Annotated in this window: 58 protein-coding genes (2 of these 58 only partly in view); 32 read left to right on the top strand and 26 right to left on the bottom strand. The window is 69.3% G+C overall.

Annotated features, from left to right (window positions below; translation table 11 throughout):
• The 6 genes from ACWCOV_RS01400 to ACWCOV_RS01375 all read left to right on the top strand — a co-directional run.
• Window positions 1–175, top strand: partial view of an ABC transporter substrate-binding protein gene (locus ACWCOV_RS01400; protein WP_449827229.1) — the end only. The gene continues 1619 nt to the left of window position 1, outside the view; only the last 175 of its 1794 coding nucleotides appear in the window; its start codon lies beyond the left edge, outside the window; it ends in the stop codon at window positions 173–175.
• Window positions 176–194: 19 nt separating this feature from the next.
• Window positions 195–1160 carry an ABC transporter ATP-binding protein gene (locus ACWCOV_RS01395; RefSeq protein WP_449827228.1) on the top strand — a complete coding sequence of 322 codons (966 nt, stop codon included), beginning with the start codon at window positions 195–197 and terminating at the stop codon, window positions 1158–1160.
• Window positions 1157–2173 (top strand): ABC transporter ATP-binding protein, encoded by a 1017-nt coding sequence (locus ACWCOV_RS01390; RefSeq protein WP_449827227.1) that lies wholly within the window; start codon window positions 1157–1159, stop codon window positions 2171–2173. The genes ACWCOV_RS01395 and ACWCOV_RS01390 overlap by 4 nt, the downstream gene beginning before the upstream one ends.
• Window positions 2170–3096, top strand: a complete 927-nt coding sequence (locus ACWCOV_RS01385; protein WP_449827226.1) for an ABC transporter permease — start codon at window positions 2170–2172, stop codon at window positions 3094–3096. The genes ACWCOV_RS01390 and ACWCOV_RS01385 overlap by 4 nt, the downstream gene beginning before the upstream one ends.
• Window positions 3097–3099: 3 nt before the next feature.
• Complete coding sequence (locus tag ACWCOV_RS01380) at window positions 3100–4059, top strand: ABC transporter permease (protein ID WP_449827225.1); 960 nt, start codon at window positions 3100–3102, stop codon at window positions 4057–4059.
• Window positions 4060–4179: 120 nt separating this feature from the next.
• The gene (locus ACWCOV_RS01375; RefSeq protein WP_449827224.1) at window positions 4180–5778 is read left to right on the top strand and encodes an ABC-F family ATP-binding cassette domain-containing protein; all 1599 of its coding nucleotides are present in this window, start codon (window positions 4180–4182) and stop codon (window positions 5776–5778) included.
• A gap of 63 nt (window positions 5779–5841) precedes the next feature.
• Here the strand turns inward: ACWCOV_RS01375 and ACWCOV_RS01370 are convergent, their stop codons facing one another.
• Window positions 5842–6129, bottom strand: coding sequence for a DUF1905 domain-containing protein (locus tag ACWCOV_RS01370; RefSeq protein WP_449827223.1), 288 nt, complete (start codon window positions 6127–6129; stop codon window positions 5842–5844).
• A 77-nt stretch (window positions 6130–6206) separates the two neighbouring features.
• Here ACWCOV_RS01370 and ACWCOV_RS01365 point away from each other — a divergent pair, with 77 nt between their 5' ends.
• Entirely contained in the window at window positions 6207–6719 is a 513-nt protein-coding gene (locus ACWCOV_RS01365) for an N-acetyltransferase family protein (protein ID WP_449827222.1), read from the top strand.
• On the opposite strand, the gene ACWCOV_RS01360 is transcribed toward ACWCOV_RS01365, so the two are convergent.
• Together ACWCOV_RS01360 and ACWCOV_RS01355 are read right to left on the bottom strand one after the other, a co-directional pair.
• A complete protein-coding gene (locus ACWCOV_RS01360; protein ID WP_449827221.1) occupies window positions 6673–7671 on the bottom strand; it encodes a cation diffusion facilitator family transporter in 999 nt (332 codons plus the stop codon). The two genes, ACWCOV_RS01365 and ACWCOV_RS01360, sit on opposite strands and share 47 nt — an antisense overlap.
• Window positions 7668–8072, bottom strand: coding sequence for an ArsR/SmtB family transcription factor (locus ACWCOV_RS01355; RefSeq protein WP_449827220.1), 405 nt, complete (start codon window positions 8070–8072; stop codon window positions 7668–7670). The genes ACWCOV_RS01360 and ACWCOV_RS01355 overlap by 4 nt, the downstream gene beginning before the upstream one ends.
• A 57-nt stretch (window positions 8073–8129) precedes the next feature.
• On the opposite strand from ACWCOV_RS01355, the gene ACWCOV_RS01350 reads away from it, so the two are divergent.
• Entirely contained in the window at window positions 8130–8630 is a 501-nt protein-coding gene (locus ACWCOV_RS01350; protein WP_449827219.1) for a DinB family protein, read from the top strand.
• Here ACWCOV_RS01350 and ACWCOV_RS01345 read toward each other — a convergent pair.
• Genes ACWCOV_RS01345 through ACWCOV_RS01320 form a run of 6 tightly spaced genes read right to left on the bottom strand, consistent with a single transcriptional unit; the run spans window position 8621 to window position 16073 of the window.
• Complete coding sequence (locus tag ACWCOV_RS01345; RefSeq protein ID WP_449827218.1) at window positions 8621–10768, bottom strand: glycoside hydrolase family 31 protein; 2148 nt, start codon at window positions 10766–10768, stop codon at window positions 8621–8623. The two genes, ACWCOV_RS01350 and ACWCOV_RS01345, sit on opposite strands and share 10 nt — an antisense overlap.
• Window positions 10769–11854, bottom strand: a complete 1086-nt coding sequence (locus tag ACWCOV_RS01340; RefSeq protein WP_449827217.1) for a glycoside hydrolase family 15 protein — start codon at window positions 11852–11854, stop codon at window positions 10769–10771.
• An 11-nt stretch (window positions 11855–11865) separates the two neighbouring features.
• Window positions 11866–13116: an ABC transporter substrate-binding protein gene (locus tag ACWCOV_RS01335; protein WP_449827216.1), complete on the bottom strand. Its 1251-nt coding sequence runs from the start codon at window positions 13114–13116 to the stop codon at window positions 11866–11868.
• Between the two features lie 14 nt (window positions 13117–13130).
• Window positions 13131–13955, bottom strand: coding sequence for a carbohydrate ABC transporter permease (locus ACWCOV_RS01330; protein WP_449827215.1), 825 nt, complete (start codon window positions 13953–13955; stop codon window positions 13131–13133).
• Window positions 13948–14886, bottom strand: coding sequence for a carbohydrate ABC transporter permease (locus ACWCOV_RS01325; RefSeq protein WP_449827214.1), 939 nt, complete (start codon window positions 14884–14886; stop codon window positions 13948–13950). The genes ACWCOV_RS01330 and ACWCOV_RS01325 overlap by 8 nt, the downstream gene beginning before the upstream one ends.
• On the bottom strand, window positions 14883–16073 hold the full coding sequence (locus tag ACWCOV_RS01320; RefSeq protein WP_449827213.1) for an ROK family protein: 1191 nt from the start codon (window positions 16071–16073) through the stop codon (window positions 14883–14885). The genes ACWCOV_RS01325 and ACWCOV_RS01320 overlap by 4 nt, the downstream gene beginning before the upstream one ends.
• Before the next feature lie 292 nt (window positions 16074–16365).
• On the opposite strand from ACWCOV_RS01320, the gene ACWCOV_RS01315 reads away from it, so the two are divergent.
• The 3 genes from ACWCOV_RS01315 to ACWCOV_RS01305 all read left to right on the top strand — a co-directional run bounded on the left by ACWCOV_RS01315 (window position 16366) and on the right by ACWCOV_RS01305 (window position 18547).
• Window positions 16366–16656: a hypothetical protein gene (locus ACWCOV_RS01315; protein ID WP_449827212.1), complete on the top strand. Its 291-nt coding sequence runs from the start codon at window positions 16366–16368 to the stop codon at window positions 16654–16656.
• On the top strand, window positions 16602–17810 hold the full coding sequence (locus tag ACWCOV_RS01310) for an epoxide hydrolase family protein (RefSeq protein WP_449827293.1): 1209 nt from the start codon (window positions 16602–16604) through the stop codon (window positions 17808–17810). The genes ACWCOV_RS01315 and ACWCOV_RS01310 overlap by 55 nt, the downstream gene beginning before the upstream one ends.
• A 110-nt stretch (window positions 17811–17920) precedes the next feature.
• Complete coding sequence (locus ACWCOV_RS01305; protein WP_449827211.1) at window positions 17921–18547, top strand: DUF2461 domain-containing protein; 627 nt, start codon at window positions 17921–17923, stop codon at window positions 18545–18547.
• Between the two features lie 3 nt (window positions 18548–18550).
• Here ACWCOV_RS01305 and ACWCOV_RS01300 read toward each other — a convergent pair whose 3' ends face one another.
• Window positions 18551–19423 (bottom strand): helix-turn-helix domain-containing protein, encoded by an 873-nt coding sequence (locus ACWCOV_RS01300; protein ID WP_449827210.1) that lies wholly within the window; start codon window positions 19421–19423, stop codon window positions 18551–18553.
• 450 nt (window positions 19424–19873) lie between these two features.
• Here ACWCOV_RS01300 and ACWCOV_RS01295 point away from each other — a divergent pair, with 450 nt between their 5' ends.
• Both ACWCOV_RS01295 and ACWCOV_RS01290 read left to right on the top strand, forming a co-directional pair.
• Window positions 19874–20065: a hypothetical protein gene (locus ACWCOV_RS01295; RefSeq protein WP_449827209.1), complete on the top strand. Its 192-nt coding sequence runs from the start codon at window positions 19874–19876 to the stop codon at window positions 20063–20065.
• Window positions 20066–20094: 29 nt separating this feature from the next.
• Window positions 20095–20280 carry a hypothetical protein gene (locus ACWCOV_RS01290; RefSeq protein WP_449827208.1) on the top strand — a complete coding sequence of 62 codons (186 nt, stop codon included), beginning with the start codon at window positions 20095–20097 and terminating at the stop codon, window positions 20278–20280.
• A 204-nt stretch (window positions 20281–20484) separates the two neighbouring features.
• Here ACWCOV_RS01290 and ACWCOV_RS01285 read toward each other — a convergent pair whose 3' ends face one another.
• Window positions 20485–20718, bottom strand: a complete 234-nt coding sequence (locus ACWCOV_RS01285; RefSeq protein WP_360524982.1) for a DUF397 domain-containing protein — start codon at window positions 20716–20718, stop codon at window positions 20485–20487.
• 518 nt (window positions 20719–21236) lie between these two features.
• Between ACWCOV_RS01285 and ACWCOV_RS01280 the strand changes: the two genes are divergently transcribed.
• A complete protein-coding gene (locus ACWCOV_RS01280) occupies window positions 21237–22067 on the top strand; it encodes an SAM-dependent methyltransferase (RefSeq protein ID WP_449827207.1) in 831 nt (276 codons plus the stop codon).
• 169 nt (window positions 22068–22236) lie between these two features.
• On the opposite strand, the gene ACWCOV_RS01275 is transcribed toward ACWCOV_RS01280, so the two are convergent.
• Both ACWCOV_RS01275 and ACWCOV_RS01270 read right to left on the bottom strand, forming a co-directional pair.
• Entirely contained in the window at window positions 22237–23748 is a 1512-nt protein-coding gene (locus ACWCOV_RS01275) for an FAD-dependent oxidoreductase (RefSeq protein ID WP_449827206.1), read from the bottom strand.
• Window positions 23749–23776: 28 nt separating this feature from the next.
• On the bottom strand, window positions 23777–24211 hold the full coding sequence (locus ACWCOV_RS01270; protein ID WP_449827205.1) for an SRPBCC family protein: 435 nt from the start codon (window positions 24209–24211) through the stop codon (window positions 23777–23779).
• Between the two features lie 205 nt (window positions 24212–24416).
• On the opposite strand from ACWCOV_RS01270, the gene ACWCOV_RS01265 reads away from it, so the two are divergent.
• Together ACWCOV_RS01265 and ACWCOV_RS01260 are read left to right on the top strand one after the other, a co-directional pair.
• A complete protein-coding gene (locus ACWCOV_RS01265; RefSeq protein ID WP_449827204.1) occupies window positions 24417–25151 on the top strand; it encodes a SigB/SigF/SigG family RNA polymerase sigma factor in 735 nt (244 codons plus the stop codon).
• A gap of 162 nt (window positions 25152–25313) precedes the next feature.
• Window positions 25314–26090, top strand: a complete 777-nt coding sequence (locus ACWCOV_RS01260) for a hypothetical protein (RefSeq protein WP_449827203.1) — start codon at window positions 25314–25316, stop codon at window positions 26088–26090.
• Here ACWCOV_RS01260 and ACWCOV_RS01255 read toward each other — a convergent pair whose 3' ends face one another.
• A complete protein-coding gene (locus tag ACWCOV_RS01255; protein ID WP_449827202.1) occupies window positions 26091–27548 on the bottom strand; it encodes an alpha/beta hydrolase in 1458 nt (485 codons plus the stop codon). It abuts the gene before it with no gap.
• A 112-nt stretch (window positions 27549–27660) separates the two neighbouring features.
• Here ACWCOV_RS01255 and ACWCOV_RS01250 point away from each other — a divergent pair, with 112 nt between their 5' ends.
• Complete coding sequence (locus ACWCOV_RS01250; protein WP_449827201.1) at window positions 27661–28773, top strand: NAD(P)/FAD-dependent oxidoreductase; 1113 nt, start codon at window positions 27661–27663, stop codon at window positions 28771–28773.
• Between the two features lie 12 nt (window positions 28774–28785).
• Window positions 28786–29847: a hypothetical protein gene (locus tag ACWCOV_RS01245; protein WP_449827200.1), complete on the top strand. Its 1062-nt coding sequence runs from the start codon at window positions 28786–28788 to the stop codon at window positions 29845–29847.
• Here ACWCOV_RS01245 and ACWCOV_RS01240 read toward each other — a convergent pair.
• Entirely contained in the window at window positions 29840–30754 is a 915-nt protein-coding gene (locus ACWCOV_RS01240; RefSeq protein ID WP_449827199.1) for a MarR family transcriptional regulator, read from the bottom strand. The two genes, ACWCOV_RS01245 and ACWCOV_RS01240, sit on opposite strands and share 8 nt — an antisense overlap.
• Before the next feature lie 182 nt (window positions 30755–30936).
• Here ACWCOV_RS01240 and ACWCOV_RS01235 point away from each other — a divergent pair, with 182 nt between their 5' ends.
• The 5 genes from ACWCOV_RS01235 (at window position 30937) to ACWCOV_RS01215 (ending at window position 35122) form a co-directional block, all read left to right on the top strand.
• A complete protein-coding gene (locus ACWCOV_RS01235) occupies window positions 30937–31809 on the top strand; it encodes an ABC transporter ATP-binding protein (protein WP_449827198.1) in 873 nt (290 codons plus the stop codon).
• Window positions 31806–32648, top strand: a complete 843-nt coding sequence (locus ACWCOV_RS01230) for an ABC transporter permease (RefSeq protein ID WP_449827197.1) — start codon at window positions 31806–31808, stop codon at window positions 32646–32648. The genes ACWCOV_RS01235 and ACWCOV_RS01230 overlap by 4 nt, the downstream gene beginning before the upstream one ends.
• 103 nt (window positions 32649–32751) lie before the next feature.
• Window positions 32752–33768: a zinc-dependent alcohol dehydrogenase family protein gene (locus ACWCOV_RS01225; RefSeq protein ID WP_449827196.1), complete on the top strand. Its 1017-nt coding sequence runs from the start codon at window positions 32752–32754 to the stop codon at window positions 33766–33768.
• A gap of 210 nt (window positions 33769–33978) precedes the next feature.
• On the top strand, window positions 33979–34242 hold the full coding sequence (locus ACWCOV_RS01220) for a hypothetical protein (RefSeq protein ID WP_449827195.1): 264 nt from the start codon (window positions 33979–33981) through the stop codon (window positions 34240–34242).
• A gap of 61 nt (window positions 34243–34303) precedes the next feature.
• The gene (locus ACWCOV_RS01215; RefSeq protein ID WP_449827194.1) at window positions 34304–35122 is read left to right on the top strand and encodes a MerR family transcriptional regulator; all 819 of its coding nucleotides are present in this window, start codon (window positions 34304–34306) and stop codon (window positions 35120–35122) included.
• On the opposite strand, the gene ACWCOV_RS01210 is transcribed toward ACWCOV_RS01215, so the two are convergent.
• A complete protein-coding gene (locus tag ACWCOV_RS01210; RefSeq protein WP_449827193.1) occupies window positions 35106–36632 on the bottom strand; it encodes an alpha-N-arabinofuranosidase in 1527 nt (508 codons plus the stop codon). The two genes, ACWCOV_RS01215 and ACWCOV_RS01210, sit on opposite strands and share 17 nt — an antisense overlap.
• Window positions 36633–36658: 26 nt before the next feature.
• The gene (locus ACWCOV_RS01205; RefSeq protein WP_449827192.1) at window positions 36659–36841 is read right to left on the bottom strand and encodes a hypothetical protein; all 183 of its coding nucleotides are present in this window, start codon (window positions 36839–36841) and stop codon (window positions 36659–36661) included.
• Between the two features lie 334 nt (window positions 36842–37175).
• On the opposite strand from ACWCOV_RS01205, the gene ACWCOV_RS01200 reads away from it, so the two are divergent.
• Window positions 37176–38201: a LacI family DNA-binding transcriptional regulator gene (locus ACWCOV_RS01200; RefSeq protein ID WP_449827191.1), complete on the top strand. Its 1026-nt coding sequence runs from the start codon at window positions 37176–37178 to the stop codon at window positions 38199–38201.
• A 173-nt stretch (window positions 38202–38374) separates the two neighbouring features.
• On the opposite strand, the gene ACWCOV_RS01195 is transcribed toward ACWCOV_RS01200, so the two are convergent.
• The 3 genes from ACWCOV_RS01195 to ACWCOV_RS01185 all read right to left on the bottom strand — a co-directional run bounded on the left by ACWCOV_RS01195 (window position 38375) and on the right by ACWCOV_RS01185 (window position 40439).
• Window positions 38375–38935 (bottom strand): BON domain-containing protein, encoded by a 561-nt coding sequence (locus ACWCOV_RS01195; RefSeq protein WP_449827190.1) that lies wholly within the window; start codon window positions 38933–38935, stop codon window positions 38375–38377.
• A gap of 62 nt (window positions 38936–38997) precedes the next feature.
• Complete coding sequence (locus tag ACWCOV_RS01190) at window positions 38998–39975, bottom strand: aldo/keto reductase (RefSeq protein WP_449827189.1); 978 nt, start codon at window positions 39973–39975, stop codon at window positions 38998–39000.
• 71 nt (window positions 39976–40046) lie between these two features.
• Window positions 40047–40439 carry a VOC family protein gene (locus ACWCOV_RS01185; protein WP_449827188.1) on the bottom strand — a complete coding sequence of 131 codons (393 nt, stop codon included), beginning with the start codon at window positions 40437–40439 and terminating at the stop codon, window positions 40047–40049.
• Between the two features lie 85 nt (window positions 40440–40524).
• On the opposite strand from ACWCOV_RS01185, the gene ACWCOV_RS01180 reads away from it, so the two are divergent.
• The 3 genes from ACWCOV_RS01180 to ACWCOV_RS01170 all read left to right on the top strand — a co-directional run bounded on the left by ACWCOV_RS01180 (window position 40525) and on the right by ACWCOV_RS01170 (window position 44326).
• On the top strand, window positions 40525–42111 hold the full coding sequence (locus ACWCOV_RS01180; protein ID WP_449827187.1) for a discoidin domain-containing protein: 1587 nt from the start codon (window positions 40525–40527) through the stop codon (window positions 42109–42111).
• An 89-nt stretch (window positions 42112–42200) separates the two neighbouring features.
• A complete protein-coding gene (locus ACWCOV_RS01175; protein WP_449827186.1) occupies window positions 42201–43352 on the top strand; it encodes an MFS transporter in 1152 nt (383 codons plus the stop codon).
• Window positions 43349–44326: a TolB family protein gene (locus ACWCOV_RS01170; RefSeq protein WP_449827185.1), complete on the top strand. Its 978-nt coding sequence runs from the start codon at window positions 43349–43351 to the stop codon at window positions 44324–44326. The genes ACWCOV_RS01175 and ACWCOV_RS01170 overlap by 4 nt, the downstream gene beginning before the upstream one ends.
• Window positions 44327–44328: 2 nt before the next feature.
• Here ACWCOV_RS01170 and ACWCOV_RS01165 read toward each other — a convergent pair whose 3' ends face one another.
• Both ACWCOV_RS01165 and ACWCOV_RS01160 read right to left on the bottom strand, forming a co-directional pair.
• Complete coding sequence (locus ACWCOV_RS01165) at window positions 44329–44829, bottom strand: SRPBCC family protein (RefSeq protein WP_449827184.1); 501 nt, start codon at window positions 44827–44829, stop codon at window positions 44329–44331.
• Window positions 44826–45398 (bottom strand): TetR/AcrR family transcriptional regulator, encoded by a 573-nt coding sequence (locus tag ACWCOV_RS01160; protein WP_449827183.1) that lies wholly within the window; start codon window positions 45396–45398, stop codon window positions 44826–44828. Before ACWCOV_RS01160 ends, ACWCOV_RS01165 begins: the two co-directional genes overlap by 4 nt.
• Before the next feature lie 125 nt (window positions 45399–45523).
• Between ACWCOV_RS01160 and ACWCOV_RS01155 the strand changes: the two genes are divergently transcribed.
• Genes ACWCOV_RS01155 through ACWCOV_RS01145 form a run of 3 tightly spaced genes read left to right on the top strand, consistent with a single transcriptional unit; the run spans window position 45524 to window position 48422 of the window.
• Window positions 45524–46840 carry an MFS transporter gene (locus ACWCOV_RS01155; protein WP_449827182.1) on the top strand — a complete coding sequence of 439 codons (1317 nt, stop codon included), beginning with the start codon at window positions 45524–45526 and terminating at the stop codon, window positions 46838–46840.
• Window positions 46774–47187 (top strand): MarR family winged helix-turn-helix transcriptional regulator, encoded by a 414-nt coding sequence (locus ACWCOV_RS01150; protein ID WP_449827181.1) that lies wholly within the window; start codon window positions 46774–46776, stop codon window positions 47185–47187. The genes ACWCOV_RS01155 and ACWCOV_RS01150 overlap by 67 nt, the downstream gene beginning before the upstream one ends.
• Window positions 47184–48422, top strand: coding sequence for an MFS transporter (locus tag ACWCOV_RS01145; protein WP_449827180.1), 1239 nt, complete (start codon window positions 47184–47186; stop codon window positions 48420–48422). Before ACWCOV_RS01150 ends, ACWCOV_RS01145 begins: the two co-directional genes overlap by 4 nt.
• On the opposite strand, the gene ACWCOV_RS01140 is transcribed toward ACWCOV_RS01145, so the two are convergent.
• The 3 genes from ACWCOV_RS01140 to ACWCOV_RS01130 form a co-directional block, all read right to left on the bottom strand.
• Entirely contained in the window at window positions 48409–49365 is a 957-nt protein-coding gene (locus ACWCOV_RS01140; RefSeq protein ID WP_449827179.1) for a formylglycine-generating enzyme family protein, read from the bottom strand. The genes ACWCOV_RS01145 and ACWCOV_RS01140 overlap by 14 nt on opposite strands.
• Before the next feature lie 25 nt (window positions 49366–49390).
• Window positions 49391–50251, bottom strand: a complete 861-nt coding sequence (locus ACWCOV_RS01135; RefSeq protein WP_449827178.1) for an LLM class flavin-dependent oxidoreductase — start codon at window positions 50249–50251, stop codon at window positions 49391–49393.
• 69 nt (window positions 50252–50320) lie between these two features.
• Complete coding sequence (locus ACWCOV_RS01130; RefSeq protein ID WP_449827177.1) at window positions 50321–50761, bottom strand: N-acetyltransferase family protein; 441 nt, start codon at window positions 50759–50761, stop codon at window positions 50321–50323.
• A 17-nt stretch (window positions 50762–50778) separates the two neighbouring features.
• Between ACWCOV_RS01130 and ACWCOV_RS01125 the strand changes: the two genes are divergently transcribed.
• Both ACWCOV_RS01125 and ACWCOV_RS01120 read left to right on the top strand, forming a co-directional pair.
• Window positions 50779–51411: a hypothetical protein gene (locus tag ACWCOV_RS01125; RefSeq protein WP_449827176.1), complete on the top strand. Its 633-nt coding sequence runs from the start codon at window positions 50779–50781 to the stop codon at window positions 51409–51411.
• A gap of 932 nt (window positions 51412–52343) precedes the next feature.
• A complete protein-coding gene (locus ACWCOV_RS01120) occupies window positions 52344–54215 on the top strand; it encodes a glycoside hydrolase family 127 protein (protein ID WP_449827175.1) in 1872 nt (623 codons plus the stop codon).
• Between the two features lie 20 nt (window positions 54216–54235).
• On the opposite strand, the gene ACWCOV_RS01115 is transcribed toward ACWCOV_RS01120, so the two are convergent.
• A protein-coding gene (locus tag ACWCOV_RS01115; protein WP_449827174.1) for a LacI family DNA-binding transcriptional regulator crosses the window boundary here: on the bottom strand, window positions 54236–55026 show its 3' portion. The gene runs 223 nt beyond the window's last position; the window shows 791 of its 1014 coding nt (coding positions 224–1014); its start codon lies off the right edge, out of view; the stop codon is at window positions 54236–54238.

The raw sequence follows: 55026 nt of genomic DNA, 5'->3' as shown, positions 1-55026 counted from the left end.
CCTGTGGGCCAAGGCCGACGCACGGGTGATGGACCAGGCCGCGTTCTACCCGCTGACCAACAACAAGCAGGCGAACTACCACGCCGAGCAGGTGAACAACGCCGTCTACGTCCCCTCGATGCAGAACTACGACCCGACCAACGTGTGGCTCTCCAAGGACAAGCAGGGCGGCTAGCCTCATGGCCCTACTTGAAGTGAGGGACCTGAGGGTCTCCTTCGACACCCCGGACGGCGCCGTCCGTGCCGTCCGGGGGCTGTCGTTCGACGTCGAGGCCGGGCAGACGCTGGCGGTCGTCGGCGAGTCCGGCTCCGGCAAGAGCGTCGCGACCCAGACCATCACCGGCCTGACCAGGGGCGCTCAGGTCTCCGGTACGGCGTACTTCGACGGCACCGACCTGATCACCGCCGACCCGGCCACCCTGCGGCGGTTGCGCGGCGACCGGATCGGGATGATCTTCCAGGACCCGTTGTCCAGCCTGCACCCGCAGTACCGGATCGGCTGGCAGATCGTGGAGATGATCCGGGCGCACGACCGGGCGATCAGCAAGGCGGCGGCCCGGCGACGCGCCGCCGACCTGCTCACGCTGGTCGGCATCCCGCGGGCCGCGGAGCGGATCGACGACTACCCGCACCAGTTCTCCGGCGGGATGCGGCAACGGGTGATGATCGCGATGGCGATGGCGCTCGACCCGGCGCTGCTGATCGCCGACGAGCCGACCACCGCCCTCGACGTGACCGTGCAGGCCCAGGTGCTGAACGTGATGCGCCGGCTCCAGGACCGGTTCGGTACGGCGATCATCCTGATCACCCACGACCTCGGAGTGGTCGCGGAGCTGGCCGACGACGTGGTCGTGATGTACGCCGGCTCGGTGATGGAACGGGCGCCGCGCCGCGACATCTTCTACCGCAACCACCACCCGTACACCCAAGGGCTGCTGGCCTCCCTGCCGGCCCGCTCCGGCGAGCGCCTGACGCCGATCCCGGGCAGCCCGCCGAGCCTGATCAGCCTGCCCGCCGGGTGCCCGTTCGCATCCCGCTGCCCGCACGTGTTCGACAAGTGCCGCGCGGAGACGCCGCCGCTGGCCGACGTCGGCGGCGACCCCCGGCACCAGTCGGCCTGCTGGCTACCCCACGACGTAAGCGAGGCGATCGCGTCATGAACGACGACGTACTGCTGAAAGTGGAGAACGTCCGCAAGGAGTTCCCCACGCACGCGCGGGAGGTGGTCCGGGCGGTCGACGGGGTCTCCCTCGAGGTCCACAAGGGCGAGACGCTCGGCCTGGTCGGCGAGACCGGCTGCGGCAAGTCGACGCTGGCCCGCTGCATGGCGCACCTGTACGACGTGACGTCCGGCTCGGTCTGGTTCGACGGAACCGAGATCAGCACGCTGTCCCGCAAGGCGATGCGGCCGGTCCGGCGCGAGATCCAGGTCATCTTCCAGGACCCGTACGGCTCGCTCAACCCGCGCCGCCGGGTCGGCTCGATCATCGGCGACCCGTTCAGCATCCACGGCATCGCGGCGGGCGCGGACCGGAAGAAGAAGGTCCAGGAGCTGATGGAGCTGGTCGGGCTGAACCCCGAGCACTACAACCGGTTCCCGGCCGAGTTCTCCGGCGGGCAGCGGCAGCGGATCGGGGTCGCCCGGGCGCTCGCGCTGCGGCCGAAACTGGTGATCTGCGACGAGCCGGTCTCGGCCCTCGACGTCTCGATCCAGGCCCAGATCATCAACCTGCTGGCCGATCTGCAGCGCGAGTTCGACCTCACCTACGTGTTCATCTCGCACGACCTGTCCGTGGTCCGGCACGTCAGCGACCGGATCGCGGTGATGTACCTGGGCCAGATCGCGGAGATCGCGCCGACCGCCGACCTGTTCGCGCAGACCCGGCACCCGTACACCCGGGCGTTGCTGTCCGCGCTGCCGGTGGCCGATCCGGACACCGCCGACAGCCGCGAGCAGATCATCCTCGGCGGGGACATCCCGGCCGCGACGAACCCACCGGCCGGCTGCCGGTTCCACACCCGCTGCCCGAAGGCGCGGGCCGACTGCGCCGCGGGCGAGCCGGCGCTGGTCGCCGTACTCGACGATCCGGATGACCACCGGACGGCGTGCATCCATCCACTGGAACTGGGTGAGGACCTGTCGACCGCCGTACCCGACTTGAAGGCGTCATGACCACGGCTCTGGAGTTGGTCGACACGTCGGTCGAGGCGCCGGCGATCGAGGGGCGCAGCCCGTTCGCGCTGGCGTTGCGGCGGTTGGGCCGGGACAAGGTCGCGATGGTCTCGCTCGGGGTGATCGTGCTGATCGTGCTGATGGCGGTCTTCGCGCCGCTGTTCGCGCACCTCACCGGACACCCGCCGAACGAGCAGTACCGCGACATCGGACTCACTCCGGACGGGCTGCCGCGCGGGCCGAACGGGACGTTCTGGCTCGGCACCGACGACCTCGGCCGCGACATCCTGGTCCGGATCGCGTACGGCGCCCGCGCGTCACTGCTCGTCGGTGTCATCGCGACCGCGATCACCGTCGTGATCGGCGTCGTCCTCGGGCTGGCCGCGGGATTCCTCGGCGGGATCGTCGACACCGTGCTGGCCCGGCTGATCGACGTCGTGCTGTCGGTGCCGTTCCTGCTGGTCGCGATCGCGCTGGTGTCGGTCACCGGTCCCAGCCTGACCGTGACCGTGCTGGTGATCGGGTTCTTCAGCTGGGCGTCGGTGGCCCGGATCGTGCGCGGTCAGGTGCTGTCGCTGCGGGAACGGGAGTTCGTCGAGGCGGCCCGGTCCCTGGGTGCGGGCGACGTCCGGATCATGTTCGTCGACGTGCTGCCGAACGTGCTGGCGCCCGTCATCGTCTACACCACGCTGCTGATCCCGGTGGTGATCGTGACGCAGGCGACGCTGTCGTTCCTCGGGCTCGGGCTGCCGCCGCCGACCGCGGACTGGGGCGGGATGATCAGCGCGTCGCAGAACTACTACACGACCGCCTGGTGGTTCATCCTCTTCCCCGGTCTGGCGCTGCTGATCACCACGCTGGCGTTCAACCTGTTCGGTGACGGGGTCCGGGACGCCTTCGACCCCCGAGCGGATCGGACCTAGGACATGGCACTCTTCCTGATTCGCCGGGCCGGCCACGGGATCCTCGTCCTCTGGCTGATCACGGTGGCGGTGTTCGCGCTGTTCTTCGTTGCCCCGAGCAACGTTGCGCAGACGCTCGCGGGCCGGCAGGCGACGCCGGAGACGATCGCGCTGATCAAGCACCGGCTCGGGCTGGACCTGCCGGTGTGGAAGCAGTACCTGCACTTCGTCGAGAACGCGGCGCAGGGCAACCTCGGGTACGACTACTACCACCAGGTGCCGGTGACCACGATCATCGGGCAGGCGCTGCCGATCACGGTCTCGCTCGCGCTCGGAGCCGCCGTACTGTGGTTGCTGCTCGGGGTGTTCAACGGGGTGATCTCGGCGGTGCACCCGCGGTCGCTGGCCGATCGTGGGCTGACCCTGTTCTCGCTGTTCTTCTACTCGTTTCCGTCGTTCCTGCTCGGGCTGCTGCTGCTGTACTTCCTGTACTTCCGGCTCACGCTGGCCGGGTTCAACTGGTTCCCGGCCGGCGGCTACTCGGCGCTGAGCGCGGGGATCGGGCCGTGGTTCCAGCACCTGTTCCTGCCCTGGATCGCGCTGGCCTTGTTGCTGGCGGCCACCTACACCCGGCTGACCCGGGGCTCGATGCTCGACGTCCTGGGCGAGGACTACATCCGGACGGCGCGATCGAAGGGCCTGCGGGAGAGTCGCGTCATCGTCCGCCACGGCCTCCGCAGCGCGATGACGCCGGTGGTGACCCAGTTCGGCATCGACCTGGGCCAACTGGTCGGCGGGGTGGTCGTCATCGAGACCGTCTTCAGCCTGCCCGGACTCGGGAAGACCGCGGTCACCGCGATCAACCAGCAGGACCTCCCGGTCATCATCGGCATCGTTCTCTTCGCGTCGGCCGCGGTCGTGGTGGCCAATCTCCTGGTGGACATCGCGTACGCCGTCCTGGACCCGAGGGTGCGGCTGCACTAAATCAGTTGGTGGCTCTCCGGGATCGACCTACTCTGGGCACATGGCTACTTGCCTCTGTGTCTAGCTGCGGACCCGCTTCCACGCCAGAAGTGTGTCCACTAGCTTTCACGGAGAGTAACCATGATCACCGTCCGCGGTGTAGATATTCGCGTCGGCGCCCACCTGCTGCTGTCCGGCCTTTCCTTCCACGTCAGCCCCGGCGACCGCGTCGGGCTGGTCGGCCGTAACGGCGCCGGCAAGACCACCCTGATGAAGACCCTGGCCGGCGAGGACCGCCCGGCCGCGGGTTCCGTCAGTGTGACCGGCTCCGTCGGGTACCTGCCGCAGGACCCGCGGGCCGCCGACCCGGCCATCACGGTCACCGACCGGATCCTGTCCGCCCGCGGGCTGGACCTCGCCGTCCGCGACCTGCGCAAGGCCGAGGCCGCGATGAGCACCGCCACCGGCGAGGCGCAGGAGCGGGCGATGGCGGCGTACGCGCGGGCCGAGACGCGGTTCCAGGCAGGTGGCGGCTACGCGGCCGAGGCGGAGGCGGCCCGGCTGGCGGCCGGTGTCGGTCTGCCGAACCGGGCGCTCGAGCAGCCGGTCGGCGAGCTGTCCGGCGGTCAGCGGCGCCGGGTCGAGCTGGCCCGGATCCTGTTCGCGCAGCACGACACGTTGCTGCTGGACGAGCCGACCAACCACCTGGACGCGGACTCGGTGCTGTGGCTGCGTCAGTTCCTGCTCGGCTACCCGGGCGGCCTGATGGTGATCAGCCACGACCGTGAGTTGCTGGCGGCAACGGTCAACCGGGTGTTCCACCTGGATCCGCAGCGGACCACGATCGACCTGCACAACACCGGCTGGGCGAAGTACCTCGACCAGCTCGAGCTCGACGAGCGTCGCCGTACCCGGGAACGGGCCACGGCGGAGCGGAAGGCGGCGGTCCTGCACGCCCAGGCGGCGAAGATGCAGGCCGGCGCCAACACGGCCGTCGCCGCGCGCAACATGGCGCGGCGGGCGGACAAGCTGCTCTCCGACCTCGAGCCGGTACGGCGGGCCGCCCGGGTGGCCCGGATCCGCCTGCCGGAGCCGGCGCCGTCCGGCAAGACTCCGCTCCGCGCCACCGGCCTCCGGAAGGCGTACGGCGGCCTGCAGGTGCTGGACGGCGTCGACCTGGCCGTGGACCGGGGGAGTCGCGTGGTCGTGCTCGGGCTGAACGGCGCGGGCAAGACCACCCTGCTCCGGCTGCTCGGCGGTCGCGAGGAGCCGGACGCCGGCCAGGTCGAGCCCGGACACGGGCTGCGGCTCGGGTACTTCGCCCAGGAGCACGACACCCTGGACCTGGCCGGCACGGTCCGGCAGAACCTGGCATCGGTCGCGCCCGGTCTGACCGACGGCGAGGTCCGGAACGTGCTCGGCTCGTTCCTGTTCAGCGGCGACGACGCGGAGAAGCCGGCGCACGTGCTGTCCGGCGGCGAGAAGACCCGCCTGGCGCTCGCCGGGCTGGTCCACTCCGGCGCCAACGTGCTGCTGCTGGACGAGCCGACCAACAACCTGGACCCTGCGTCCCGCGACGAGGTCCTGGGCGCGGTCGGCAGTTACCCGGGCGCGATCGTCATGGTCACCCACGACGAGGGCGCGATCGAGGCCCTGCGCCCCGACCGGGTGCTGATCCTCCCGGACGCCACCGAGGACCTCTGGACCGACGACTACCTGGAGCTGGTCTCACTCGCGTGACTCGATCCAGAGGCCGACGTGCCCAGGCGGTCGCCTACGCGTACCGCCTGGGCCTGGCCTGAGTCAGCCGAGTCGTTCGTCCAGGTGGACGGTGATCTCGTCGCCGGGCTGCTTGCCGATCAGGTCGCGCAGCGTGCCCTTCACGGGGAGTTTGTGGGTGCCGTCGCCGAGCGCCATGAACGAGCTCTCGAACGGGTGGCCGTCCATCGTGCCGCGGACCTTGACCAGGCCGCGGGTGCCGAAGTACTCCGCCGAGCCCGGCATCTGCACGAAGGTCCAGCCGCCCTTCGCGTCGCTCTTCTGCAGCGGCGCGGTGAACGTCTTGTCCAGTTTTCCGGTCTTCTTGGCCACGGTGAGTTCCTCTCTCGGGGTGCCTTCACCCACTAGGTAGAGACCGGCCACCGGTTTTCGACATCTATTGTGGATCGGTGATCACGATCCGCCCGGCCGGGCACTCCGCCGTACCCGAGGTGCTGGCTTTGCTGGACGGCGCGACCGAGTGGCTGGTGGCCCGGGGACGGACCGACCAGTGGGGCACCGAGCCGCACTCGACGAACCCGCGGCGGATCGCGCAGATCACCGGGTTCGCCGACGACGGCGGGCTGTGGGTGGCCGAGGACGACGGGCGGGTCGTCGGGGCGCTGGCCGTGGGCGATGCGATGCCGTACGTGCCGCCCGCCGAGGAGCCGGAGCTGTACGTGCGCCTGCTCGTGACGGACCGGGCGTCCGCCGGCCTGGGCATCGGCACGGCGTTGCTCGACCACGCCCGCAAGCTGGCGCGGGACGCCGGCGTCGGGCTGCTGCGGGTGGACTGCTTCGCCGGTGGCGACGGGGCGCTGGTCCGGTACTACGAGAAGCAGGGGTTCACCCGGATGGTCGAGTTCGCCGTACCGGTCAGGGACTCGGAATGGCCGGGTCAGGTCCTCTTCCAGCGGCTGTGATGGAGCGGTGCACGGTGCCGTGCGCGTCACTGCAGTGCGCGTCCACCTCGTCGCCGGAGGCGTGATCGACCTGGAGGGTCGAGTGCGTCAGGTGGTGGCGCTCGGCCAGTAGGGCCTCGATCCGGACGCGGATCTGGTGGCAGTCGAGGCCTTCCGCGACCAGGACGTGGGCGGACGCGGCCGGTTCGCCGGAGGTGATCTCCCAGACGTGCAGGTCGTGCACCTCGACGACCCCGTCGACGGCGCACAGCTCGGCGCCCAGGGCCTGCGGGTCGAGTCCGGCGGGCGCGGCCTCGAGGAAGATCCGGCCGGAGTCGCGGACCAGCGAAATGCCGGCCTTCAGCATCAGCCCGGCGACGACCAGCGCGGCGATCGCGTCGGCGCGGGCGAACCCGGTGACCAGCACGACGAGACCGGCGATCGCGGTCGCGATGAACGCGAACAGGTCGTTCAGGATGTGCTGATAGGCGCCCTCGACGTTCAGGCTGCCGCGGTTCGCCTTGCTGATCATCCAGGTGGCGAGCAGGTTCACCACGATGCCGACCACACCGGTGATCAGCACCAGCGCGCCCTTCACCTCCGGCGGGTCGATCATCCGGTGGATCGCCTCGTAGACGAAGTACGCCGCGAGCAGCAGCAGCGTGATGCCGTTCGCCTGCGCGGACAGGATCTCGACCCGCTTGAGGCCGAAGGTGAACCCGCCCGCCGGCGGCCGGGCGGCCAGCCGGATCGCGATCAGGGCCAGCACGATCGCGATCGCGTCGGTCAGCATGTGCGCCGCGTCGGTGATCAGCGCCAGCGAGCCGGCCGCGACACCGACGACCACCTCGGCGGCCATGAAGCCGACGATCAGCGCGAGCGCACCGCTCAGCAGCTTCCGGTCGGCGTCGGCGCTGACCCCGTGACCGTGGCCGTGACCATTGCCGTGACCGTGGCCGTGTTCCTCGCTCATGCGTCGGACCTCTCGGGGTGGATGGCGTCGGTGTGCTCGGTGTGCGCGACGGCGAGGTCGACGAGCATCCGGACGTGGGCGTCGTCCAGGCGGTAGTACGCCATCCGGCCGTCCCGCCGTACGGCGACCACCCGGTGCGCGCGCAGCAGCCGCAGGGCATGGGAGGTCGCGGACTCGCTCATCCCGGTGACGGCAGCGAGATCGCAGACGCACAGCTCGCCGTCGAGCAGCGCGACCAGCAGCTTCAGCCGGCGTGGATCGCCGAGCAGGCTGAACACGTCAGCCGTGTCGACCACGTCCGCCTCGGCAGGCATCCTGGCGTTGACGCTCGCCACCCGCTCCGGATCCACGAGCCGGACGTTGCACGCATCGACACTCTGCACATCTGCAGAACTCTTCATACGTCGAGGCTATGCCATGATCCCGCGACACGCCAAGCCACCCGCCACAATCAGCTGATGACCGACTACCCACAGGTGACCGCCTCCGAGCGCCCGATGCTCGAACAGTTCCTGGACTTCCACCGCGCGGGCGTGCTCCGGGCGCTGGACGGCTTGACCGACACGCAGGCCGCTCAGCAGGTGCTACCGGCGACCAAGCTGACCGTCGGCGGCACCGTGAAACACCTCGCCGCGATGGAAGACCTCTGGTTCAGCCACAAACTGCTCAACGCCCCGAGCGCCGAACCGTGGCGATCGGCGCCGTTCGAGGGCCCGGACTGGGAGTTCCACTCGGCGGCGGCTGACTCGGTCGCCGTACTGCGAGAGCTGTACGTCGAGGCGTGCGCGGCCAGCCGGCAGATCACCGCGCGGATCGACTCACTGGATGCGCTCGCGGCTCGGGCGTCGTTCGGGGAGCAGCTGGTCAGTCTGCGGTGGATCTACCTGCACATGATCGAGGAGACCGCGCAGCATCGCGGTCACCTCGATCTGTTGCTGGATGCATTGCGTCAGAAGTAGCGCTGGAGGTCTGGCCAGGCTGCGGTGCGGCAGTAGACCGGGACGATGTCGAGTGGAGTCTCGCGGGTGGTCAGCCCGGGGGAGACCTCCTCGCCGGTCCACACGTCGGTCCAGGAGCCTTCGGGCAGGTACGTCGTCCAGCTCGTGGCACCCGGTTCGAGAATCGGGTTGACCAGCAGGTGGTCGCCGAGGAGGTACTGGTGTGGGTGGTTCCAGATCTCCGGGTCGTCGGTGTAGTCGAAGAACAGCGGACGCATCAGCGGCCGGTCCGTCGCGACGGACCGCGCGGCCTGCTCCTTGAGGTAAGGCACCAGCTGCTCGCGGAGTACGGCGTACTTGCGGAAGATCGGGATCACCCGCTCGTCACCGGTGGTCTCGGCGACGTGCCACGGCGTGCGGTCGCGGAGCGGAAGCTGGTGGTGGTTGAACTCCGAGTGGTACTGCATGATCGGCATGAACGCCGACGCGGCGGTCGCGCGCAGGTACAGCTCCGCGTCGGGCACCGGTCCGGAGAACCCGGCCAGATCCCAACCCCAGTAGACGATTCCGCACGACGCCGCGGTCAGGCCCGCGGTGACGGACGAGCGGAACGCCTCCCAGGTGGAGTCCTCGTCGCCGGCCCAGAAGATCCCGTGCGCCTGGGAGCCGGTGAAGCCCGCGCGGGAGAACGTGACCGGCGCCTTCCCGGCCGAGCGCAGCAGATCGCCGAACGCCCGCGCGTAGTGGACCGGGAAGAGATTGTTACCTTCGTCGCCGCGTCGCCCGTCGGCGTACTGCAGGTCGTGACCCCAGGCGTGCTCACCGCCGTCGGTCTTGAACCCGTCGACGTCGAAGTCCTCGACCAGGTACCGGCGCTTCTCGGTCCACCAGTCCCGGGTCCGCTGCACGGACAGGTCCGGCATCAGCGCCTGCGGGAACCACCAGCCGCGGTTGTGGTACGCCGTACCGTCGGCTTCGAGTACTGCGTGCCCGTCGCGGACCATCGCCTCGGCGTCGGCCGCGACCTGGCCGGTGCTGAACTCCGACTTCTGCAACGGGATCTGCCACAGGATCACCTTGATCCCGCGGCGGTGCAGCTCGTCGATCATCGCCTTCGGCGCCGGCCAGGCGCCGTCCGCTGGGTAGGTGAAGTCGCTCGCCTTGTGCGCGCTGCCGTCGGCGGTGACGTCGTACTGCGCGTCCCGCCAGATAGTGATGCCTTCCTCGTCACTCCAGGCCTCGATCACCACCGTGCCGACCGGAATGCCCAGGTCGCGGTGCGCGTCCATCCGCGCCATCACCAGCTCCTGCGTGTTCCACTCGTTGCCGGAGGCCCACAACCGGAACACCCACTCCGGCAACTCCTCGGCCCGCCCCACCTCATCCAGGAACGCGCGCAGCACCTCGGTAGGCGAGCCCTCGTAAATGCCCAGGTCCACCACCGCCTCGTCCCCGAGCGCAACCTCAACAGTCAGCTCGTTCTCATCCGACGAGAACCACGTCCGGCGAGCCGTCCGCACATGGAACCCCCAACCCCCGTTCACTACATGCGCAAACGGCATCGGCAGGTACGTCCGCCCATGCACCCCCTGCGACTTGTACTGCTCGAACACCACAGCATCAAGCTCGCGCCCGCGCTGATCCAGGGCGTCGTACCGCTCCCCAAACCCCACCACCCGATCCCCAGCCCTCAACGCAAGCCTGAACCGTCCCCGATGCACCCCCTCAGCCGACACCAACCACTCAACCCCCGACACCCGCCCGGCACCCCCGCGCACCTCCCCACCCTCAGCAACCCACACCGCAGGCGAGACCTCAAACCATTGAGTGGTTTCCAGGTCGGTCCTGAAGCGGTACTTCACCGGTTCCGTCACCGGTGGGGTAACGACCGACCAGCCGCCTTCGGCCCCGAGGGATTTCGCCTGGGCCTCGCTCAGGTGGCCTTCGCCGCCGGCGAGGGCTGCTGCGTCGGCGGACCAGTCTGCGGCGGGCGACAGCTCGAGGGTTGTCGTGCCCCAGTCGCACACGACTCGGGTCACGTCGGGGGAGGCTACGACGCCCAGGCGGACCGGTTGGCCGGTGAGGGGGAGGACGGGGACGCGTTGGTCGGGGGAGGAGGCGTAGGGGTGCTCGATGCCGTACGGGCGATGGGTGATCATTCAGGCCGCCTTGCGGGTGATGCCGAGCTCGTCGGCGAGGATCAGGTACATACCGTGCGACCAGAGCAGCGGACTGGCCACGGTCCCCCAGCGCGCGATCCACTCGTCACGCGAACCGGGGTGCAGGAGGTGATGCGGCACCTGCTCCGGCAGATCGCCGGCGGCGTCCGCCTGGGCCGCGATCCACCGCAGATGCCGCCAAGCGCCCTCGGTGTCACCGGCGACGGCGAGGTTCCACCCCAGCAACGCGGACAGCAGGATCCACTGCCCACCGCCGTAGAACACATCCGCCGTGAACCGATGCACCCCACCGTCGACATCCAGGTCCCGGGCAACGGCTTTGAGCGTCGCCGCAGCCACCTCCCCCGACACCAGACCAAACGGTACGACGCAAGCCGGCAACGACCCGTCGACCGCCGACGAGCCCAGCCATTTCGTCAGGTGACCGTCACGGACACCTTCCGCCTCAACCAGCGCCCGGATCCGCTCGGCAACCACCGACACCGGCTTGGACGTATACGGGCTGACGGCAACCAACCCGCCGTAGATCGCGCCGAGTGTGGACACGTGCCGGTGCTCGACATGCTCCTCCCACCAGTCGTAACAAGGCCGGTCCCAGAACGCGATCAGATAGTCCACCGCAACGTCGATCCCCGCCCGCCACCGCTCGAGCTCCAGCCCGTGCCGCTCCGCATGCGAGACCACAGACCACAACCACATCCCATAACCGTCGGTCTGAAAGTCCCACCAAGGATCCGACCCATCAGCCCCGTCGAACGTGAACCGAGTAGGCAACATCTCCGAGTCCGCCGGTCGTTCCCCCCGACTCACCGCCGCACACAACGCATCCACCTGCCCGCGCCGCTTCCCGAGCACCCCGTTCACCCAGTCATGAAACCGAGAAGCCGACCCCACGTCCCCGAACCGCGAAACCCCCTCCGCCGTGAACGCCCCGTCCCGCAACCACGCATACCCCTCATACGCCGAAAACCCAGGCGCCGCCGGATAAGCCCCACCCCCATCCTGAAACCCCGTGATCACCGCATGACTCCGCTCAGCGAGCGCCTGCAACCCACTGACATCCACACGCGCGCCAATCACTTCTTGAGGAGTCCGTTCACCTTGGTTTGGGCGTCGGCGAGGGCCTTCTCAACTGTTTTGCGGCCGGCGGCCGCGGAGGTCAGTTCTTGGGTGACCAGGTCCTGCATTTCCTGCTGGCGTTCGACCACGGGCGGGAGGACGGTCTCCTCCAGGGCGGTGAAGACGGCCTCGCGGTTGGCGGGCTTCGGTTGCTGGAGGTACGGCGTCAGCTTCGACTCGTCCGCGACCGGCGGGAGCTCCCACGAGGTGGCCAGACGGGTCTTGGTGGTCTCGTCGGAGGACGCGAGGAAGGTGATCCACTTCTGCGCGGCCTCGGCGTTCTTCGACGCGGCGTTCACCACCAGGCCGTTCACGAACATCGCCGACGCCTTCTGCGTGTTCCCGGGCTCGACCACGACGTCCCAGTCGAACTTCGCGTCCGCGAGCGCCGAGAACATCCAGATCCCGGTGTGCCACATCGCGAGCTTGCCGGACTTGAACAGCTTCGAGTCGAAGTCCGGCGTACCGGCGCCGTCCGCCTCGGTCGGCATCGTCTTGCCGACCTTGTCGATCAGGAACCTCGCCGCCTCGACGCCCTGCGGCGAGTTGAACGTCGCCTCGGTCCGGTCCGCGTTCAGGAACTCGCCGCCGTTCTGCGCGAGCACCTTGTAGAACTCGTTGTACGACACCGGCTGGTAGTCGCCCCACACCTTGGCGCCCTTGTTGGTCAGCTTCGCGGCCGCGGCCTGCTCGTCCTTCCACGTCCACGACGCGGTCGGCTCAGCCACCCCGGCCTGCTTGAACAACGTCTTGTTGTAGAACAGGACGACGTTCGAGAACGACTCCGGTACGCCGTACTGCTTCCCGTCGGCCGTGAACGCGTCGTACAGCGACTTCTTGTAGACCGACGAGTCGACGTCCTTCAGCTCCGCGAGCGACCCGTTCTTCGCGTACGTCACGAAGTTCTCGTAGTTGAGCTCGAACGTGTCGGCTGCCGTGCCACCAGCCACGGCAGTCTGCAGCTTCGTGAAGTAGTTCGCGTACGGAACGGTCTCGACCTGGACGGTGATGTCCGGGTTGGCGGTCTGGAAGGCGTTGACGATCGCGGTCAGGTCCTTCTCGTGGCCGTCGTTGGCGGAGAAGTTCATGTACCGCACGACGGCCTTGCCGTCCGGCGCGGCCGCTTCCTTGGTCGCGGACCCCTGCCCGCAGGCAGTCAGCGCGAGCACACCGGCGAGGCCGGCGGCAGCTAGCTTCAGTGAACGCATGTGTGGTTCCCCTCCTACTTGATGCCGGTGTGTGCGACACCGGCGATGATGTGGCGCTGCGCGAGCAGGTAGACGATTGCGATCGGCACGATCGAGACGACGGAGCCCGCCATCACGACGTCCCACTGGGTGGTGAACTGGCCCTGCAGCGTGGCCAGTCCGAGCGGCAGTGTCATGAACTCCGGAGACCGGATCACGACGAGCGGCCAGAGGAAGCTGTTCCAGCTGCCCATGAACGCGAACACCGCGACGGTGGCCAGCGCCGGCCGGATCAGCGGCAGCACGATGGTGGTGAAGATGCGCAGGTGCCCGGCCCCGTCGATGGTGGCCGCCTCGTCCAGTTCGTTCGGTACGGCGGTGACCGCCTGCCGGAGCAGGAACACCCCGAACGCGGACGCGATCGTCGGCGCCAGCAGCGCGAAGTACGTGTCCTGCAGGTTGAGCGTCTTCATCTCGATGAACAGCGGTACGACGAGCACCTGCAGCGGCACCATCAGCGTCGCCAGGTAGCAGCCGAAGATCGCGTTCTTCAACGGGAACCGCAACCGGGCGAACGCGTACGCCGCCATCGACCCGGTGACGAGCTGGAACACCGTTGACGCGATCGCGATCAGCAGCGAGTTGACCAGGATCCGCCAGATCGGCATCGCGTCGAGCAGGGTCCGATACGCGTCGACAGTCGGATTGTCGACAATCAGCGTGGGCCCGTCGGCGAGCGATCCCTCCGGCGTGATCGAGGTGATCACGGTCCACAGGAACGGGAACAGCATGATCGCTGCGCCGGCCAGAACCGCGACGTACAAGGCGATCCGGCGCGGAAGCGAGCGGGTGTCACGCATAGTGCACCCACTTCCGCTGGCCGCGGATCTGGATCACCGTGATCACCAGGATCAGCGCGAACAGGATCCAGGACAGCGCGGACGCCTCGCCGGCGCGTCCGTACCGGAAGGTCAGGTCGTAGATCTGCCCGACCACCACCTGGCTGGAGCCGGCCGGCCCGCCGGCGGTCATCACGTACACCTGGTCGAAGACCTGGAAGCCGTTGATCAGTGAGATCACCACCACGAAGAAGGTGGACGGCGACAGCAGCGGCAGCGTGATCCGCCAGAACCGCTGCCAGCCGCTCGCCCCGTCCACGGTCGCCGCCTCGTAGACGTCGGACGGGATCGACTGCAGCCCGGCCAGCAGGATCACCATCACGAACCCGAGGTCCTTCCAGGCCGACGAGAGGATCACCGCGGGCAGCGCCCACTGCGGGTCGGTCCACCAGCCGGGTTCCGGCAACCCGATTGCCCCGAGCAACTGGTTGACCAGGCCGTTGGCCGGGTTCAGCAGCCACTTCCAGACCAGCGCGACGACCACCCAGCTGGTCACGACCGGCAGGAAGTACGTCGCCCGCAGGAAAGCCCGGCCCTTCAGCTTCTGGTTGAGCGCGAGCGCCAGCCCGAGACCACCGACGTACACCAGCGGGAGATAGCCGGCGACGTAGAGCAGCGTGTGCAGGAACACCCGCCGGGTCATCGGATCGGTGAGCAGGTTGGTGTAGTTGTCGAGCCCGACCCACTCCATCGGCGAGATCAGGTTCCACTTGTGCAGGCTGACCCACAGGCTCGAGATCATCGGCACGAGCGTGAACACAAACAACGGGATGGCGCTCGGCAGCAGGAAGAACAGCACCCACCCGAGCTTCTTCCACCCCATCGCCCGCCGACCGGAACCAGGCCGCGCCGGCGTGACCACGTCCGGTCGTGGCAACGTCGCCGTACTCACGACGCCCCCAGCCGCGCGCGGACCATCCGGCCCTGCTCGCCGCCGTTGCCGGTCGAGTCGAAGGGCGACGCCAGCACCAGCGACGCCGCGCCGCGCGCCCACTGGTCCTCGGTCCACGGCTCGACCACCACGGGCACGCCTTTGCGGGCCGGCAGCAACGATCGCCGGAACGACGGCTCGAACCCGGTCTCCCAGAACTCCCATCCGTCCACCCCTTCACCCAGCAGTACGACGACCTCCGGGTCGACGGTGTGGATGACACCGGCCAGCGCTCGCCCGAGCAGCTCACCCGCCGCTGCGTAGACCGCCTGCGCCTCCGCGTCGCCTGCGGTTGCCGCAAGCAACAGTTCGTCGAGCGACCCGATTCCACAGCGCACCCGCGCCGTACGCAGCAGACCCTCGACGCCAATGTAGGCCTCGAGGCAGCCCGTCGAGCCACACGTGCACACCGGCTCGTCACCGCCGGACGCCCAGACCGGGATGTGCCCGATCTCGCCGGCGCCGCCGTTGGCGCCGCGGTAGATCCCACCGTCGACGACGATCCCGCAGCCGATCCCGCGTCCGATCGTCACCACCAGGTACGCCGAATGGTCACGACCGATCCCGTACAGGCGCTCGGCCGCGGCCAGCGTGTTCACGTCGTTGTCGACCAGCACCGGCGTTCCGATGGCCTGGCGCAGCACCGGGCCGACCGGCGCGGACCGCCAGGACAATGTCGGCGCGTCGACGATCCCGGACGCCTGCGAGTCGACCGAACCGGGTACGCCGACGCCGACCCCGAGCAGCCGGTCGTCCAGATCAGCGACCGATGCCGCGAGGATCCGGCCCAGCTGGGGGATCGCCTCGCTGCTGCTCGGGTCGTAGGGATGCGACCGGGTGGCGCGGACCGTCCCGTCGAGCTCGACCGTGACGACGGCGACGTGGTCGGCGGTGACCTTGGCGCCGATCGCCACTCCCGCCTGGCTGACCAGGCCGAGCAGCCGGGCCGGCCGGCCGCCGTTCGACGGCACGGACTCGAGCTCCTCGACCACGCCGCGCGCGATCAGGTCCTTCGTCACCTGAGTGACGGTCGCCGGGCTGAGCCCGAGACTGCGCGCGATGTCGGTCCGCGACGTCGGCCCCCGGGTGCCCAGCAGTGCGACGATCCCGGACGGCACCAGATCGCCCCGCGGCCCCTGACCTGTCACTTCCCCACCTCCGCTGCGCACTTACTTCGGCACTAAATTTAGTCCAAAAGTAAGCACCGCCGGTGGAGATCTGTCAAGGGGCTGTCCCGGGGTGCATGATCGGCGCCACATCGCACTCTGAGACGATCGTCACGGCCGGTCATGTCCTGAGTAAGGACTGTGTGAAGAATCAGTGCTGACCGCCCGCCCGAGTGGGGATCACCCGGCGCCGGACCGTAAGTTCGATTCCGGGTGGTCAGTCGAGGTCAGGAGTGAACGAAGTGCAACGGGGCTCACGGGGCGTGCCGTCGGCATGCCCACGATCAACGACGCCGGGATCGTCGTGACGACGCTGAACAAGATTCTTGCCATCGCCGGAGTGGTCATCACGCTCGGCGGGGTGGCACTCGGCTTCCGGTCGGTCTCGGCCGGTGGCACCGTCTGCGGCTCCGCGTTCCAGCCGGCCGCCGGCATCACCCCGATGGCGTGCGACAACGCCCTGAACAGCGCCGGCACGCTGGTCACGATCGTGATCAGCGCGGGCGTGCTCTGCCTGATCGCCGCAGCGGCCGTGAAGGTCGTCCGCGACAAGGCCAGCGCCTGAGCATCGACCCGTTCCGGCTGGACGTGCCGGACAGCGAACTGGTCGACCTGCGCACACGCCTCGACCTGACGCGCTGGCCGGACGAGCTCCCCGGCGTCGGCTGGGCGTACGGCGTACCCAAGGCCTATCTGCGGGATCTGGTCGAGTACTGGCGTCACGACTACGACTGGCGCAACGCCGAGCGGCGCCTGAACGAGTGGCCGCAGTACACGACCACCATCGACGGCGCCAACGTCCACTTCGCCCACCTCCGCTCACCCGAGCCGGACGCGACTCCGCTCCTCCTGACCCACGGCTGGCCGGGCTCGTTCGTCGAGTTCACCCACGTCGCCGGTCCGCTGTCCGATCCCCGCGCGTACGGCGGTGACCCGGCCGACGCCTTCCACGTGGTGATCCCGAGCATCCCCGGATTCCCGTTGTCCGGACCGACCCGCGAGACCGGCTGGGAGCTGCTCCGCGTCGCCGAAGCCTGGTCGGAGCTGATGAGCCGCCTCGGCTACCAGCGTTACGGCGTGCAAGGCGGCGACTGGGGCGGCGGGATCTCACGGGAGCTTGGCCGGATCCACCCTGAGCAGGTGGTCGGCGTACATCTCAATCTCATCCCCGGCGCGGGCGCGACCGCCGAGCCGACACCGCAAGAGCTGGAGCCGCTCGACCCTGTCGAGCGCGAACGCACGTGGGCGTCGTGGCGGCGGTATCAGGAGTGGGCGAAGGACAGGCAGGGGTACGCCGACCTGCAATCGACGCGACCGCAGACACTGGCTTACGCGCTCACCGACTCACCGGTCGGTCAGCTGGCCTGGATCGCCGAGAAGTTCGCGGAATGGTCGGATCCGGCGAGCACCATCGACCGCGACCTGCTGCTCACCAATGTGATGCTCTACTGGCTCACGCGTACGGCGGGATCCGCCGGCCGCACCTACTACGAGCGCGCGCACGCGCCGTACTGGGGTCAGCCACCGGAGCCGTCTGCCACCCCGACCGCATTGCTGGACCTTGCGCACGACAACTTCATCCCGCTGCGCCACATCGCGGGCCGGACGAACAACGTCGTCCGCTGGACCAGCCACCCGCACGGCGGTCACTTCGCCGCGCTCGAACAACCCGGGATCCTGGTCGACGACATCCGGGCGTTCTTCAGGTCGCTGGACTGAATGCGGTGCGCCGGCATGCGCCAGGTCTTTGCCGGCGCACCTGCTCGGTCGGCAGACGATCCGGTACCCGCGGCGCAAACAATCAATCCGGCGCGAACTATCGTGACGGCATGAGTTTCACGGGTTTCCCGGCCGCCGCGCTGGACTTCTACGACGACCTCGAGATGGACAACACCAAGACGTTCTGGACGGCGCACAAGCACGTCTACGAGGAGTCGGTCCGCACTCCGATGGCGGCACTGCTGGCGGAGCTGGAGGAGGAGTTCGGCCCGGCGAAGCTGTTCCGGCCGTACCGGGACGTGCGGTTCGCCCGCGACAAGACGCCGTACAAGACGCATCAGGGCGCGTTCATCGACGTCGCGCCGTCGACCGGGTGGTACGTGCAGGTCTCGGCGCCCGGCGTGCGGGTCGCGGCGGGGTTCTACGAGGCGAGCTCGGAGCGGCTCGGCCGGGTCCGGACGGCGATCGACGACGACCGGCGCGGCAAGCAGCTCGAGCGGTTGCTGGCCGACCTCACCGGGGCCGGCTGGGAGGTCGGCGGCGAGAAGCTGAAGACCAGTCCGCGCGGGTACGACGCGGACCATCCGCGGATCGACCTGCTCCGGCACAAGTCGCTGACGGTCGGGAAGTCCTACGGCTTCGAGCCGGTGATCCACACTCCCGAGCTCGCCGACCTGGTGCGCGCCGACTGGCGGGCGACCAAGCCGCTGATCACCTGGCTGACCGACAACAGCTGAACGTCAGTCGTCGTACGTGTGCAGGATGCGGGAGAGGATGTCGCGCGTCTTGTTCGGCGGCGGGGCCGCGACGCACAGCGCTTCCATGGTGGCCGTGTAGCGGTCCAGGTCCTCGAGCTTGTCCAGATACAGCGCACTGGTCAGGTGCTCGATGTAGACGATGTCCGGCAGGTCCTGCTCCGGGAAACGCAGGATGCTGTAGGCGCCGCCGGTCGCGGCGTGGCCGCCGCCCTCGAACTCCATCACCTGGAGCGTCAGGTTCGGCATGTGGGTGGCTTCGAGCAGGTGCTCCAGCTGCAGCCGCATCGCCTTCACGCCACCGATCGGCCGGCGCAGCACCGACTCGTCGACGACGGCCCACAGCCGCACCGGGTCGGGCCGGGTGAGGATGCCCTGCCGGTTCACCCGCAGCGCGACGCGGCGCTCGACCTCGTCGGCCGGGATCAGGCCGCGGCCGAGCTGGACGACGGCTCGCACGTACTCCGGTGTCTGCAGCAGGCCGGGGACGAACTGCAGCTCGTAGGTACGGATCAGCTGGGCGGCGGACTCGAGGTCCAGGTAGGAGTGGAACCAGCTCGGCAACACGTCGCCGAAGCGGTGCCACCAGCCGGGGTTGTTCGCGTCGCGCGCGAGGGACAGCAGTCGCTCGCGCTCTTCGCCGTCGTCCAGGCCGTACAGCGTGAGCAGGTCGCTGACGTCGCGCTCCTTGAAGCCGACACGGCCGAGCTCCATCCGGCTGACCTTGGACTCCGACGAGCGGATCTCCCAGCCTGCGTCGGAGCGGCTGATCCCCGCCGCCTCCCGCATCCGTCGCAGATGCGCCCCGAGGATGATCCGGAGCGCAGTCGGCCCGCTTTGCGCGCCCGACTCGGTCACACCCACCTCCCACAGCCCCCAGCAGCTCGGCTCAGCGGCGACACCACTCCGCAGGGAGACATCATCGCATGGACGAGCGGCAATCTGCCGAAGTTCTTACATAAGCCGTCAGCCGCCACATCCACGATCACACAGCGTAGTGGTGAACCGGTCAGGCAGATCGTATTTGTCATGACAAATTAGCGTGGCGGATCGTCGTCGAACGGTGTTCGACGGGCCGCCGGGAGGTCGTCCGCAGGCGGAAACCCAAGTTTTCGGGTCACGAAGTGGAAAACGTGCGGATGCACGTGCATCCGACGCTTGCATTCGCAGCGTGCCGACGCCATGATTGATTCATGCACAGAAGGTGAGCTGAATCTCGCGAAACGTGACATCGCGTGATCCGGCGGGCCGGTCCTACAGACCGTCGGGGCGCAAGCGCCGACATGACTGGTTGGGGAACCCGAGTCGATGAACGACGACGACAGTGAGGCAGCCGAGCACACCGCCGACATGAGCGGACGCGCGCCCGACGAGCTGACCGAGCGGGAGATCCAGGAGCTGGTCGCGCGTTGCCCCGAGCAACAGCGCTGGGCCTTCGAGGGCTGGCTGCGCGGCGTCCGTCAACTCGACGGCGATCCGATCGTGAGCTTGGCCCCATGACCACCGACCGAGCAGCAGGAGGCCGAAAGATGGTGCGGATCTGGCTGGGAGACCACCTGATCGCCGAGTACCTTGCCGAGCCCGACCGCGCGTCGCGCTACCAGCGGGTGATGACGCCGAAGTTCACCGGTTTGCGAATCACCGTTGACAATTCGGCCGGCGGGACGGCGAACGAGCTGCCGAGCGAGCAGCTCTGGCCGCTCACCGTCCAGTAGTCGCTGCCTGCCCCAACCACAGCAAAGGCCGACCCTTGCCGGAGGGTCGGCCTTTGCTGTTCTCCTACGGTCCTGTACGGCGCTCTGCCGGACGCGCTCGCGTCCGCGGCGGGGCGCCGTACTGCCGCCGGTTGATTCACCGCAGACAAGAAGAGGCCCCTTCGTCACTCGCCTGGCGAAGGGGCCTCTTGCTTGCGGTGAAGTTCAGACGAGGTCGTCGAACTCCCCGTCGTTGACGCCGCCGAGGAACGCCTCGATCTCGGCCTTGGTGAACACCAGCGCCGGCCCGTCGGTGTGACGCGAGTTCCGCATCGCCACGCCGCCGCCCGGCAGCTTCGCGACCTCTACGCAGTTGCCGTTCGGGCCACTCCGCTGACTCTTCCGCCAGTTCAGCTCGGTGATCGAGTCGCCGGGCATGCCGTTGTAGACAGCAGTCATCAGCTGCACCTTCCGTACGTCTTTGGCATATGCACGTGCATTTGGCCTTGCATTTGCATCGTACACGTTTGGCGACGATGTGTCCGCTCCGTTACGCCGTGTGCCCGAAACCCTGGCCGAACCCCCTCCGTAGTCGCCGCACGTGACCGGTTTCCCGCGCCGTCCCGCGCCAAAGGCAGGAGTCACTCCGGACCCGAGGGCAGGAGTCACTCCGCCCCCCGGGGCGTGAGCGGTGAAGAGAGGCCCGGCAGCAGTACTGAAGGGCTGGTCGGCGGACTGTTCTGGGTTGGGGGATGTGCGGGTGGGGAAAGTAGGGGGTGGAGGCTGGCGGGCTGCCCGTTTGTCAGGACCTTCGGGTGATCCGAAAAGGCTTCTCTGCTTGACGAATCAGCGAATCGAGCGGTTGCTTCGGCCGACTTTCGGACCAACACACCCGCAGCGCCGAACCAGTGCTCCAACAGGTCCGCAACTGCCCTACGATGACAGTCCAGAATTCCCCCGACACGAAGGCTGCGCCGATGGCGACTTCCGACACTTCGGATCCGAACCCGGAGTTCGACACTTCCCAACCGACCATCGCTCGCGTCTACGACGCACTGCTTGGTGGTAAAGACAACTTCGCCGCCGACCGGGAAGGCGCGGGGCTCTACCTGAAGTACGTCCCGGACGCCGGTCGCTGCGCGATCGAGAACCGGCAGGCGCTGGTGAAGGGCGTGCAGTACCTGGCCCGCCGGGCCGGTATCGACCAGTTCCTCGACATCGGCAGCGGCCTGCCGACGCAGAAGAACACCCACGAGGCGGCGCAGGAGATCAACCCGCAGGCCAAGGTCGCGTACGTCGACAACGACCCGATCGTGCTCGCGCACGGCCGGGCGCTGCTGGCGACCAACCACAGCACCATCGTGGTGACCGCGGACCTGCGGCAGCCCCAGGAGATCCTGGACAACCAGGACATCAAGGACCACCTGGACTTCAGCCGCCCGATCGCGCTGATGGTCGTCGGGCTGCACATGCACTTCCACGACGACGAGAAGCCGGACGAGTGGGTCCGGACGATCATGGACGCGCTCGTCCCGGGCAGCTACCTGTTCATCACCGACTTCGTCGACACCGGTGAGCCGCTGCAGAAGGGCATGGAGCGGGCCGGCCTGGAGAGCCTCGGCAACGGGTGGATCCGGACCCCGGAGCGGATCGAGCAGCACTTCCTCGGCATGCCGCTGATCCCGCCGGGCCTGGACTTCCTGGCCCGCTGGTTCCCGGAGGACCCCGAGGGCGACATCCCGGCCGTCGAGGACCTGCAGCCCTACCAGCGCATCCTGATGGCGGGTATCGCCAAGAAGGAAGCCTGACCCCAGCACTCCGCGAGGCGCGCGTCCCGGCACCGGGGCGCGCGCCTTTCGCATGCGGGTGGATGGAAGGGCCGGCGCGGATCGGCAAGGTCCGACGGCGAGCTCCTGAAGACGGTCAAGTCGTGTCAGGCGGAGACAGCGGCTCAGTTGAGCTGGCTCCGGACCCGGATCAAGCAGGCGGCTCCGCAGGCTCTGATTGCGGCGAAGTGAGCGGCTTGGTGGCCGGGCCGTCGAGGTTCTGGCCGGTGTAGCTGAAGCGGGAGCCGTGGCAGTTGCAGTCCCAGGTGGTGTCGGCGGCGTTCCAGCGCAGCGGGCAGCCGAGGTGGGTGCAGACCGGGTCGACGGTGTGGAGCTCGCCGTCGTGGTCGCGGTAGCCGCCGACGGTGCTGCCGTCCTCGAGAGTGAGCAGGCCGCCCTGGCCGACCTCGAGGTGGTCGAGTCCGCCCTTCAGCCGGCCCAGGTGCCCGCTCGCGAACTCCTTGCCGACGTGGAGGTTGTCCTTCACCAGTTTCGCCACGGCCTGGACGTCGCCGATCCGGCCGGCGTCGTACAGGCTCGCCGTCGGGTTGTCGCGGTCGAGGACCAGGTCGCGGAGAATGCCGGCGGCAACGGTTCCGTTGCTCAGGCCCCACTTGTTCATGCCGGTGGCAACCAGGACCGGGGACCCCGGCGCCTTGCCGACGAACGGGAGCAGGTCCGGCGTGCTGTAGTCGTGCGCCGACCAGCGGTACTCCGGCACGGCCTCGAAGCCCCACGCGTCGCCGACCCAGTCGACCAGGTTCTGGTACGTCGACGCGGCGTCGCTGTCCTCGTCGCTGCCGACGACGATCAGCCCGTTCGGGCCGCCGCCCGGCCACGGACGGGTCGACCGCACGGACGAGTCGACAGAGATCGCCATCCCGCGCGGCGCTTCGACCGGCAGCCGTACGGCGATGCCCTGCGACTGACTCGGACTGGTCCGCGCGAAGTACCCGCCGGTGAGCCCGAACGGCAGCAGGGTCGCCACGACCGCGTGGTTGGCGCGGACCAGCGGGCCCAGCGCGGTCACTGCCTGGATGTCGTGGTCGGTGTTCAGCTCGGTCACCCGGCTGTTCTCGAAGATCCGGCCGCCGGCCTGGGTGAACGCGGTCGCGAGCCCGGCCACGTACTGGGCCGGGTGGAGCTGGACCTGGTCATCGAAGCGGACGACCTCGGCGACCTTCAACGGCAGGTCGAGCTCGTCCGGGTCGGCGAAGCGGGCCGGGAGCCCGAGCGCGGCCGCGACATCGGCCTCGCGGCGCAGCGTCGACTCGGGTGCCGACGAGTAGACGAAGGCCGGCGAACGGGTGAGCTCGCAGTCGATGCCGAGCCGGTCCACCAGGGCGGCGACCTCCTCGACGGCGGCCTGGTTGGCGGCCGCGTACTGGCCCGCCTTGCCGGGACCGTGCCGATCGAGCAGGTCGGCGTAGATCGCGCCGTGCTGGGACGTGACCTTTCCGGTGGTGTTGCCGCTGGTCCGCCCGCCGACCCGGCCGGCCTCCAGCAGTACGACGTCCGCGCCCTCCTCCTGGAGGTGCAACGCGGTGGTCAGTCCGATCACGCCGGCGCCGACCACGACCACGTCGGCGTGCTTGTCGGCGAGGATGCTGTCGTACTGCGGAATCGTCGCGGTCGCGAGCCACACGGAACCTTGCGTCGTCATGTGGTTCCGGTACCCGCGCGGGGCGATCTCAGTGCTGCCGCTCGACCAGGAGGGCGAGCCGGCGGAGGGTCTCGTGGTTGCGGATGCTCAGGATCGGGGCGAGCAGGTTGTGCGGGAGCGCGGCGGCCGGTCCCTTGACTGCCTGCTCGCGCATGATCAGGTGGCAGAAGCCGTCACGGTCAGTGGCGACGAACTCCACCTGCCCCTCGCCGGTCGGCCAGGCGCGCACGCGGAGTTGCAGGAAGCGCAGCGGCTCGTACTGCTGGACCGTGGTGGTGTCGTCGATGACCAGCGGCCAGATCCCGACCGAGTGGTGCAGGCTGTGACCGGGTTGCGGGAACCCCTCCTCGACAGCCCGCACCCGGGATGCCCCGACCACCCAGGACGCGTACGTCCACCCGTCGGTCAGGACCGCGAACACGTCGGCCACCGGCGCGCGGATCAACCACTCGTTCTCCGTCATGGAGGGCCGGTACCCAGGCCGACGCATGACATCTGGACCGGTTGGGTACGGGCTTCAAGCAGGCATGACCGTGGTCCAGATACGTGCCACGCCGTGACTCACTGTCGCGAGGTCATACCAAATGGTCACCGTAGATCAGCAGGTTCCTGTTCATTGTTCGACCGCGGCCGACCGGGCCGCCCGGGAAGCAGCCACCCGAAAGCTGATGGAACGCAGGGCTGCCAGCACCGACGAGGACGAGCGCCAGCAGCTGCTCGAACAGGTCGTCGAGCTCAACATCGAGATGGCTCGCGGGATCGCGCGCCGGTTTCGCGGCCGCGGCGCCGAGGCCGACGACCTGGAGCAGGTCGCGTACCTGGGCCTGGTGAAGGCCGCCCACCACTACCGCCTCGACGCCGACACACCGTTCATCGGGTTCGCCATCCCGACCATCCGGGGCGAGGTGAAACGCTACTTCCGCGACTGCGCGTGGACGGTGCGGATCCCGCGCCGGCTGCAGGAGATGCAGGGCACGATCGCCACCAAGCTGCCGCTGCTCGAGCAGCAGCTGAACCGCGAGCCCACCCCGGCCGAGATCGCCGAGCACCTGGACGTCGAGGTCACCGAGGTCGAGCAAGCGCTCGCTGCCAAGGGTTGTTTCAACGTCCTGTCGCTCGACCGTCCGTCGGACGTGGACGCCGACCTGACGCTGGCCGACGTCGTCGCCGACACCGAGGACGGCAGCATCGACCAGCTGGAGACGGTCGAGATGCTGCAGCCGGTGCTGTCCGAGCTCGGGCCGCGCGAACGCCGGATCCTGCAGCTGCGGTTCGTCGAGGGCTGGACCCAGTCCGAGATCGGCCGCGACATCGGCGTCAGCCAGATGCAGGTCTCCCGCGTCCTGCGCAAGATCCTGGACGACCTCCGCGCCAAGCTGACACCCCTCCCCGCCGCGGCGTAGTCCATGCCGGTGCTTGCCCGGGGCAACCCCGGGCAGGTGCCGGCTGCGCCGTGACGCCGGGCGGTCGTGCGTCGTTCATCTCTCCGTGCTCATGGTGAGGACTCACCCGTCCGGGATGGTCACGCCGGGCCCCGGGTGGTTGCACAATGGGGGAAACGACGGATGGAGTCGGTGGTCTTGGCGTTCCGGATGTTCAGGACGGTGCCCGCGGACGCGGTCGCCATCGTGCGGTCGTACCCGCCGATGGTGATCTGCTTCGCGGCCGCGTTGACCGGAACGGCGCTGGTCTTCGACGTCTTCTACCTGATCGCGAGTCCCGGGCTCACGCTGGCGCTGGTCTACACCGTGCCGGTCCTGGCCGGGCTGATCGCCGGCCTGGTCGCGGCGGCCGACGACGTCGGGCTGGAGCGCGCGGTGCTGCTGCGCACCGTCGGCGTGGCCGTCGCCTTCGGCCTCACGAACGCCGTCGTGGTGGCGATGCTCGCCGCGATGCGCCGGACCGACCCGTCGAACTGGGGCGCCGGCGGCCAGGCGGTGCTGTTCGCCGGGTGCACGGTGGTCTCGGTCGCCATCTCGATCGTTGCCGTCAGCAAGTTGATCGACGCGCTCGGCCTCGAGCTGCGGACCAAGCTGGCGCGCCGCCCGGTCCCGGTCCCGGTCGCCGCGGCGGCGGTGGCGGCGCCCAGGCCCCGGGTGAGCAAGGAGTCCGCCGCTCGCGCCGAGCCCGCGCCGGTCCCGGCGCCACCACCGCCACCGTCCCCGGACGACGAGGAGACGATCCACATCTACGTCCCGCCGCCGCCGAAGATCGTGGACCTCGAGGAGGCCCGTCCGGTCACCGCGAGCGAGTCCACCGGCCACGCCGACCGGTTGGTCCCGCGGGTACGTCGTACCGCTGTCCGCCGTGCTCACAAACCCGGCCGGCGTCCGGGGCGGTAGCTAGCACGTCTGGTCGGTGGCTGGGAGGCGGCCGGTGATCAGGTAGGACACGACGCGGTTGTCGACGCAGTCGTTGCCGTACTCACCGAAGATGCCGTGCTTGCGCGCGTTCTTCAGGGTCAGCAGGCGCGCCTTGGTCAGGCCCTTCTGCAGTTGCGCGGCGTTCGCGTAGATCGCGCGCGGGTCGCCGTCGGCCGCGACGATCAGGGCCGGCTCCTGGTTCGCGATCCGGGTCGGCGGCTCCTGCGGCCGCACCGGCCAGAACGCGCACGGCGAGATCATCCGGGTCAGTGAGCCGAAGTACGGCTCGTCGCGCCGGTGCTTCTGGATGTCGCGCCAGTAGGTCTGCGGATCCCGCGACACCGCCCGGTCGCCGCACGGGATGGCGATCTGCGCGCTGACGAGCTGCGAGAACGCCGGAGTCAGCAGCAACTCGAGGAACCCGCCGAGCTTCTCGCCCGGCTCGACCGGCCCGTTGGTGGCCTTGAGCAACGTCTGCACGAACTCGGCGTAGGTCGCCCGGGCCGGATCACGGTCGTCCGCCAGCGGCCCGAACAGCACCATCGGCATCGAGCCTTCGTCGAGCGTGTACGTCCCGATCCGCAACCCCTTCTCGGCTGTCATCCGGTAGATCCGGTCGATCTTGGCCAGCACCTGCGCGGTCGTCGTACCCAGCTGGTACGTCGAGTGCCGGGCAGCCGCCCAGCTCGCCCAGGCGCGCAACGCGGCCTCGTTCGCCGGGCCGACCTCCCGTAGCAGTTGCGGTCCGTACTTCGACGGATCCATCGGTCCGTCCAGGAGGACACGATCCGTGCGGCCGGGGAACAGTTGCAGGTAGACCGCGCCGAGATAGGTGCCGTACGAGTAGCCGAGGTACGAGATCTTTTCCTCGCCGAGCGCGATCCGGACCTGGTCGATGTCCCGCGCAGTGTTCCGGGTGGTGATGTACTGCAGCACCGATCCCGCGTTCTTGGCGCACTGGGCGGCGATGTCGGCCTGCTGGCGAGTGGAACGCACGAACGACGACCGGTCGCTGCCGCCGGACCACGGCCAGCCCGCCACCGGCAGCTTGCAGTCCACTGGGGTACTGCGACCGACGAACCGCGGATCGAGTCCGATCAGGTCGTACCGCGACCCGGCTTCCTTCATCGCGACGCGCAGCCGCAGCGGCATGGTCAGGCCGGGACCACCCGGACCGCCGTCGTTGAGCACCATCGCGCCGATCCGGTCACCGGTCGCCTTCAGCCGCGACATCGCGATGGTGATCTTCGGCCCGTCCGGCCGGCTGTAGTCGAGCGGCACCTTCAGCTCACCACACTTCGCGCCGGCCCGATCCAGCTCAGCGCCCTCGGCGTCGGCCGCGTTGAGCTGACACTGCCGCCATTGAATCGCGGGCGGTGGTTCTTCCGTGGCATGTGCCGTACCCGACAACAGCGCCAAGACCAGTAGCAGTTTCATCGATCCTCCTCGAAGTCACTCTTGACGCTAGAGATCGGCGAGCCCCGGCACAGTGCGCCTGAGACCCGCTTGGAGGTCGCGTGCGCGCTACCGCTTCGCGACACTGGGAGGCGTGTGGGATCTCGTGGTGGTCGGGGCGGGGCCGGCTGGGGCTTCGGCGGCGTTGGGGGCGTTGGCCGTGGATCCCGGCTTGTCGGTGCTGCTCCTGGATCGGTACGACTTCCCGCGGGACAAGGCGTGCGGGGATGGGATCGCACCACACGTGTTCGACCTGCTCGCCGAGGTCGGCGTCACCGGGATCGTCGACGACTGGACGCCGGTACGGCGGTTCACGCTGACCCGCGGCGCGGTCGGAGTCGACCGCGACATGGCCCGGCCGAACTGGGTGGTGCCGCGGACCGTCTTCGACCAGCGGCTCGCCGAGGCGGCCCAAGCGGCGGGAGCCGACCTGGTCCGGCGGCGCGTCCGCGGGATCCGGATCGCCAGGGACTCCATCACCGTGGACGGTGAGCTCGAGGCCCGGTTCGTCGTCGGTGCGGACGGCGCGCACTCCGTCGTACGGCGGGATCTCGGGGTGCCGCCGGGGCCGGTCGCGCTCGCGATCCGTGGGTACGCACCGACCCCGTCGGACCGGGCGGCGAGTCAAGTGATCGCTTACGGCCCGGGCCGGCAACCGTCGTACGCCTGGTCCTTCGACCGCGGCGACGGCTGGTCGAACGTCGGGTACGGCGAGCAGCTGACGGCCAGTCGCCCGCGCCCCACCCGAGCCGACCTGCTCGCGCACCTGGAGGAGCTACTGCCGGGAGCGACCGACGGCGGGAAGTCCTGGTGGGGTCATCACCTGCCGCTCTCGAGCTGGTCCTGGCGTCCGCAGCGCGGCCCGGTGATGCTCGCCGGTGACGCCGCCGGGCTGATCAACCCGATGACCGGCGAGGGCATCTACTACGCCGTCGCGACCGGTTTGCTGGCCGGCCGAGCGGTCGCCGAGGCCCTGCGCGACAACAGCACCGACGCTGGTACGTCGTACCGTCGCCAAACGAGCCGTCTCCTGGCGAAGCACCTTCGGCACACCGCGCTCACCGCCCAGCTGACCCGCAGCGCCCGCGTCCTCAACGCCGGTATCCGCGCGGCCGCGGCCGACCAGGCGATTTTCGACGACCTGGTCGAGCTCGGCCTCGCCGACGGCCTCATCACCGGCCGCCTGCTGCGCTCGCTCGTCGTGTGACATCGTGAGCGGGTGGACTTTCCGACGACTGCGTGGCAAGGGGTTGAGCTCGAGCAGCGGCTGGCGTGGGCGCGGCGCTGGATGCGGCGAACCGCGGCGGCGGCCGGGCGGTTGCCGGACATGGCGTCCGTGCGGCTCGCGGTCACCGCGCACCTCGATCTGAAGTCCGCGCTGTTCCTCCAGGCGTACCGGGAGGCCGGCGCCGCTGTGATCGTGCATCCCGCCGACCCGGCGACGACCCGGCCCGACGTCCAGCGACTGGTCGAGACCTGGGGGATCGAGGTCACCGACCCAGGCGCCTGTGTCGAGTGGGGGCCGACGCACACCGTCGAGATGGGCGGCGACATCGTGGTCGAGGCGGCGGCGCGCGGGTACGACGGCGTGGTCGCGGGGATCGAGATGACGCGGACCGGGCTCAACCGGGTCGCCGGGCTGGCGTTGTCCTACCCGGTGTTCGACCTGGACGGCGTACCGCTGAAGAACCAGTTGCACAACCGGTTCACGGTCGGCACGAGCACCTGGCACACGGTCGTCGCCCGGACGCAGCTCTCGCTGAACGGCCTCGACGTCCTGGTCGTCGGGTACGGCGAAGTCGGCGCCGGCCTGGCCCGGACCGCGCGGGGCCTCGGCGCGATCGTGCAAGTCGCCGAGGTCGATCCGGCGCGCGCCCTGGTCGCGTCGTACGACGGCTTCGAGGTCGTCGGACTCGGCGGCGACCGGGCCGACATCGTGGTCACCGCGACCGGGCGGACCGGGACCGTCTCCGCGGACGTGATCAGCGGCCTGAAGGACGGGTGCCTGATCGTCAACGCCGGTCACTCCCCGGACGAGATCGACCTCGCGGCCCTGGGCGCCGGTGCGCCGGCGATCCCGTCGGTCACGAGTCATCGGGTCGGCGGCCGGGAGATCCTGCTGTTCGCCGGCGGGCACGTGGCCAACCTGGCGGCGGGGGACGGTGACAGCCTGAACGCCTTCGACATCACCGCCGCGCTGATCGTGGACTCGGCCGGCTGGCTGGTGGCCCACGGCAACGAGTATCCAGCCGGCCTGCACCCGTACCCGGGCCCTAGCTGAGCGCTGCCAGCTGGTCCGGGGAGAGCCGGGTGGGAGTCGGCACGGCCGTGTAGGTGTCCGGCGTCGGCTGATCGAGGACGACCGGGTCGGTGTACTCGGCGTACTTGGTCGCGTTGAGGAGTGCCTCGGTGATGCGCTCAGGTGCCCACCCCAGGGCTCCGGCCAGCTCGTCGGCGGTGAGCGGACGGGGAGCGTGCAGAAGCGCGGCGAGCACGGTGAAGGCGTCGTCGATGACCTCGAAGGCCGGCCCGCCGGCCATGTCCTCGCCCAGGCGGTGGAAGAAGTCGGCCATCTTGCCCAGGCGCACGCCGGCAGGTGATTCGGGGCCGAGGAGCTCGGCGCCTTCGGCGGCGGTCTCGGCCCAGTTCAGGTTGGTCCGGGCGCTCACCTTCCAGGCGTGCACCCAGACGTCCTCGGCGATGATGTAGTGCTGCAGCCGGCGGCGTGGGTCGGGCTCGCGGTGGATCATGCCGACCTGCTCGAGATAGCCGACCGCCTTCGAGACCGACGCCGGGCTGACCCGCAGGACCTGGACGAGCTCGGACGCGGTCAGGCTGCTGGAGTCGGCCGTGTACAGCTGCGCGAGCACGCGAGCCGCCATCCGCGGGACCCCGCCGTCGACCATCATCGCGGCGAACCGCTCGGCGAAGTCCTGCACGACCGCCCGGTCCCCATCGGCCGGCGAGGTGTCCGGACCGGCCGGCCTGCTGCGCCGGGCCCGTGAGCTGGTCGCGTAGTGGGCGTGGTCAGCCCGGTAGCCCTGGGCGCCGCCGTTGCGGGCGACCTCGCGGCTGACGGTCGACGTCGGCCGATCCAGCTCCCGGGCGATCTCGGCGTACCCGAGCCCGGACTCCAGGCCCTCCGCGATCCGCCGCCGATCCTCGTGCGTCAGCCTGCCACCCGGCATCGGCGCCTCCTCGGTGCGTTCATCGTCAGGTCATTGCAACGTCCGATTGCATTCGATCTCATCGTCATTGCACAGATTGCCAGGTTTCGCCAAGAAAGTCAGGGCCTTTCGCCCTTTCGTGCGTTGCCGGGTACCTGAACGCAACGTAGCTTTCAGGGATCGGAAAACGAAAGGAGCCGCCCATGGTGCTGGCAGTGGACGGCCTGCGGATGCGCTACGGCGACATCGAGGTCCTGCACGACGTCTCGTTCCAGGCCCGGCACGGCGAGGTCGTCGCCCTGCTCGGCCCGAACGGTGCCGGGAAGAGCACGACCATCGAGATCCTGGAGGGATTCCGGCTGCGGTCGGCCGGGACGCTCGAGGTGCTCGGCGTCGACCCGGCCCATGGAGACGAGCGCTGGCGGTCGCGGCTCGGCATCGTGCTGCAGTCCTGGCGCGACCACGGCAACTGGCGAGTCCGGGAGCTGCTGCACCACCTCGGTACGTACTACGCGCCGTACTCGACGAGCACCATCGACCGGCCGTGGGACACCGACGAGCTGCTGGCGGCAGTCGGCCTCACCGAGCACGCGGGCCAGAGGATCAAGACCCTGTCCGGCGGCCAGCGGCGCCGCCTCGACGTCGCGATCGGGATCGTCGGCCGGCCCGAGGTCCTGTTCCTGGACGAGCCGACCACCGGCTTCGACCCACAGGCCCGCCACGAGTTCCATGACCTGGTACGACGCCTCGCCGCCGAGCACGCGACCACGATCCTGCTCACCACCCACGACCTGGACGAGGCCAGCAAGCTTGCGCACCGCATCCTGATCCTCACCGACGGCCGGATCGTGGCCGCAGGTTCGCCGGCCGAGCTGACCGCGCTGATCGCCGGCGAGGACGAGGTCCGCTGGACCCTCGACGGACAGCACCACCGCAAGTCCACCGCCGACTCGACAGAGTTCGTCCGCGGCCTCTTCGGCCAGTACGGCGCCGCCGTCCGAGAACTCGAGGTACGGCGGGCCTCCCTGGAAGACACGTATCTCGCGCTGGTGCGCGGAAAGGAGCCGGTGGCATGAACGCGTCCGCCGTCCGGGCCGGCTGGAAACGCGGCCTGATCGAGCTGCGCCAGTCCTTCACCAACGGACCCGAGCTGTTCAGCCACTTCCTCTGGCCGGTGCTGATGCTGGTCGCGTTGTTCTTCCTGCGGGACCGCGACTTCGGCTCCACCGGGTTCCTGCTCGGTGCGCTCGCGTTGCCGAGCATCCTGGGCATGAACGCGGCGATGGGCATGGTCAGCATGAGCCAGCAGCTCACCGCGGACCGCGAGGACGGCACCCTGCTGCGGGCCAAGGCGACCCCGAACGGGATGCCGGGCTACCTCGTCGGCAAGGTCGTCTCGGTGGCCGGCGGGACGCTCGCCGACCTGGTCATCCTGCTGATCCCCGGCCTGTTCATCGTGGACGGGCTCGCGCTCGGCTCGGCCGCCGGGTGGCTGACCCTGGTGTGGGTGCTGGTGCTCGGGATGGTCGCGACGCTGCCGATCGGCGCGGTCCTCGGCTCGGTCTTCACCACCGCCCGGTCCCAGGGGCTGATCCAGCTCCCGGTGCTCGGCCTGATCGCGATCTCCGGCATCTTCTACCCGATCACCGCGCTGCCGGACTGGCTGGAATGGATCGGCCAGCTCGGTCCGATCTACTGGATGGGCCTCGGGATGCGGTCGGCGCTGCTGCCCGACAGCGCGGTCGTGGTCGAGATCGACGCCTCCTGGCGGCACCTGGAGACGGCCGCGGCGCTCGGCGTCTGGGCCGGGATCGGGCTGGCCGTCGCGCCCGTCGTACTGCGCCGGATGGCCCGGCGGGAGTCCGGCTCGAAGGTCGCCGAGCGCCGGGAACGAGCGCTGCAGCGGGTCGCCTGAAAGCATTGTGAAAGGTGTGTTGAGCCCGCCCGCCCGATCTCGGCGAGGAGGAACCGTGGTGGCGGCAGGAGACCGGCGGCTGAACGTCTGAGATGGTCGGGGGATGGGCGACCAGATGGACGTGTGGGCGGTGCGGCGGCCCGGGCCGATCGACGGCGGGTCGTTGCGGCGGGAGCGCCGTACGGTGCCGGAAGCGGGGCCGGGGGAGGTGCTGGTCAAGGTCGAGGTGTGCGGGATCTGCCGGACGGACCTGCACCTGTGTGAGGGGGACCTGGAGCCGCGGCGGCCGGGCGTCGTACCCGGTCATCAGGTAGTGGGATCGGTGGTCGGGCGAGCGGCCGGGGCTGAGCGGTTCGAAGTGGGGGATCGGGTCGGGATCGCGTGGTTGCGCGGGACCTGCGGGTCGTGCGAGTTCTGCCGCGCGGGATCCGAGAACCTGTGCCCGCGGTCGTCGTACACGGGCTGGGACGCGGACGGCGGTTTCGCCGAGTACGCCGTCGTGCCGCAGGACTACGCGTACGCGCTGCCGGCCGACCGCCCCGCCGAGGAGCTGGCGCCGTTCCTGTGTGCGGGGATCATCGGCTACCGCTCGCTGCTGCGGGCGAACCTGCCGCCGGGCGGTCGACTCGGCATCTACGGCTTCGGCTCGAGTGCGCACCTCACGGCCCAGCTCGCGACCGCACAGGGCGCCGAACTGTTCGTGATGACCCGCGGCGAGCGGAATCGGGAGCTGGCCCGCTCCCTTGGTGCCGCGTACGTCGGTGAGACTGCCGACCGACCGCCCGTCGCGTTGGACTCGGCGATCGTGTTCTCACCGGCCGGTGAGGTCGTGCCGTACGCGCTCGAGGCGGTGAAGCCCGGCGGGACGGTCTCGGTGGCGGGGATCCATCTGACGGACGTCCCGGCGCTGAACTACGAGCGTCAGCTCTTCCACGAGCGCGACCTGCGCAGCGTCACCTCCAACACCCGGCGGGACGGCGAGGAGCTGTTCCGGCTGGTCGCCCGGCTGCCGGTCCGCGCCCACACCACCGTCGTCCCGTTCGAGAGCGTCGACCGGGCGCTGTCCGACGTCGCGCACGGGCGGGCCGCCGGCTCGCTGGTCGCCGTACTTAACGTTTGAACCGTTCGGGGCCGTAATTCGTTAGAACTGGGTGAAGATTCAATCCGGGGTGGGGTCCGGGCTTCAGCACTGACGACTAGCTGCGTTAGATTTGATCAAATCTTACCGGGCTACCAGGGAGTGTGAGCGCCATATGCGAGGTCTGACCAGGCAGGTGTGGTCGGTCCTTGCGGCTGCCTTCCCGGGTGCCACGCCGCTCCAGGACGGGCAGTGCTGAGCAGGGTTCTCGGCGCGGTGGGTGTGGTCCTGCTGATCGCCGGGGTGGTGTTCGCCGTCCGCCCGGTCACCGTCGACGGCCGGGACTGCGGCTCGGTCTTCCAGCCGGACAAGGGCATCACGCCGATGCAGTGCGACCCGCGGCTGGACACCCGCGGCGATCTCGTGGTCGGTCTCGGCACCGGCGGCGTCGCCTTCGTGCTCACCGGATTCGCGGTCGCCGCGGTCCGCGACCGCCGTACCCGCGTCACCTCCTGAGCCCGCCGGCGTCCCCGGGCATGCTTGACCTTCACACAGTGTCAAGCCGGAAGGTGGGGGCATGTTCACCATCGGGGACTTCGCGGCGTTCGGGCAGGTTTCGGCCCGGATGCTCCGGCACTACGACGCGATCGGGTTGCTCCGGCCGGCGGTCGTCGACGAGGCGACCGGGTACCGGCGCTACTCGGCCGCGCAGCTCAGCCGGCTGAACCGGATCATCGCGCTGAAGGATCTCGGGTTCAGCCTGCAGCAGGTGCACGAGATCGTCGACGCCAAGCTGTCCGCGGAGGAGCTCCGCGGCATGCTGCGGCTGCGACGGGCGCAGCTCGAGGACGAACTGGCACGCAGCGCGTCCCAGCTCATCAGTGTCGAGGCGAGGCTCCGGCTGATCGAGAAGGAAGGTCACATGCCCACCGACGACGTAGTCCTGAAACACATCGCCCCGACCCGGGTCGCCCAGCTCACCGCGCTCGCCAAGAGCTACGACGGTGAGGACATCGGCCCGGTCATCCAGCCGCTGTTCGGCCAGCTGATGGACCGCCTCGGCGCGGCCGGCGTGGTCCCGTCCGGCTCGCCGGTCGCGTACTACGAGGACGCCGAGGACGACCAGATCCTCGTGCACGCCGCCGTACCTGTCGACGCCGACACAGTGGCCGACGTCGACGTGCACGAACTACCGGAACTCGAGCAGGCCGCGACCATCGTGCACCAAGGAGACATGTACGAGGCGGACCGCAGCATGCAGACCCTCGCCCGCTGGATCGAGGACAACGGGTACCGCAGCCAGGGCTACGCCCGGGAAGTCACGCTGCAGTTCGACCCGGAGAACCCCAACAACTGGGTGCACGAGTTCCAGATCCCGGTCACACGTCCAGACTGACGGTCGCGAACGAGTGCGGTGGCAGCGTGACCCGCAGGCCGCGCGGGTCCGCTGCCAGGTCGGTGAGGGCTACCGGCGCCACCGCGCCCGGATCCGCGGGGGTGTTGTGCGACTGCGGCTTCGATGCCGTGAGCAACCGTCCGGCCGGGTTGCGGAACTCCGCGCCCCGTAGGTCCAGGACGATGTCGGCCGGCGAGCTCGGGTCCAGGTTGCTGACCGAGATCAGCGCCTTGCCGTCCTTCACGCTGGCCGACGCGGACAGCAGGTCCATCGACTTGCCGTCCAGCTCGTACGGATCCGGCTGCTCGACCACGTGCACCGGGACCGACGTCGCGTCGTGGTGGCCCTTGTTCATCTCGAACACGTGGTACGTCGGTGTGAGCACGAGCCCACCGTCGTCGTCGGTCAGCAGCATCGCCTGCAGCACGTTGACCGTCTGGGCGATGTTCGCCATCACCAGCCGGTCCGCATGCCGGTGGAACACGTCGAAGTGCACGCTCGCCACCAGCGCGTCCCGCAGCGCGTTCTGCTGGAACAGGAACCCGGGGTTGGTGCCCGGCTCGACGTCCCACCAGGTGCCCCACTCGTCCAGCACCAGGCCGACCTTGCGCTCCGGGTCGTAGGCGTCCATCACCGCGGAGTGGCCGCGGATGATCCGGTCGATGTCCTGCGCCTTGATCAGCGTCCGGTAGTAGTCGTCGAGGGCGAACTCGGTCGCGCTGCCCTTGCTGTCCCAGGTGCCCGCGATCGTGTAGTAGTGGAACGAGATCGCCTGGAAGATGTTCTTCGGCTCCCGGCCGCACCCCAGGCAGCTGATCGCCTTCATCAGCGCCTCGGTCCAGGCCAGGTCGTAGTCGGACGCGCCGGCCGCGATCCGGTAGAGCTCGTTGTCGCCGTAGCTGCGGCAGAAGGTGGCGTAGCGGCGGGCCAGGTCGGCGTACGCCTCGGCGCGCATGTTGCCGCCGCAGCCCCAGGTCTCGTTGCCGACGCCCCAGAACGGAACCTTCCACGGCTCGTCCCGGCCGTTCGCCTTGCGCTGCCGGACCATCGGGCTGTCACCGTCGCGGGTCAGGTACTCGACCCACTCGCTCATCTCCTGGACGGTTCCGCTGCCGACATTGCCGTTCACGTACGGGTCGGCGCCGAGCAGCTCGCACAGCGCCATGAACTCGTGCGTGCCGAAGTGGTTGTTCTCCTCGACGTTGCCCCAGTGCGTGTTGATCATCGACGGCCGGTCGGCCTTCGGGCCGATGCCGTCCTTCCAGTGGTACTCGTCGGCGAAGCAGCCACCCGGCCAGCGCAGGTTCGGGATGTTCAGCGCTTTCAGGGCCTCGACCACGTCGAGCCGGATGCCGCCTTCGTTCGGCAGAGCGGAGTCCTCGCCGACGTAGAAGCCGCCGTAGATGCACCGCCCCAGGTGCTCGGCGAAGTGCCCGTACAGGTGCCGGCTGATCGCCGGGCCGGAAACGTCCAGGTCGATCACGACCCGCGACGACGATGCCTTGGACAACTAAGTCTCCTTGGTTTGCTGGTGTTTCAGACAGTACGACGCAGGTCGAGAGCGACCGGTGCGTCGCGGTCGCAGCCGAGCCGGTCCCCGTCCGCGCGCAGCGCCGCGACGTGGATGTCGGTCAGCCGCTGCTGGTCGACCACGTTGTCGACACGGGACCGTTCAGGGGTCGCGCCGGCCTTGGCCAGCAGGTCCTTGTTGTAGAGCACGCCCGGTCGCGGAGTACATCTCCACCCTGCAGTCGCGGATCCGAGCCGGTACGGCGGCCGACGTGTTCGCGATCGCGGCCGAGAACAAGACGAACCTGATCAACGGCAAGGGCCGCCAGAGTGCGGCGTTTCCTCATCGCAACTCCAGAAGGTGTTGAGGGGGTTGCTTCTTGCCCCGTGCGTGCTGCGCGGCACTCGGCGGCGCATCTCGCCGCACCGGTGCAAAGGTCACGATGCTCCGCATCGAGCCCTTCGCCCCGGCACGCCGAGCTACACCCCCGAGCACCTGCTCGCGACTGCACGGGACAAGAAGCAACCCCCTAAGGTATGGACCATGAGGAAGGCATCCACCGTGGTGACGATGGCCGACGTGGCGCGGTCCGCGGGGGTGTCCACGATGACCGTGTCGAACGTGATCAACGGCCGGCCGCGGGTTGGCGCGGCGACCCGGGAACGGGTGCTGGCGGCGATCAGCGACCTCGGCTACCAGGTCAACCTGGCCGCCCGCCACCTGCGCGCGGGCCGCACCGGGGTGGTCGGCCTCGCGGTTCCGGAACTGGAACGCCCGTACTTCGCCCAGCTGGCCGGCCGGCTCGCCGACCGGTTCGAGGCACACGGACTGCGGATCGTGATGGAGCGCACCGGCGCCAGCCGCGAGGGCGAGCTGGACGCGGTCGCCTTCTCCCGGCTGCGGATGTACGACGGACTGATCCTCAGCGTGGTCGACATCGACCCGGCCGAGCTGACCCAGATCCGGACCGACGCGCCGGTGGTGCTGATCGGTGAGCGGGCGCTGCCGTCGCGCTTCGACCACGTGATGATGGACAACGTCGACGGCGCCCGGCAGGCGACCGCGCACCTGCTGGCCACCGGGGCCCGGCGGATCGCCCTGCTCGGCGGCAACCCGGACACCAGCGCGAACATGCCGGCGCTGCGGGCCGAGGGCTACGCGATCGCGCACACCGAGGCCGGTGTGGCGATGGATCCCGAGCTGGTCGTCCGGTGCAACTTCCGGCTGCAGGACGGGTACGACGGGATCCGGGCACTCGTCGACGGCGGGATCGCCTTCGACGCGGTGTTCGCGCTGACCGACGTGGTGGCGATCGGGGCGCTGCGGGCGCTGGCCGATGCCGGGCGCCGGGTGCCGGAGGACGTCCAGGTGGTCGGGTTCGACGATATCGACGAGGCGTCGTACCTGGTCCCGTCGCTGTCCTCGGTGAACCCCGGCCACGACGAGATGGCCGACGCGATCACGTCGCTGCTCGTCGCCCAGATCACCGGCGGCCCGACCGGCGACCCGCAGGAACTGGTCGTCCCCGCCGAGCTCATCCAGCGCGGCACGACGAACCCCGCCGCCTGACCGCACTGCAGACCTCATCGAAACTCCCGGGAGGGTGACTGTTCGACAGAGGTATATCGATAAACCTAACCAGTCTGCAAGAGGTCGACTCGAAGGAGTCTCCGAGCGGGTGCGGGCGTGGCTCAGCCCGGCGCCGCCGCTGGTGGCGAGAGCGCCGGGCTGGATCTGGGGTGTCAGCTAGGCGTGGGGGAGCGCCGGCCGCGGCCCTTGCCCTGGAGGGTGGGAACGTCGCCAGGCTCTTCGTGAACGGTCCATTGGGCGTCCACGGACTTCACGCCCGGGATCCGTTTGACGGCGTGCCGGGTCGCCTTCTCCTCGGCGGCGAGCATGTCGCCGACCAGGGTGACGGTCCCGTTGTCCACGCGGACCTGGACCGCGTGCGGATGGCTCGCGTGCCGTCCGAGCTCGGCCCGGACGCGATCGTGCAGGACCGAGTCGTCGGCCGAGCGCCCGGTGACGCGGTAGCGGGCGGCCATCGCCATCCCGCGTCCGCGGTTCGTCATGTTCCGGGACAGGCCGCTCATGCTCGCGCCCATCCCGCGGCCGACGTTCGCGGACCCGTCCCGCAACCGGGCTCGTCGTGCGCGGCCTCTGTCCGGGTCCAGCAGATACTCGGTCACCACCCCGGCACAGACACTCGCCACGGCAAGCCCGGCGGTCTTGAGGAACGGATGCCCGTGATCCTTCACCGCGATACCGCGGCGCCGGGTACTGCGGTCGACGATCAGTCGCATCTTCTCTCACCCTCTCGATGGTTGCTCACCGATCGGGTACCCATTCGGGCGCAGCGAAACCGTCACCGCTCCAGCAGGGTGGCAATCTCCGTCATCTGCTCGTCCCGCAGCGGCCCGAACTCCATCGCCCGCGCGTTCTGCTCCGCCTGCTCGACAGTGCGGAAACCAGGGATCGGAACGGTCCGCGGGCTCCGTGCCCACAGCCAGGCCAGCGATCCCTGCGCCAGCGTCCGTCCGTCGCTCTCCAGTACGTCGCGAATCGCCGACACCTTGTCCCACCACTCCGGCGCGGGCACGCCGCCCTTGTCGAAGTACCGCAACCAGGCCGGCGGCAGCGTGCGGATGTCCGCGCCGGTGGCCGGCTGGTTCGCGTCGCGGCGACCCAGGAGGCCCATTCCCAAAGGCGTTCGGTTGATGCTGGCCAGGTCGGCGCGTTCGCAGAGCGCGAAGAACTCCGGCGCGTCGTGCAGGACGCTGGCCTCGTGCTGCACCGCCGAGCAGTGCTTGCCTTCAGCAAAGAACTCCGCGCTGGCCAGGGTGTCCGTGCTCCACGCGTAGCTGCGGATCAGCCCTTCGCGGACGAGATCCTCACACGCCTCCCGCAACGGCAGCGCGACCTCGTTGGTCGTGTCGCAGTGCAGTTGGTAGACGTCGATGTAGTCGGTCCCGAGCCGGTCGAGCGACGCCCGGACCGCCTTGGCGACGTACTCGGCCGACTTGTCCTGGTGGTGCATGACGCCGGTCGACTCGTCGAAGGTGTTGCCCCACTTGGTCGCGATCACCACCTGGTCCCGCATCCCCGCGAGCGCCTTGCCGAGCACGCGCTCGCTGTGCCCGGCGCCGTACACGTCGGCGGTGTCGAAGAACGTCACGCCGAGCTCGACGGCCCGCCGGATCGCCCGCACCGACTCGTCGTCGTCGACCTCACCCCACCCCAGCGGCTCCCCGGCCGGATTCGTGAACGGACCGCCGATCGCCCAGCATCCGAACCCCACCGGGCTGACCTCGATACCGACTCGTCCCAAAGCACGTTTCTCCATACTCCGAGCCAACCAGCACTGCGGTCAGACGTCCAATGCATCTTTGAAGCACAGTCGATGCACGCAGAACATCAACTCACGCCGGTGACCCCGCCCGCGTCGTCGGTGGTGTAGAGACCCTTGGACAGATCCAACACGACCAAAGGATTGCCGAACGGGTCCGCGACGACGGCGCACCGGCCGACCGGGATGTCGAAGGGGGCCGTGATCAGCCGGCCGCCACGGCTGACGATCTGCTCGGCCGCCTCGTCGGCCGAGGTCACCAGCCAGCTCGGCGCGTAGTCGAGGCCGGTTGCGAGCACGATCTCGGTGTCGCTGTCCGGCAGCCGCAGCCCGGCCTGGCCGATCTCGTCGTTCCGCCACACCAACTCGTGTCCGAGCGCGTCCCGGTAGAACGCCAGCCCTCGGTCGAGGTCCGGGACTCGCACCGTCACCGCATCCACTGCCCGAAGTAGTCCGCTCATGCGTTCCAGGATGCCCCCTGGACGGTTCCGCAACTGTTAGGTAACCTTCCTAACAATTATCGACCCCGCGCCCCCGGAGGTTGTCATGAGGTTTCGTTGGTTGAGTGTCGCGCTACCGGCCGTGCTGGCCGGCGCCGTCGCCGGATCGAGCGCGGATGCGCGGACGGCCGCGGATGTGCTGCTGTCACAGGGAAAACAGGTCGTTGTCTCCAGCATCGAAGACGACACGTTGAGCGGTCCAGCAGCGGTCGACGGGAGTACGGCGACCCGCTGGGCCAGTGCGGAAGGGGTCGATCCGCAGTGGATCCGGGTCGATCTCGGCCAGCCGGCCACGGTACGCCGGGTGAAGCTGAACTGGGAGGCCGCCTACGCGAAGGCCTACCGGATCGAGATCTCCGACGACGGCAGCACGTTCCGCACCATCAAGGACGTTGCCGATGGCAATGGCGGCACCGACGACCTGACCGGCTTGCAGGCGCACGGTCGGTACCTGCGTCTCGTCGGCACCAAGCGCGGCACGTTGTACGGCTATTCGCTCTGGGAACTCCAGGTCTACGGCACCACGGACTCCGCCGGCGACACCCAACCACCGAGCACGCCCACCGGACTCACGGCAACCGATATCACCGCTACGACGGCGGCACTCACCTGGACCGCCTCGACGGACAACGTCGGCGTGAGCGGGTACGACGTAGTGCGCAATGACACCGTGGTCGCGTCCACCACGACGACGCAGTACAACGACACCGGCCTGGCCGCTGACACGTCGTACACGTACTCGATCCGGGCCCGCGACCTGGCCGGAAACCAGTCGCCGCCGAGCCAACCCGTCACGATCCGGACCCGTGCGGGTGGCGCCGGCCAGTTCGTCCTCGCGGCGGCCGGTGACATCGCGGATCGGTGCACGCCCGACGACTCGAGCTGCGTCCATCCCAAGACCGCTCGCCTGGTCGAGGCGATGAAGCCCGCCGCGGTGCTGACCATGGGGGACAACCAGTACGACGACGCACACCTGTCGGACTTCCGGAACTACTACGACAAGTCCTGGGGCCGGTTCAAGAGCATCACGAAGCCGGTGCCCGGCAACCACGAGACGTACGACGACGTGCCGTTCGAGGGCTACCGCAAGTACTTCGGCTCGATCGCGACCCCGCAGGGCAAGAACTACTACAGCTGGGACCGCGGCAACTGGCACTTCGTCGCGCTCGACTCGAACGACTTCTCCGGTGAGCACGGCCTGGCCGAGCCGCCGCAACTCACCTGGCTGAAGCAGGATCTCGCCCGGAACACCAAGCGCTGTGTCGCCGCCTACTACCACCACCCGCGGTTCAGCTCCGGCGACCACGGTGACAACCCGGAGACGGCCGAGTTGTGGCAGACCCTGGTCGGCGCGAAGGTCGACTTGGTGCTCAACGGCCACGACCACCACTACGAACGCTTCCTGCCGCAGAACGCCGACGGCGACCCGGACCCGAACGGCCCGGTCCAGATCATCGGCGGCACCGGCGGCATGACGCTGTACGACGTCCACGCCGAGCATCCGGCGACGGCCAAGCTGCTGCAGGACTTCGGCGTACTGAAGTTGTCGATGACCGACACGACGTTCAGCAGCCAACTGATCGGTCTCGACAACCGGGTGCTGGACAGCAGCCCGACGTACACCTGTCACTGACGGGCTGACGGCAGATGTATCTCGCCGGAACCCGGGCCGGGGCCTCGCCAGCCCCGGCCCGGAGCACGCCGATCCGACGGGTGCCGGGGATGGTCGTTGCCCTGGGCCTGGTCAGCATGGTCACCGACATCTCGGCCGAGATGGTGACCGCGGTCCTGCCGCTGTATCTGGTGTTCGGCCTGGGGCTGAACCCCTTGCAGTTCGGCCTGCTCGACGGGCTGTACGCCGGCGCGACCGCCGTACTGCGCCTCGTCGGTGGACACCTCGCTGATCGGTGGCGGCGGCTCAAAGCGGTCGCCGGGATCGGATACGCGCTGTCGGCCGTGTCCAAGCTCGGGTTGCTGATGGCTGGGTCGTCGGTCCCGGCGATCGGTGCGGTCCTCGCGGTCGACCGGGCCGGCAAGGGGATCCGGACGGCGCCGCGGGACGCGCTGATCTCGTTGAGCAGTTCGCCCGAGACGATGGGCCGTTCGTTCGGTGTGCATCGGGCGCTCGACACGCTCGGCGCGTTCCTTGGACCGTTGGTCGCGGCAGCGGTGCTGTGGGCGAGCCTCGGTGACTTCAGCGCGGTCTTCGTGAGCAGCTTCTGCTTGGCGGCCTGCGGTGTTCTCCTGCTCGTGATGCTCGTTCGCGACCGGCCGCAGCCGGTGTCGAGCCCGGTGGTGCCGGTGCGGGCGATGCCCGGGTTGTTGCGGATCGCAAGCTTCCGGCGGTGCTGCGGGTGGGCAGCGATGCTCGGGCTGTTCACCATCACCGACTCGTTCGTGTACTTGGCCGTGCAGCGCCGCTGGGACGTGGAGAGCACGCTGTTTCCACTGCTGCCCTTGGGTACGGCGGGCACCTTCCTGCTGCTCGCCGTGCCGCTCGGCCGCTTGGGAGACCGGATCGGCCGCTGGAAGGTGTTCATCGGCGGGCACCTCGCGCTGGTGATCGCGCTGGTCCTGGTGTGCGGGCCGGTCGGCAACTGGTGGCTCGCGCTCGCACTCCACGGCGCCTTCTACGCCGCGACGGACGGCGTACTCCCTGCTGCTGTCGGCCCAATGCTGCCCGAGCACCTCCGGGCCAGTGGTCTTGCCGTGTTGCAGACCGGACAGGCGCTCGCCCGGATGGTGTCGGCCGTGACAGTCGGGCTGCTGTGGACGCTCTGGGACATCCGTTCGGCCTTGCTGGTGACGGCGTCCGCCTTGCTGGTCGTCACCATCGCAGCCGCTGCGATCAGGCCGTGGGAGGTGCGGCGATGAGGCGAATCGTTGTCTGTGTGGCCGGCGTACTTGCGCTGCTCATCGGGGCCGCGACGTACGTCGTGTCGGCCCGAGGCGGTGGCGCGGTCGACAACGCGATGCCGGTGGTGACTGGTCAGGCGGCGGCCCTCGACGGGTCGACCTTGTTCTTCAGCAATCTGGCCGACGGGCCGGAGGCGGGGAAGCTGGCTGCCGTACCGGTTCGTGAGCCAGGCGCGACGCGGCGAGTGGGGGACTTGCGGTGCGATCGGTTCGCGGCGGCACGGCGTACGGCGGTCTGCTTGCGGCTGAAGGCCGGGTCGCTGCCGCCGCTCACCGAGATGCTCGTGCTCGACGCGGACCTGCGGGTCCGGCACCGGCAGATGTTGCCGGGGACACCGAGTCGCGCTCGCGTGTCGCCGGACGGGCGGATCGTGAACTGGACGCTGTTCGTCAGCGGGGATTCGTACGCGGCGACCGGGTTCTCGACCCGGACCGGGCTGTACGAGGTCGAGACCGGGCGGCTGGTGAAGAGCATCGAGGAGCTGCCGGTGTTCATCGGCGGGCGCCGGTACTTCGCCGCGGACGTGAACTACTGGGGGATCACCTTCGGCGCCGACGGCAACCGGTTCTACGTCACGCTGGCGAGCAAGGGGAGGACGTACCTCGTCGAGGCCGACTACCGCCGGTACCGGGGTGCGGCGATCTACGAGAACGTCGAGTGCCCGTCGCTGTCCCCGGACGGGAAACGGATCGCCTACAAGCAGAAGGTGTCCGACGGCACCTGGCGACTGGCCGTCCTCGACCTCACCACCCGCCGCGTCAGCCACCCACCCGAGTCCCGCAACCTCGACGACCAGCCCGTCTGGCAGAACGACACCACGCTGCTCTACCCGCTCCGCAACTCCGCGGGCACCACCGACATCTGGTCCGTGGGCCTCACCACGCCGCCCACCCTCCTGATCCAGCACGCCACCAGCCCGTCGTTCGGCTGAGTTCAGGAAACGCGCGCGGCGAGCGCTTCATTCATGGCGATGAACTGCGGCTTGATGGTCTTGTTCAGCATGGACCTGGTGAACGGGACGGCGGCGCCGCGGAAGGTCTCCTCGTGGATCAGCCGGGTGCGGCCGTTCGGGAGCTCCTCGAGGCGGAACGAGTGCTCGCCGTCGAAAATGAACCCGGGTGGGACCTTGCCGATCCAGCGCAGCTCCCGGTTCGGCTCGACGACCAGCAGTTCCGGGCTGAACGCGGTCTCCTTGCCCTCGGTGTCACGCAGCACGTTGGTGATCGTGCCGCCGGCCGTCAGCTCGCCGGTCGAGGAGATGATGAACGGGTTCCACTCCGGGTACGCCTCCCGGTCGGCGAGCACCTTCCACACCTGCTCCGGGCTCGCGTCGATCTCGATCGCGGTGTGCAGGACGAACGGCCGGACGACCGTGTAGGCGGTGTAGCCGGCGATCAGGACGACAAGGGCGCCGAGGGCAACGAAAATCTTCATGACTGCTCCTGAACAGGACCGAGGGTGCTGAGCACCAGCTCGCTCACGTAGGCGGGTGTGATCGGCTCCCCGGTGATGAGGAGCCGGTAGTACAGCGGGCCGACGAGCTGGTCGACCAGTACGGCGGGGGAGGCGTGCCCGGGGACGAGTCCGTCCTCCTGCGCTCGAGCGACGACCGCGGTGACGGCCGCGTGCCGCTCACCCCACAACGCCCGGACGCTCTCGCTGACGCGCGGTTCGCGAGCGGCGGCCGCGGCGAGATCGGCAACGAGGGTCGTCGGTACGGCGGCCAGCGCCGAGGAGATCGCGGTGACGAGATCGGTGAGGTCGCGGCGCGGGTCGCCACTCGGTTCGAACGGCACGGCGGCCCGCAACCCGGCGATCATCGCGATCACCAGCTCGGCCTTGCTCGGCCAGCGCCGGTAGATCGTCGTCTTCGCCACGCCGGCCCGGTCCGCGACCCGGTCGACGGACATCCCGTCGTACCCCCGCTGCCGCATCTCTGCCATGGCGGCCTCGAGCACCCGGCCCTCCACCCCGGCATCCCGCGGCCGCCCTCGTCCCACCATCGCCGTCCTCTTTTCGCTACTGCGGTGTCGAAAAGACGATAGCGCGAGACGGTTGAATTACGCAACTCCGGTAGCGAATATAAAAACTGCCATTAGTTGGCAGGTTTTGCTGACAGCGTGGCCGGGTGCTCAGGTCTCATCGGCTGCTGCTGCCGGCAGCCTTCATCACGTCCCTCGGCAACAACATCCAGCTGATCGGCGCCGCGCTGCTGCTCGTCCAGACGCACGGCTCGATGCTCGATGTCGGCTGGCTCTTCATCGCGGTGGCGGTCCCGCAGGCGGTGCTGTCGCCGTACTTCGGCCGGCTCGCCGACCGCTTCGACCGCCGCCGGCTGTGGATCGGCTGCGATGTCATCAGTGCGATGGCCGCACTCTGTCTGCCGGTGGGCCTGGCGATCGGCGTCCCGCAGCAGGCGGTCGTCTACGCGAGCAACTTCCTGCTGGCGATGGTCGCGGCGTTGTTCGTCCCGGCGAGTGCCGGGCTCGTGCGGGAGCGGGTGCCCGTGTCGGAGCTGCGGCGGTTCAACGGCCACTACGAGATCGCCCTGCAGTCCGGCATGTTGCTGTCGGCATCGGTCGGCGGATTCGCCCTGCAGTACTTCGGCTCCACGCCGCTGTTCGTGTTCAACGCGCTGACGTTCGTTGCTTCGGCGATGCTTGTGCTCGCGGTCCGCCGTACTGCCCGGCGGACCGAAGTCGTCGAGGAGTCGCGTCCGGCAACCGGGTTGATGGGTCGTCGGCTGCCGGTAGGTGCACTTGTGTTGCTCTACGGCCAGGGGCTGGTGGTGGTGACGGTCTTCAACGCGTTGCTGCCGGTGTTGATCGTCGGTGAGTGGCATCGCGGCGCGGCGGTGGTCGGGATCGTCGACGCGCTGGGTGGGGCCGGGTTCCTGCTGGCCGCGGTGGCTTATCGGCGGTCCGCCGTACGGTTCGGTGATCTGCGGGTGGCGATTCTCGGGTTCGTCGCAGGTAACGCGCTGCTGGCGGTGCAGCCGCTGTTCGGGGTCGGCGTGCTGATGGGTGGTGTGCTCGCCGGGGCGTTCGTGTTCGGCCAGGCGCGGATCGCGGCCCGGTCGCTCCTGATGACGTCGGTCGACGAGTCCCAGGTCGGCCGCGCCTTCGGCGCCGCCAACGGCTACGGCCTCACGGCAACAGTCGTCGTCATGCTCCTCGCGTCGCTCGTCACCGGACGGACCGACACCAGGTACGGCTTCGCACTCCTGGCCACGATCAGCATCGGAGCCGCCGTCCTGGTCGCAGCCTGGATTCGCCGGGCCGGATCTGACAGGACTTATATAAGTGCTGTTATGATTCGGGCGTGGACGATCCGAGCGAGCAGAGTCAGTGGCGTGGGTTGCATCAGTTGCAGGCGAGGATGGACGCGGAGATCGCGCGCATCTACACCGATCGGCAGATCAAGGGGCTCAAGCCCAGCTACGTGATGGAGCTGCTGCGGCTGCACGCCAAGGGGCCGATGACGATCACCGAGCTGGCCGAGTCCGTCGGCCGGACCCACTCGGCGCTCAGCCAGAAGGTCTCCGCGATGCGGACCGCGGGCCTGGTCCGGACGGTGCCGGGCGCTGACGCCCGCAGCAAGAAGGTCGCGCTCACCGCGAAGGCCAAAGGCATCGTCGAGCTGCTCGCGGCCGAGTGGCGGGCGACCGAGGCGGCGATCACCGAGCTCGAGGCCGAGCTCCCGTACCCGATGACCCAGGTGGTCCGGGATGTCGAGGAGGCCCTGGCCCGCAAGAGCTTCCACGACCGCATCGTGGAAAAGCTCGAGCCATGAGCGCCCGGCATGCGCTGATCGACCTGGAGCCGCTGCGGGTGTCGCCGGTCTTCCGGCGGCTGTGGGCCGGGCAGGTGCTGTCGACGTTCGGCGGCCAGCTCGCGTTCGTCGCGGTGATGTTCCAGGTGTGGGACCAGACGGCGAGCGCGGCGTGGACCGGGGCGGTCGGGTTGTCGCAGGCGTTGCCGCTGATCGTGCTCGGCCTGTTCGCCGGCGCGGCCGTCGACCGGGTCGAGCGGCGCCGGTTCTACCTGATCACGATCGGCGGCCAGGTCGTCGTCTCCGCGCTGATGGCGAGCCAGTTGGTGATCGGGCCGGTTCCGGTCGGCGTACTGCTCGGGCTCGTCGCGGCGCAAGCGGCGTTCGCGGCCGCCGGCGGGCCGGTGGCACGGACAGTCCTTCCGCAACTGTTGCCGCGGGAGTTGCTCGCCGCCGGGATCGCGCTCAACCGGATCGCGTTCCAGGGCGCGATGCTGGTCGGCCCGGCGGTCGGCGGACTGATCGTGAACGCGTGGGGTGTCGGCGTCTGCTACCTCATCGACTGCCTGAGCTTCCTTGCGGCGATGTACGGCGTACTCGGCCTGCCGAAGATGCGTGTCGAGGCAGTGGCGCGGCCGGGGCTGCGTGGGGTGCGCGACGGGTTGGCGTTCGTGGTGTCGACACCGGTGATCCGGGGTGCGTTGCTCACCGATCTCGCCGCGACGGTGCTGTCGATGCCGGTGAGCCTGTTCCCGGTGATCAACGCCGAGCGGTTCGGCAACGATCCGCGGACGCTCGGGTTGTTCCTGAGCGCGATCGCGGTCGGTGGGGTGGTGGCGTCGGTGCTGTCCGGCTCGTTCACCCGGCTGCCGCGACCCGGTGTCGTGATGCTCGCCGGGTCGGCCGGGTGGGGGATCGCCCTGGTGCTGGTCGCGTTCTCGCCACTGCCGTGGCTCGCGTTGGCGTTCCTCGCGGTGGCCGGTGCCGCGGACACCGTGGCGGTCGTGGCGCGGAGCACGATCGTCCAGCTGCACACGCCGAACGAGTTGCTGGGCCGGGTGACTGCCGCCGAGCAGATCGTCGGACAGGCTGGGCCCGACCTCGGGAACCTGCGCGGCGGCCTGGTGGCTCAGGCGACCTCCGGAGTTGCTGCGCTGGCCTCTGGCGCGGTGCTCTGCGTCGCGGCCGTCTTGGCCGTGGCCGCGTCGACGCCTGGACTTCGCCGTACGACGGTCTCCGACGTCAGCCGGCGGTGAGGGCGACGGTGCGGAAGCCGGCGTTGCCCATCGAGGACTCCGGAGTGTTCGACGAGCGGGCGGCGTTGCGGTAGCGGTTGCAGTACGAGTCGTGGCAGAGGTACGAGCCGCCGCGCATCACTCGGGCCGCGCCGAGGGACGGGCCGCGCGGATCCTCGTCCGGGGAGAACTTGTAGTAGCGCGGGCCGAACCAGTCCGCGCACCACTCCCACACGTTGCCGACCGTCTGCCAGAGCCCGTAGCCGTTCGGCTCGAAGGTGTGCACCGGCGCGGTGGTCAGGTAGCCGTCCTCCTCGGTGTTGGTCTCCGGGAAGACGCCCTGCCAGATGTTGCAGCGCCAGAGGCCGTCGTCGCCGATCAGGTCGTCGCCCCACGGGTACCGCGCGCCTTCCAGACCACCGCGGGACGCGAACTCCCACTCGGCCTCCGTCGGCAACCGCCGCCCCGCCCACGAGCTGTAGGCGACGGCGTCGTTCCAGCTCACGTGGACGACGGGATGGTCGTCGAGCCCATCGAGATCGGACCGGCGGCCACCCGGGTGGCGCCAGTCCGCCCCACGTACGCCGGCCCACCACGGCGTACCCGCGGCTGGACCCATCAGGTCGGCCGGATCCGCCTGCAGGGCCAGGTGGAACACCGCGGAGAACCCGTAGATCTCCGCCTCGGTCCGGTAGCCGGTGTCCTCGGCGAACCGCGCGAAGTCGCGGTTGGTCACCGAGGTCGCGTCGATGCTGAACGGCTTCACCCGCACCTGGTGGATCGGCACCTCGCCGTCACCCTGGTTGCCGTCGCCATAGCCGTCACCCATCGCGAACACGCCGCCCTCGAGCGCGATCTGCTCGATGTCATGCTGCCCGTTCGCGGACCCGGGGGCCGGTGGCGCCGGACTGATCCCGGCCACCGGGCGCGACGGCGCACAACACGACGGCTGTTCCTCACTCATGAGCCCAGGATCTCAAAACGCCCGATCACAGAGCCGGTGGGCCTTGCTCGATCCGGCGCAGGATCGGGTCGAGGCGGTAGAAGTCGGTGCCGCGGATCAGTTGGCGTTCGTCCCACCAGGTGGCGCCGGCCTCAGCCAGCGGCTCGATGATGGCGCGGGCGTCGGCGGGCGTGGTGATGCCGCCGACGATCACGTCGTACTGCGTGGTCTGGTCGTCGCGGAGGCTGCGCAGGTAGGTGACCAGCTCGCGGAGTTGCTCGACCGGCGGGGCCTCGCCGTGGTTGGCGTCCAGGAATAGAGGTACGGCGCCGTCCCAGCGGGCGGCGCGTCGCATCGGAGCCTTGCGCGGCCAGTAGCCGGCGATCCAGACCGGGGGCCGCGGGCGCTGGACGGTTGCTGGGAGCAACGTGACGTCGTCGGCGTGGTAGTGGCGGCCGTCGTGGTTCACCGGCTCGCCGGACCAGTACGCCGTGAGCAGGTCAAGGCCCTCGTCGAGCCGCTCGGCCAGCACCTTCGGGTCGGTCTCGGCGCCGAAGCTGCCGAACTCGTCGTCGATCGGACCACCCAGGCCCGCGCCGAACACCACCCGGCCGTTGCTCATCGCGTCGAGCGTCGCGACCTGCCGCGCGAGCTGCTCCGGCCGCCGCCGCGCGACCGGCGTAACCAGCGGGCCGAGCGTGATCCGCGAGGTCGCAAGCGCGGCCGCGGTCAGCAACATCCACGGATCCCCGAACGGCTGCCCCTGCCGCTGCTTCTTGCTGTGGACCACGTGATCCCACAAGAACAGCCCGTCCCACCCCGCCTCCTCAGCCGCCTTGGCCACGCGAGCGACGGTATGGGCGTCGGCAAAGTCCCCGAAGTTCGGAATATTGATCGAAAAGCGCACACCCGCATCCTGCCCGCCCCCACCGACAGCGGCAATCGGGTTACCCGGCTGGCCGGGGTAGCCGGGTCGTCACGCTAGGCGCAGTTCAATGAATGGGATCGTGTCGCCGGGGAGCAGGTAGGTCTCGACCTCCTCGAAGCCGTGCTTCTTGGCGAACTGCAGTCCGTCCTCGTTGGTCGCCAGGATGTGCGTCTCGATGCCTTGGTCGCTGAGTTCCCGGCCGCGCGCCAGGCTGCGCTCGTAGATCGCCGTACCGTAGCCCTGGCGCCGGTGCTCAGGCAGCACCCGCGCGATCACAGTCGCCGCCGCGCTCTCCTCCGACGGCGGCCGCACGGTCGAGCATCCGACCAGCACCTCACCGACGTACGCGACCTCGAGCACGTGCCGCCCGGCCCGCTCCCGAACCTCATCCACCGACAACGGCGCCGTCGGAATGATCTCGTTGTGAACCCGCTGCCAATCCAGCAGCGTCCCCTCATCACTCACCGGCACAATCCGAAGCTCAGGCACCATGCGAGTCTAGTGCCGTGCGAATTCTGTATGTGGGTAACAGCTTCACGGCGCGCAACAACCTGCCCGGGCTGATCAAGAGCATGGCGGCGGCGCGCGGGATCGAGATCGAGCACAAGCTGATCCAGGCCGGCGGCGCATCGCTGCGCCAGCACCTCAACGCCGGGAAGGCCCTCGAGGCGATCGCGAGTGGTGGGTACGACGTCGTCGTACTGCAGGAGCAGAGCACGCTGCCGATCAAGTCACCGGCGCGCTTCCGGGAGAGCGCCCGAGACTTCGACACGGCAATCAAGGCGGCCGGCGCCCGCACCGCCCTCTACATGACCTGGGCCCGCCGAAACGCCCCCGACACCCAGCAAGCCCTAACCACCGAGTACGCCGCCGCCGCTGCCGAACTGGCCGCCACCCTCATCCCGGTAGGCCTCGTCTGGCAACACTTCCTCGCAAGCCACACCGAGCCCACACTCCACGACAAAGACAACAGCCACCCAGCCCTACCCGGCTCCTACCTAGCCGCCTGCGTCTTCCTGATCGCCCTACTTCACGAGGACCCAGTCGGCATCGACGTCCCCGTTAAGGCCCTGGCCCCCGACACCGCAGCCCTCCTCCGCCAATCCGCCTGGACCATCTGCGAGTCCCTCACCGCGTAACCACCCAGCGGACCCGGCCCAAAGGAAACGGCCTTCGGCCGCGCCTGTTCTGTCGGCAGCCTGCGGCTGCGCGCCGAATGGTCTTGCGGCCGGAGGTGATCGGCCGACGGCTAACCTCAGCCGGCTGGCTGCCAACGGACACGGCCTTCGGCCGCGGCCGTTCTTCTGGCCGCCTCCGGTGGTGCGCCTGACCGTCGTCCGGCTGGAGGTGATCGGCGACGGGTGGTATGGGGCGGTCGGCTGGAAAAGGCACGGCCTCCGGCCGCGGCTGTTCTGTTGGCAGCCTGCGGCTGCGCGCGGAACGGTCGTGCGGCTGGAGGTGACCGGCGACGGGAAGCTCTTCCGGACACTCGAAGGGGTCGCCTTGCGGCTCCGCCCTGAGCCTGGACGGCGCTCACCCGCCCTGAACCGGACGGCGCTCACCCGCCCTGAGCATTGCCAGGGGATATCCCCTGGCGTGCTGCCTTCTCCCCTCGTACGGGAGGGGAGAAGGCAGCATCGGAGGGGATATCCCCTCGAACGCGAAGCAGCCGACCGCCACGAAGACCGCGATGAACGTCCCCGGACGCCCGGCAGCTCCTGGCCCGAAGTCAGCTTCTCCTACTGCGGCCAGCGGTCTGCAAGAGCTGCGTCACCGGCCCACTCAACTGGCGTGCCGGCGTCGAAGACGGTTCCCTCGTCAGCCTGTCCCGGTTGGTTCCGTGCGGGATGCGGGTGCCTGTCATAGCGGTTCCGACTCAAGGAACTGTCGGCGCCGAAGGCGGTGTCCGTGGTGTGCGGCTGGTTCCGCGCGATCGGGTTGGTCGTGTCACCGGGTCCGGCTCAGAGGAACAGCCGCGGCGGGAGGCCGTGTCCTCTGGCCGTGTTCTCTCGACACAGAAACAACGGAAACATGTTGCCTAACGGAGGGATGTTTGTCAGCATGGGTGATCGTGACCAAAGACTTCGGGCCGGCTGTGCCGGTGGCGGTGACGGTGTTGCGTCCGCTGGGGCTGCGGGCCGTACGACTTGACGGAAGCTTTCTCGGTGATCTGCAGGCCAGTAACGGGGCGGTGTCGATTCCCATGGGTGCTGAGCACCTGGAGTACCAGTGGGACAACTACCGCAACGTGGCCAAGGGTCTGACGGATGTGGAGTACCACGGGCCGAACTACGAGGACGGTGAGGCCTACAAGTGGCTCGAGGCCGTGGCGTGGGAGGCTGCGCGGAGTGATGATCCGCGGCTGCTCGAGTGGCTGGAATCGCGGACCGAGCTGATCGCCGCGGCCCAGGCTGACGACGGGTATCTCGGCACGTTCGTGCAGTCCGGGCAGCGCGACGAGCGCTACGGCCGGCTGGACTTCGACCATGAGATCTTCAACATGGGCGCGATGATCCAGTCCGCGGTCGCGCAGTACCGGGCGACCGGCCGGACTGAGCTGCTCGATGTGGCGAAGAAGGCGGCTGATCACCTGCACCGCGAGTTCGGCACCGGCCCGGACCAGCGGGAGGGCTTCTGCGGCCACCCACTCGCCGAGTACGCGCTGGTCGAGCTTTACCGGACCACCGGCGAGCAGCGGTACCTCGACCAGGCGAAGTACTTCGTCGACGCGCACGGCCGCCAGATCCTTGCCCCCGGCAACGCGCAGCGTGCCGCCTACCTGTCCGACCGCGTCCCGGTTCGGGAAACGGCGACCCCCGAGGGCCACGCCGTACGGGCGATCTACCTGGCCGGCGGCGCGACCGACGTCGCGATCGAGACCGGTGACACTGAGCTGCTCGCGGCGCTCGAGACCCAGTGGCACAACATGGTGCATACCAAGATGTACGTGAACGGCGGCCTCGGCAGCCGGTGGGACGGCGAGTCGTTCGGCAACCCCTACGAGTTGCCGTCGGACGTCGCGTACGGCGAGACCTGCGCGGGCGTCGCGAGCATCCAGTGGAGCTGGCGGTTGCTGCTGGCAACGGGCAAGGCGCAGTACGCCGATCTGATCGAGTGGCAGCTGTACAACGCCGTACTCCCCGGCGTCTCACTCGACAAAGCGAAGTACTTCTACGTCAACGCCCTCCAGGTCCGCGCCGACTCCGACGAGACCGACAGTCGCGCGCCGAGCAACGGCCGGCAGCCGTGGTTCGGGACGAGCTGTTGTCCGACCAACCTGATGCGGACGTTCGCGTCGTTGCAGCACTACGTCGCGACCTCCAACGATCAATGCCTGCAGATCCACCAGTACGGCGCTGGGTCGATCGAAGGCGTCGGCCTCAAGCTCACCGTCGCCACCGACTACCCGCTCAGCGGCCGCGTCATCATCACTGTCGAGGACGCCGAAGCCGATCCGACCGCGATCTCGCTGCGGATCCCGGGCTGGGCGCACGGCGCGACCGTCGGCGTGGGCGAGGAGCAGCACGCGGCCGTCGCCGGCGCGTACGTCAACTTCAAGCAGGCCTGGAAACCGGGCGATCGCCTCGTCCTCGACCTGCCGATGACGCCGCGCCTGGTGTACGGTCATCCGCGCGTCGAAGGCATCCGCGGCTCGGTCGCGATCTGCCGCGGTCCGCTCTTGTACGCCGTCGAGCACCTCGACCAACCCGACGGCGTGCTCGTCGATGACCTCGTCCTCACCAGCACCCGGCTGGACGAGGTCCCGTCCACTGACGGCCCACCGCTGATCACCGCAGCCGGCGCCGTCCAGACCACACCCACGACCTTGTACGACGACCAGCCGGCAGCCGTCGGCGACGCCGTACAGCTCACAGCCCTGCCGTACTACCGCTGGGCCAACCGCGCGATCGGCCCGATGAAGGTCTGGCTGCCGCTGAAGTAGTCGCCCGCGGGACCACCACGTCAGCCGGCGTTGCCGTCGGTCGACGCGCGGACCACCAGTTGGCACGGCACGATCTCGGTCCCCGAGTGCGGCCGCCCTTCGATTGCGTCCAGCAACCGTTGGGCGGCCACCCGGCCGATGTCGGTGAGCCGCAGATCGACCGACGTCAACGGCGGGCGGGCGCCTTCCGCGATGATCTCCCAGTTGTCCGTGCCGACGATGGCGACGTCGTCCGGGATCCGCCGGCCGAGCTCCCGCAACGCGTCCGCGCCACCGCGGGCGAGCAGGTCGCTGCCGTAATGGATCGCGTCGATGTCCGGATGCGCGCGGAACAGGATGTGGGTCGCCTGCCGCCCCCACGCCTCGGTCCAGCCGCCGTACATCGCCGTACCAGTGAGCTCCTTCCCTGCCTCGCCGAGCGCGGCGACGAAACCCTCGTGCCGGCAGCGCGCGGCGTCGAAGTGCTCGGGTCCGGTGACGTGGGCGATCCGGGTACGGCCGATCCGCAGCAGATGCTCGGCCGCGAGCCGGCCCGAGGCGACATCGTCGACGACGACCGAGCAGTCGGACTCGTCCTCCGACGGGGTCAGCGCGTAGACGACCGGTACGTCGCTAGCGCCCGGCAACGGTGGCCGGCGGTTGGAACTGCGCCCGGTCACGATGAACCCGTCGACCCGGCGGCCGAGCAGGACGTCGACGTAGTGCCGCTCCCGGATCGGGTCGCCGCGGCCGTCGCACAGGAACACCGAGATCTGGCCGGCGCCGAGCGCGTCCTCGGCGCCGAGCATGACCGGCACGCTGAACCGCTCGA

The sequence above is a fragment of the Kribbella sp. NPDC002412 genome (assembly GCF_053592935.1).
The sequence above is the reverse complement of the archived record's forward strand: the minus strand, read 5'-3'. Positions and strand labels throughout refer to the sequence as shown.

Bases quoted from the DNA above. Each gene is read 5' to 3' on its own strand.
- ACWCOV_RS01390 (WP_449827227.1), top strand. From the start codon at position 1,157: ATGAACGACGACGTACTGCTGAAAGTGGAGAACGTCCGCAAGGAGTTC.
- ACWCOV_RS01385 (WP_449827226.1), top strand. From the start codon at position 2,170: ATGACCACGGCTCTGGAGTTGGTCGACACGTCGGTCGAGGCGCCGGCG.
- ACWCOV_RS01380 (WP_449827225.1), top strand. From the start codon at position 3,100: ATGGCACTCTTCCTGATTCGCCGGGCCGGCCACGGGATCCTCGTCCTC.
- ACWCOV_RS01375 (WP_449827224.1), top strand. From the start codon at position 4,180: ATGATCACCGTCCGCGGTGTAGATATTCGCGTCGGCGCCCACCTGCTG.
- ACWCOV_RS01360 (WP_449827221.1), bottom strand. From the start codon at position 7,671: ATGAGCGAGGAACACGGCCACGGTCACGGCAATGGTCACGGCCACGGT.
- ACWCOV_RS01355 (WP_449827220.1), bottom strand. From the start codon at position 8,072: ATGAAGAGTTCTGCAGATGTGCAGAGTGTCGATGCGTGCAACGTCCGG.
- ACWCOV_RS01350 (WP_449827219.1), top strand. From the start codon at position 8,130: ATGACCGACTACCCACAGGTGACCGCCTCCGAGCGCCCGATGCTCGAA.
- ACWCOV_RS01345 (WP_449827218.1), bottom strand. From the start codon at position 10,768: ATGATCACCCATCGCCCGTACGGCATCGAGCACCCCTACGCCTCCTCC.
- ACWCOV_RS01335 (WP_449827216.1), bottom strand. From the start codon at position 13,116: ATGCGTTCACTGAAGCTAGCTGCCGCCGGCCTCGCCGGTGTGCTCGCG.
- ACWCOV_RS01330 (WP_449827215.1), bottom strand. From the start codon at position 13,955: ATGCGTGACACCCGCTCGCTTCCGCGCCGGATCGCCTTGTACGTCGCG.
- ACWCOV_RS01315 (WP_449827212.1), top strand. From the start codon at position 16,366: ATGCCCACGATCAACGACGCCGGGATCGTCGTGACGACGCTGAACAAG.
- ACWCOV_RS01305 (WP_449827211.1), top strand. From the start codon at position 17,921: ATGAGTTTCACGGGTTTCCCGGCCGCCGCGCTGGACTTCTACGACGAC.
- ACWCOV_RS01295 (WP_449827209.1), top strand. From the start codon at position 19,874: ATGAACGACGACGACAGTGAGGCAGCCGAGCACACCGCCGACATGAGC.
- ACWCOV_RS01290 (WP_449827208.1), top strand. From the start codon at position 20,095: ATGGTGCGGATCTGGCTGGGAGACCACCTGATCGCCGAGTACCTTGCC.
- ACWCOV_RS01285 (WP_360524982.1), bottom strand. From the start codon at position 20,718: ATGACTGCTGTCTACAACGGCATGCCCGGCGACTCGATCACCGAGCTG.
- ACWCOV_RS01280 (WP_449827207.1), top strand. From the start codon at position 21,237: ATGGCGACTTCCGACACTTCGGATCCGAACCCGGAGTTCGACACTTCC.
- ACWCOV_RS01275 (WP_449827206.1), bottom strand. From the start codon at position 23,748: ATGACGACGCAAGGTTCCGTGTGGCTCGCGACCGCGACGATTCCGCAG.
- ACWCOV_RS01270 (WP_449827205.1), bottom strand. From the start codon at position 24,211: ATGACGGAGAACGAGTGGTTGATCCGCGCGCCGGTGGCCGACGTGTTC.
- ACWCOV_RS01265 (WP_449827204.1), top strand. From the start codon at position 24,417: ATGGAACGCAGGGCTGCCAGCACCGACGAGGACGAGCGCCAGCAGCTG.
- ACWCOV_RS01260 (WP_449827203.1), top strand. From the start codon at position 25,314: ATGGAGTCGGTGGTCTTGGCGTTCCGGATGTTCAGGACGGTGCCCGCG.
- ACWCOV_RS01255 (WP_449827202.1), bottom strand. From the start codon at position 27,548: ATGAAACTGCTACTGGTCTTGGCGCTGTTGTCGGGTACGGCACATGCC.
- ACWCOV_RS01240 (WP_449827199.1), bottom strand. From the start codon at position 30,754: ATGCCGGGTGGCAGGCTGACGCACGAGGATCGGCGGCGGATCGCGGAG.
- ACWCOV_RS01235 (WP_449827198.1), top strand. From the start codon at position 30,937: ATGGTGCTGGCAGTGGACGGCCTGCGGATGCGCTACGGCGACATCGAG.
- ACWCOV_RS01230 (WP_449827197.1), top strand. From the start codon at position 31,806: ATGAACGCGTCCGCCGTCCGGGCCGGCTGGAAACGCGGCCTGATCGAG.
- ACWCOV_RS01225 (WP_449827196.1), top strand. From the start codon at position 32,752: ATGGGCGACCAGATGGACGTGTGGGCGGTGCGGCGGCCCGGGCCGATC.
- ACWCOV_RS01215 (WP_449827194.1), top strand. From the start codon at position 34,304: ATGTTCACCATCGGGGACTTCGCGGCGTTCGGGCAGGTTTCGGCCCGG.
- ACWCOV_RS01200 (WP_449827191.1), top strand. From the start codon at position 37,176: ATGAGGAAGGCATCCACCGTGGTGACGATGGCCGACGTGGCGCGGTCC.
- ACWCOV_RS01195 (WP_449827190.1), bottom strand. From the start codon at position 38,935: ATGCGACTGATCGTCGACCGCAGTACCCGGCGCCGCGGTATCGCGGTG.
- ACWCOV_RS01190 (WP_449827189.1), bottom strand. From the start codon at position 39,975: ATGGAGAAACGTGCTTTGGGACGAGTCGGTATCGAGGTCAGCCCGGTG.
- ACWCOV_RS01185 (WP_449827188.1), bottom strand. From the start codon at position 40,439: ATGAGCGGACTACTTCGGGCAGTGGATGCGGTGACGGTGCGAGTCCCG.
- ACWCOV_RS01180 (WP_449827187.1), top strand. From the start codon at position 40,525: ATGAGGTTTCGTTGGTTGAGTGTCGCGCTACCGGCCGTGCTGGCCGGC.
- ACWCOV_RS01175 (WP_449827186.1), top strand. From the start codon at position 42,201: ATGGTCGTTGCCCTGGGCCTGGTCAGCATGGTCACCGACATCTCGGCC.
- ACWCOV_RS01170 (WP_449827185.1), top strand. From the start codon at position 43,349: ATGAGGCGAATCGTTGTCTGTGTGGCCGGCGTACTTGCGCTGCTCATC.
- ACWCOV_RS01165 (WP_449827184.1), bottom strand. From the start codon at position 44,829: ATGAAGATTTTCGTTGCCCTCGGCGCCCTTGTCGTCCTGATCGCCGGC.
- ACWCOV_RS01160 (WP_449827183.1), bottom strand. From the start codon at position 45,398: ATGGTGGGACGAGGGCGGCCGCGGGATGCCGGGGTGGAGGGCCGGGTG.
- ACWCOV_RS01150 (WP_449827181.1), top strand. From the start codon at position 46,774: ATGGACGCGGAGATCGCGCGCATCTACACCGATCGGCAGATCAAGGGG.
- ACWCOV_RS01145 (WP_449827180.1), top strand. From the start codon at position 47,184: ATGAGCGCCCGGCATGCGCTGATCGACCTGGAGCCGCTGCGGGTGTCG.
- ACWCOV_RS01140 (WP_449827179.1), bottom strand. From the start codon at position 49,365: ATGAGTGAGGAACAGCCGTCGTGTTGTGCGCCGTCGCGCCCGGTGGCC.